The organism is Enterobacter sp. 50793107 (assembly GCF_001463365.1).
Taxonomy (GTDB): Bacteria; Pseudomonadota; Gammaproteobacteria; order Enterobacterales; family Enterobacteriaceae; genus Enterobacter; species Enterobacter cloacae.
Genome location: NZ_LNII01000062.1, coordinates 115,344 through 158,028 on the forward strand (window position 1 = coordinate 115,344; position 42,685 = coordinate 158,028).

Genomic DNA, 42,685 nt, shown 5'->3' on the forward strand with positions numbered 1-42,685 from the left:
AAAATCGCCGCCATTGAGGGGCACTGGGAAAACCCACCGGGGGAACCTACCCCGCTACTGCTGTTTGGCTGGCCGGATATGGAACTGGAGCGCACCCGTTTTGGCCTGGAGATCCCCGCTCTTGGCAGCCTTATCCTGACGCACAGTCTGGATAAACAGGTTCCGGCGCTCAAGGAGTTCCCGAAGGAAGATCGTCCAAATTCCACCATTGTCTTCTGGTCGTTCCGCATTATGGCGGGCTTAGGCATGCTAATGCTGCTGCTCGGCGTGGTGGCGATCTGGTTGCGCTATAAAAAGCGCGTTTACACCTCGCGCCCCTTCCTGTGGTTTGCCCTGCTGATGGGGCCTTCAGGGTTGATCGCCATACTGGCCGGATGGGTGACCACCGAAGTAGGACGCCAGCCATGGGTCGTCTATGGGCTTCAACGTACCCGGGATGCGGTGTCCGCCCATGGCGATCTGCATATGAGCGTCAGTTTGCTGGCTTTCTTCGTTGTTTACACCTCGGTCTTCGGCGTCGGTTACAGCTATATGGTGCGCCTGATTAAAAAAGGGCCTCAGCCTCACGAATCGTTCGCCACCGAGGCCGATGGACGTCCGGCACGCCCGCTTTCCGCAGTTACCACTGGCAATAAGGAGCAGCCATAATGGGTATCGATCTTTCCATTATCTGGTTTGTCATCATCGTCTTCGCGACGCTGATGTATATCGTGATGGACGGTTTTGATCTGGGGATCGGCATTCTGTTCCCGATGACGCAAAACCCGGACGATCGCGATGTGATGGTCAACAGCGTCGCCCCGGTCTGGGACGGGAATGAAACCTGGCTGGTGCTGGGTGGTGCTGCCCTCTTCGGTGCCTTTCCGCTGGCCTACGCGGTGATTATCGATGCCCTCACCATTCCGCTGACATTAATGCTGATCGGTCTTATTTTTCGTGGCGTGGCGTTTGAGTTTCGTTTTAAAGCAACGCCAGCGCATCGTCCGTTCTGGGATAAGGCCTTTATTGGCGGTTCACTTCTGGCGACGTTTACCCAGGGCATCACGGTGGGTGCCGTCATAAACGGGTTTGCCGTCACCGGGCGTGCCTATACCGGCGGTCCCTTTGACTGGTTTACCGCGTTTAACCTGTTCTGTGGCGCGGGTCTGGTGGTGGCCTATGCGCTGCTGGGCGCCACCTGGCTGGTGATGAAAAGTGAAAATGCCCTGCAACAGCGGATGCGCGAAGTTTCTAAAACGCTCTTAATTGTGCTGCTGGCCGTTATCGCGGCGATCAGTCTCTGGACCCCGCTGGCGCACCCGGCCATCGCCGCGCGCTGGTTTACGCTGCCGAACCTGTTTTATCTGTTGCCGGTTCCGGCTCTGGTCGTCCTGCTGAGTCTGTATCAGTGGCGCTGCCTGAATAATCTGCAAAGCCATAACCGGCCATTTATCCTGACGCTGGGGCTTATTTTTCTCGGCTTTAGCGGGCTTGGGATCAGCATCTGGCCGCATATTATTCCACCGTCGATCACCCTGTGGCAGGCGGCCGCGCCGACACAAAGTCAGGGCTTTATGCTGGTAGGTGCGTTGTTGATCATTCCCGTGATTCTGGTCTACACCTTCTGGAGTTATTACGTATTTCGCGGAAAAGTACAGCATGGGGAGGGTTATCACTGATGCAACAGCCTGTCTGGAAACGATTGCTGTGGCTGGCCATTATCTGGGGCGGCAGCGTACTGGCGCTGGCGGCTGTCAGTATGTTCTTCCGCATGCTGATGACGGCCGCCGGGTTTAAATCTCACTGATCTTGTCCCGGGCAACCGCTGCGTTGCCCGGTCTTCTTCCCGCACTTTCAGATAAACCCCATTAACGCACGCCAGCGTATCGTTACACTGGTAAATGATTCACAGTATTTATAGTTCGAGAAGAAAAATGAAAAAACTCATTGCGTTAAGTGTTATCAGTCTTGTCCTCTCCGGCTGCGTTAATCCGGGTAAAGCGTCTGTTCAGCCGGAGCAGCTTAAGAACCACCGCTTTGTGCTGGAAAATGTGGACGGGAAAGCCGTGAAGGCCACGACAACGCAACCTGAGATCAGTTTTAGCGCGTTGCCCGATATCAGCCTGGTTAATAACATCAGCATTTCCGGCGTGATGTGTAACCGCTTCAACGGACAGGGAAAATTGTCCGAAGGGGAACTTAAGGTTAAAGGGCTGGCCATGACGCGCAAACTCTGTACCGAACCACAATTGAACGAGCTGGATCAGGCCATCGGCGACATGTTGCGCAAAGGGGCGCAGGTCGACCTGACTGAAGACCAGTTAACGCTGGCGACAGCCGACAAAACGCTGATGTTTAAACGCGCTGAATAATCAGTAGCTACCGCAGGATCCAACGGCAAGCGACTGTTCACTGCAGCGTTTGCCGTTTGGCAAGGCGCACATCCCGATCGCAGAGCCATCGAGCTGGCGGGCAACCGACAGTGAGCCACCAATCATCGCGCAGTTGGCTTGTCCTGAACTGGACATCGCGGCTTTCATTCCCGGCGTCACGTGTGCCGCCGTGGCCTGCTGAACAGGTTCGTTACTACAGGCCGACAGCAATAACGCGGCACACCCTACCCAAAACGCTGAACGCATGCTCTCTCTCCCATGAATAATGCGAAACCTATGCATAATAGGCATCACATCCCGTGCCGTCGAGAGCGGAAGTGCGTATTTATGCGCTGCTGAAACAATTTCTCGCAATTTTTTTGGATATTGTTGAACCTGAAGCTGTTGGCAGTATATTACTGCTTTGCTCTTTGGGATTGCGTTAACAGGCTGGTTCATAAGGATAATAATCAATGCCGATTTACAATAAGTCGTTTTGCGTAGCCGTGCTCGCGCTGTGTTCTTTTCATGCCCGGGCTGAGCAGTGCTCACCCGAAAGCGTAAACAAAAATAAAACCAATAATTTCATTCTACTGCAACAGCAAATTAATGGAGCAATACCTAAAACGATTGAGACCAGGATTGAGAGTCTGGACGGTTACATCCGTACAACAATAAATGCGAGTTACAACCGCTGTGGCGAACTTCTTGGCGGCAGTATGCTGGAGGTAAAAACAGCAACCTATCCTCAATCTGTTCTTGTGATTACCAGTGCGATAAAACTCAGTAAAGCGGATTACGGCTGGCGCATCCTTGTCGATGGCAAAGGCATCGGAACGTACAAGCGCAACCAAAAATCGACACTGTTATTCCGTCATAATGTTGAAGGTATGTATTTGCTAAACAAAAAAGGGATTATCAGTAAAGCAGTTAACCGCGGCACCATTACTGCCACAACGCCGGGGGAGAAAGATCGAACCAGCATGGGCACCATTCTGTATACCCTCAATACAACAGGGGCTCTTACCCGTTCAGAAAACAAAAGTAACCTGGCGATTGAGAATTACCGCACGGAGTACGAGTACGACACGCATCATCGCCTGACAAAAAGGTATACACCTAACGTCGTGGATGAGTATGTTTACGATGATGCAGGTCGCCAGCTGACCTGGACGAACACCGAGACCTGTTACACTATCGAAAAAACGGTGAATACCTGTAAGGAATGGGACACTAACGGGGAATGTATCCAGGCGGATATCGACATCACTATCTCCTCACCAGATAACGACAAAGGCAAGGCTTTTGAGTACAAACATAAAGCAGCCATGACAGCGACTTATCAATACTGGAACTGAATTATTTAAGATTTAGAAGGGTTTTTCGCCAAAAGTTTGATCTACTCATTGATGGTGAGAATACCGAGGACACAAATGCGAAAATCGCAAAATCCGGCCTTTGCTAAAATAAGGGAATAATATTCAGGGTCTGACCAGGTTTACGGACCCCTCTTTTTTTGCGCAATGTAAGGGTGTCGTCCTATGCAAACTATTGACGGTAATGGTGCAGTCGCGTCAGTCGCGTTTCGCACCAGCGAAGTTATCGCCATCTACCCGATTACGCCAAGTTCTACAATGGCCGAACAGGCAGATGCCTGGGCAGGAAACGGGTTAAAAAATGTCTGGGGCGATGTCCCGAGAGTCGTCGAAATGCAGTCCGAAGCGGGTGCGATTGCCGCGGTGCATGGTGCGCTGCAGACGGGAGCGCTCTCCACGTCGTTTACCTCCTCACAGGGATTGCTGCTGATGATCCCGACGCTGTACAAACTGGCCGGTCAACTTACCCCGTTTGTCCTGCACGTCGCGGCACGAACCGTTGCTACCCACGCGCTCTCCATTTTTGGCGATCACTCCGATGTGATGGCCGTGCGTCAGACCGGCTGCGCCATGCTGTGCGCCAGCAGCGTTCAGGAGGCCCAGGATTTCGCGTTAATTTCCCATATCGCGACGCTGAAAAGCCGCGTGCCGTTTATTCACTTCTTTGATGGTTTCCGCACCTCCCACGAAATCAACAAAATCGTGCCGCTGGCAGACGACACCCTTCTCTCGCTTCTGCCGCAGGTGGACATTGATGCCCATCGCGCCCGCGCACTCAACCCGGAACATCCGGTGATCCGCGGGACATCGGCCAACCCGGATACTTACTTCCAGTCCCGCGAGGCGACGAACCCGTGGTACAACGCGGTATATGACCATGTGGAACAGGCGATGAACGATTTCGCTGCCGCCACCGGACGGGAATATAAACCGTTTGAATATTATGGCCATCCACAGGCGGAACGCGTGATTGTGCTGATGGGTTCAGCCATTGGCACCTGTGAAGAAGTCGTGGATGAACTGCTGACGCGCGGCGAGAAAGTTGGGGTGCTGAAAGTTCGCCTTTTCCGCCCGTTCTCAGCGAAACATCTGCTCTCTGCGCTGCCGGAGAGCGCACGAAGCGTGGCCGTGCTCGATCGTACCAAAGAGCCTGGCGCACACGCAGAACCGCTGTATCTGGACGTCATGACCGCACTGGCGGAAGCCTTCAGTAACGGCGAGCGCGAAACGCTGCCGCGTGTCATTGGCGGACGTTATGGTTTGTCGTCCAAAGAGTTCGGTCCGGATTGCGTGCTGGCGGTGTTTAATGAGCTAAGTGAAACGAAGCCGAAACCTCGCTTTACGGTCGGTATTTATGACGATGTCACTAATCTCTCACTGCCCTTGCCGGAAAACACCCTGCCCTCCGGCGCGAAACTTGAGGCGCTGTTCTACGGTCTGGGCAGCGACGGCAGCGTTTCGGCAACCAAGAACAACATCAAGATCATCGGTAATTCCACACCGTGGTATGCACAGGGTTACTTCGTCTATGACTCCAAGAAAGCCGGCGGGCTGACCGTATCCCATCTGCGCGTCAGCGAACACCCTATCCGCTCGGCGTATCTCATTTCGCAGGCTGATTTTGTCGGCTGTCACCAGCTGCAGTTTATCGATAAATACCAGATGGCCGAACGTCTCAAACCTGGCGGTATTTTCCTGCTCAACACGCCGTACAGTGCGGATGAGGTCTGGGCGCGCCTGCCGCAGGAAGTGCAGGCGGTGCTTAATCAGAAAAAAGCGCGGCTTTTTGTCATTAACGCGGCGAAGATTGCCCGCGAATGTGGTCTTGCCGCGCGCATCAACACCGTCATGCAGATGGCGTTCTTCCACCTGACAAACATTCTGCCGGGCGACAGCGCCTTAATGGAACTGCAGGGCGCGATCGCCAAAAGTTACAGCAGTAAAGGCCAGGAATTGGTTGAACGCAACTGGCAGGCACTGGCGCTGGCGCGCGAGTCGCTGTCTGAAGTACCGCTCCAGCCGGTGAATGCCAGCAGCCCGAACCGTCCTCCGGTGGTTTCTGATGCGGCTCCAGATTTTGTTAAAACCGTAACGGCGGCCATGCTGGCGGGGCTGGGCGATGCCCTTCCCGTCTCCGCCCTGCCGCCGGATGGCACCTGGCCGATGGGCACCACCCGCTGGGAAAAACGCAACATCGCCGAAGAGATCCCAATCTGGAAGGAAGAGCTGTGTACCCAGTGCAATCACTGTGTGGCAGCGTGCCCGCACTCTGCCATCCGGGCCAAAGTCGTTTCTCCGGACGCGATGGAATCGGCCCCATCCAGCCTGCATTCGCTGGATGTGAAATCCCGCGATATGCGCGGACAGAAATACGTTCTGCAGGTTGCACCCGAAGATTGCACCGGCTGTAACCTCTGCGTCGAGGTCTGCCCGGCCAAAGACCGACAGAACCCGGATATCAAAGCCATCAATATGATGTCGCGGCTGGAACACGTGGAAGAAGAGAAAGTAAATTATGACTTCTTCCTGAACCTGCCGGAAATCGATCGGAGCAAGCTGGAACGTATTGATATCCGTACCTCACAGCTGATCACGCCGCTGTTCGAATACTCTGGTGCCTGCTCCGGCTGCGGGGAAACACCGTACATCAAACTGCTGACGCAACTGTACGGTGACCGGATGCTGATCGCCAACGCGACCGGCTGTTCGTCTATCTATGGCGGTAACCTGCCGTCCACCCCATACACCACCGACGCCAACGGCCGCGGCCCGGCATGGGCGAATTCGCTGTTTGAGGATAACGCCGAATTTGGTCTTGGCTTCCGCTTAACGGTGGATCAGCACCGCGCACGCGTGATGCGCCTGCTGGATCAGTTTGCCGATAACATCCCTGCCGACCTGCACGCTGCGCTGCACGCTGAAGCCACCCCTGAGGTTCGTCGCGAACAGGTTACGGCGCTTCGTAATGCCCTTCAGGGCGTTGACGGCGCAGAACAACTGGTGACCGACGCTGACGCCCTGGTTGAAAAATCGATCTGGCTGATTGGCGGCGATGGCTGGGCGTATGACATTGGCTTTGGCGGGCTGGATCATGTGTTGAGCCTGACCGAGAACGTGAACATCCTGGTGCTGGATACCCAGTGTTATTCCAATACCGGCGGACAGGCGTCAAAAGCCACGCCGTTAGGAGCGGTAACAAAATTTGGCGAACACGGGAAACGCAAGGCGCGTAAAGATCTCGGCGTCAGCATGATGATGTATGGCCACGTGTACGTTGCGCAAATCTCGCTCGGCGCGCAGCTTAACCAGACGGTGAAAGCGATTCAGGAGGCGGAAGCGTATCCGGGCCCATCGCTTATCATCGCCTACAGCCCTTGCGAAGAGCATGGTTACGATCTGGCGCTCAGCCACGATCAGATGCGTCAGCTGACCGCCACGGGCTTCTGGCCGCTGTATCGCTTTGATCCTCGCCGGGCAGAGGAAGGCAAGCTGCCGCTGGCGCTCGATTCACGCCCTCCGTCAGATGCCCTGGCTGAGACACTGCTGCAGGAGCAACGCTTCCGTCGCCTCAATGCGCAACAGCCAGAGGTGGCTGAGCAGTTGTGGAAAGATGCCGCCGCCGATCTGCAAAAACGGTACGACTTCCTGGCGCAAATGGCCGGGAAAGCGGAAAAATCCACCAGCGAATAATCCCCATGCCCGGCTTGTCCGGGCATTTTTATGCCATAAAAAAAGCCCGGTGTATTCACACCGGGCCAGACCAAATAATCCCTGAGCATCACGTTAAATGAATAAATGATATTCATGGGAATTATGGATAATAATCTTAAAGGCATATAACGGGGCAGACATTACCTGATTTACCGCATGATTAATAATTTTAATTTATTATGTTTTTCACTAAAACATTCATCAAACAAATTAACATTTCCGCAGAACAATTCCCTTTAGATTTTACTCACTTCGTAACAATTATAATTTATTACTCTTTCAGCGGAGTGATTTAGCATGTGACAACTCTCCGCAAAGGAAAGTTCAACAGGTAATTAAATAAAAACAACCGCAAAGGAATACCATAATGCAAAGAAAAGTACTGGCCCTGATGATTCCGGCTCTGTTAATGGCTGGCGCTGCGCATGCAGCAGAGATTTATAATAAGGATGGCAATAAATTAGATCTGTACGGAAAAGTAGATGGTTTGCACTACTTCTCTGATGACACGTCTAAAGACGGCGATCAGACCTATATGCGTTTGGGTTTCAAGGGCGAAACCCAGATCAACGACATGATGACCGGCTACGCACAGTGGGAATACAACATTCAGGCAAATAACACCGAAGGGTCTGACAACCAGTCCTGGACACGTCTGGCCTTCGCCGGTGTGAAAGTGGGTGACTACGGTTCCTTTGACTACGGCCGTAACTATGGCGTTCTGTACGACGTGGAAGGCTGGACCGATATGCTGCCAGAGTTCGGCGGCGACTCTTACACCTATGCCGATAACTTTATGACCGGTCGTGCCAATGGCGTAGCAACCTACCGCAACACCGATTTCTATGGCCTGGTGCCGGGTCTGAACTTTGCTCTGCAGTATCAGGGTAATAACGAAGATGCCAGCAATAACCAGGAAGGGACCAATAATGGTCGCGACACGCGTCATGAGAACGGTGACGGCTTCGGTATTTCTACCACCTATGATTTCGGTATGGGAATTTCAGCGGGGGCGGCCTATACCTCTTCTGACCGTACCAACGATCAGGTGAGAAATACAACCGCGGGCGGGGATAAAGCGGATGCCTGGACCGCGGGTCTGAAATATGATGCCAACAATATCTATCTGGCGGCCATGTATTCTGAAACCCGCAATATGACCCCTTACGGCGACAACGAAAGCGCCGTGGCGAATAAAACCCAGAACTTCGAAGTAACCGCACAATACCAGTTCGATTTTGGTCTGCGTCCGGCAATTTCCTACCTACAGTCGAAAGGTAAAGACCTGGGCAACGGTCAGAGCGATCAAGACCTGGTTAAATATGCAGACGTAGGCGCAACCTATTACTTCAACAAAAACATGTCCACCTATGTGGATTATAAAATCAACCTGCTGGATGAAGATGACAGCTTCTACAAAAACAACGGTATCGGTACCGATGATGTCGTTGCATTAGGCCTGGTTTACCAGTTCTGATGATCAGAGCCCGCAGCATCATGCGGGCTCACCTTTTTTGAGGTTAGTCGCACAACAGCACGCTATCGCGAGATTGTTGAGGATAAGTTGAAAGACTGCGGGTTAGACTGCGCAGATATCCCCCTCATCATTAAGGATAACTGTGTTGTTTGGTCGTGTTTCCCTTGCCCTACTGGCTCTTTTAGCGTGTTTGTGGATGGCGTTAATTTTCGATTTCCGCGATATTGTTGGGCACCTCGGCACGCTCTTAAATCATCTCGACAGGCATTAACAGTGAGCCTTTGAAAACAAAAAGCCACCAGCAGTGCCGGTGGCCGTGATACCCTTCGTGAATGCTATTTTTTCACGGGCTGAGGCTTTTTATCCCCTGATTCAGGCGCCTCACGTGGGTCGTCTTTTTCAACACTAAGCATAATGTCTCCTCTTTAAGATACCCACTTCCCACTATAGTCAGCGTTAGCACAATGTGGCCAGGCGGCTAGGACGCTTGTGTTGGCGCGCGTTTGCGAAAAGAGAGATAGCCAAAGACCCCACTTTCGCCATCCGCAGGATGGTTAACCCCATCCATCACCGTCACTTCCGGGAAATCGAACGGAGAGACATTTTCAAAACAGGCGACATTTACACCGTATTCATTGGGATCAGAACGCCGCTGATGGAAGGTATAAATCCCGCAGACCGAGCAGAAGAAATGACGAGCTGTACCGGTATTAAAGCGGTACTCCGTAAGTTTATCCTCGCCTTTGGTGACGGTTATACCGGTTAACGGTGCAGAGACCACAACCGCCCCTCTCATCCGACAAAAAGAACAGCTACAGCGACGGGCGGTATTTAACCCATCGGTTAACGCAACGGTGAATGCCACTGCACCACAGTGGCATCGGGCATGACGGATTTCTGCCATCGTTTACACCCCTTTTCTTACCAGTTCAGCGGCCTTGACGAACACCTCATCCTCTACGCCGTCACCCTTTTGCCTGCCGAGTCTTAGCAGTTCATCAACAATGCTGTTACGATCGATCGGTTTCTGTGCCGAAACAAGCCCGATAACGGCAGCACCAATCGCCAGCCCAACTAACCCGGTTTGTTCATCTTTGTTCTTCATGTTCATGCTCCTGATACCACAAACAAGCGTAGCAGGATTTTAAAAACGCGGTGTCAGACCGTATTTCGGCGATTTGATATTTGCGGCCCAAATCTTGATATCGTTTTGCAGGAGAAGGGTGAAATCTGAATTCAGATGCGCCACCAGGGCATTGACGCTGTTTGCATCGACCACTGAAAAATGTTCAATTCTGTTCGACCCAACCTGAACACAGTAATAGCTGGCGGGCAGCACTTTACCATTCACATTAAGCGGCAGCGTATTTTTTCCGCATTGCCCTTCGGTGATGTATGAAACCACCAGATTAGCGGATTTTTTCCCGGGCTGAGATACGCTCACCATTACCGGAAAACCTTCCGACGTCTGCGTCATGTCATAAAGAACGGCATTTTTTATATACCAGGTATTATATTCCCGCTCCTGAAACGTCGACCAGCCAGGCGCTGAATAAAACATCAGCGCTGCCAGCGTAATACATTTTATTTTCATGAGATGCTGTCATCCGTGTTGTTGCACGTATTATTCAGAACGGACAAAAAACAGCAACCCACCAGGATTTGGCCTACTACTATTGGCAGTAATGATGCTCATTAGCGAACAACAAAACCAAAATGATACAGCGCCACCGTGGCCAAGATGCTCACGACCACAGACATCAAAAACCAGGTTTTGAACGGCTGCTTTTGCGTTTTATGGTGAAAGATCTGTTGACCCATAATGGCGCCGGGCCACCCGCCCACAACGCCGAAGACCAGTAAGGTTACTTCAGGTATCCTGCGCATTCCTTTCCGTGCTGCCATTTTATCGGCGCCGTAAATAACCATAGTCAGGACGTTAATGAGCAGGAACCATATGGCGACGGGCCAGGCGGAAAAGAGACTGCCGATAGCAATACAGAGTAGCAGGAAAAAACAAAATTTATTCAATGTGTTAGGTCCATTCACAGGATATGTAAGCGTATTCAGAGAAGGCATTATACGGTATCTTGCGCATGAATCAGGTTTGGGTGACATTACGGGATACCCCGCTTTTGCAAGCGGGGTAAAAAGCGTGAATGTGACTTAACTGTTTGACGCACCGAATTGCATTTTGTGAAGCTGTGCGTACACCCCATTGTGCGTCAGCAATTCCGCATGGCTTCCGCGTTCAACGATAACGCCATCTTCAACAACAATGATTTCGTCAGCTTTTTCGATAGTCGACAGACGATGCGCAATCACCAGTGATGTACGGTTCTTTTGCAGTTCCTCGAGCGCAGACTGTATAGCGCGTTCCGATTCCGTATCCAGGGCTGACGTTGCTTCATCAAGGATGAGTATTGGACTGTCCCGCAACAGTGCGCGTGCAATAGCGATACGTTGCCGTTGCCCACCAGAAAGCAGTACCCCGTTTTCACCGATGATGGTATCAAGACCGTTATCCATCTTGTTGATAAAGTCCATCGCATTTGCCATACGCGCGGCATTCTCGATCTGGTCACGGGTGTACTGCTCCGTACGACCGTAGGCGATGTTGTTGGCAACCGTGTCGTTGAACAGGTGGACATTTTGCGACACGAGCGCCACCTGGTTACGAAGCGACTGAAGGGTATATTCTCGCAGGTCGTGGCCGTCCAGCAGAATTTCACCTTCATCAATATCATAAAATCGCGTCATCAGGCTGGCGATGGTTGATTTACCCGAGCCGGAACGTCCGACAAGGGCAACGGTCTTACCGGCAGGTATGTTCAGGGTGATATTGCGTAGCGCTGGGGCCTCACGTCCCGGATAGGTAAACGTCACATTGCGAAATGCAACCTCCGCTTTTGCGCGTTCAAGTACGCGCTGACCTTCATCTTTTTCCTGTTCGGAATCAAGAATAGTGAACAGCGTCTGGCAAGCGGCCATCCCGCGCTGGAACTGTGCGTTCACATTGGTCAGGGATTTAAGAGGCCGCATCAATGCAATCATCGATGTGAAAACGACGCTAATCGTTCCCGCCGTCAGGGTCGCCATAACACTCGGGAAGCTGGCAGCATAAAGAACAAACGCGAGTGCCAGGGAGGCAATAAGCTGAATAACAGGATCGTAGATTGACGATGCGGACATCATTTTCATTCCCTGCAAACGCATCTTATTGCTGACCTTATCAAAGCGTTTTGTTTCAACGTCCTGACCGCCGAAAATTAATACTTCTTTATGGCCTTTAAGCATCTGCTCAGCACTCGCCGTGACCTGCCCCATCGTATTCTGCATGCTTTTACTGATAGTGCGAAAGCGTTTGGACACCATACGAATAGTCACGGATATAACAGGTGCCAGTACAATCAGGATGATTGAGAGCTGCCAGCTATAGTAGAACATCATTGCGAACAAGCCGATGATTGACGCGCCCTCACGGATGACCGTTATCAGCGTACCTGATGACGAAGATGCGACTTGTTCGGAATCATAGGTAATCCGCGACAGCAACGTCCCGGTTGACTGTTTGTCAAAAAACGACACAGGCATGCCCATCAAATGGCGGAACAATTTCCGGCGCACATCCATCACCACTTTGCCCGAGACCCAGGAGACACAATAACTGGAAATGAAGCTGGTAATACCGCGTAGCGTCATCAATCCGATAACCACAACCGGCATCCATAACATGACAGAGCGGTCCATTTTGCCCACGCCATCATCCATTAACGGCTTTAGCAAAGACAGCATAAAAGGATCGCAGGCGGCATTTATCATTAATGCTAATGCCGCAACCAATAGCCCTTTCTTAAAAGGCGATATTATAGGCCAAAGACGGCGAAACGTAAGCCAGGTGGAAAGGTCTTTGTCAGTTTGCATACGGGAGCCTTAATAATGAGAGCCGTTGAGCATAACGTACAGTTTTAAAGGAGCCACTGCACAACGGTATTAAGCGTATGTTGTGTTACTTCAACGAATATCTAACCACTCGCGAAAAATAATTTCTTGCCCTGTTCTGTTCATTATGTTTATTTTATTTTTAACTTTATTCCACCCTGTTATCCAACCATCCGTTAACATATCCCACCCCAGAAAGAAATGAATAAAACAGAAGCAGATAAATCTTAATGTTTACTGATTGCAGTTTCTTTCACCGCATATAAGTTTTCGCTTTGTGCATGTTGATCATTTGTTATATTTACGACTAAAAATAGCCACACTGTATATACATGCTCCAGTTAAAAGACTGACAATCAGTAGCATTTTCAACCTGACGCACGTGAAACACTTCTCCTGCCGTATCTTTTATGCATGCTTCCTTCATTGACGTAAAAAGATGAAGATACAAGACACAACCCGCCAGGAAGCACCCAACTAAAAGACATACTTTTAAAACAGCCATCACCATTTCCCTCCTGCTTTGTACGGGGAAAACAGCTTAATAGCCTGAAGATGAATAGAATCTCAACACAGTGCAGTTTAAGTGGCTATTCGTGCAGGTCACGTTAAAGCTACGTATCAGCATGCAGGACCCCATCGTGAGGTCCCGGGTTGTTCTCTACTACTTATGAAATCGCTGCGCTATGCAGCCTGAAGATGATAAGCAGAAATCAATAACGCCTGGTCGTGGTGACCGGTGCTCTGTCTGTCCAGTCGGGACGTTCACCAGCCATGATCGCCCGTTGCTGAGACGGTGTTACAGATTGCGTTATATCAGGCATTGGCTTATAAACCGGTTTTTCCGCAGGAGTGATAACCACATCAGAACTACACCCTGAGCACAATAAAATCATAAAACCAAAAGTACTTAACTTAAACACTTTCAACCCTTCCAGTGGGATATCATCTTAAGGGAATCGTTCGCCAGTGATTGTCTAATCCGGGCCGCCAGCACATCAGTAAAGTCGCATGCGAGCTTCACATTCCCATACGCTGAAACGCAAGATAATAAGCAGCGATACAAGTTAAATCAATACTGATGCGAATGAAGAGCAACGTGAAATAGTCATAAAGGATTACATCTATAAAAAACGGATTTCAAATAGAAGCACAAGATTAAACGCCACATATACGGGTACGCTGTGGCCGTTTATTGCTCTTTTTTGCTTAAAATGGAAATTCCCTTTCGTTGACGAAGCGTTGCAATTCACTGTTGTTAAATAATGCTGTATTAAAACGATTGTAACTATAAAGTTAATTAGAGGTTAATATGAAGGGTGGTATTTTTGCATTTTTGGCATTAGGTGTCGCGTTAGCAATAACAGGGTGCTCAAGTGATTATGTTATATCGACCAAAGATGGACATATGATGACCACACATGGAAAACCAGAGCGAGATAAAGACACCGGTTTAATTTCATACAAAGATGCAGATGGCAGCATTCATCAGATCCATCAATCGGATGTGAAAGAGATTGTAGAAAAGTAACCACCTGATCTGTCCTTCCGTTTTACTGGCTCCGCCATTTTATTGAGCGGAGCTTGCCTGCCCTTACCCGCCGTATGTTATCTGTTTTAACGACCACGTCTCGCTGATGGCGAACAGAAAGCCGATTACGCTTTACCGCAAGTCGGCACAAGATCCTTCATCGCTGTAAAACGTGCTGGTATTCGCCGCCGGAATCCGTACCATACGCGACATACTTTTGCCCGCTGGCATTGACTGCCGGCGTTAACCCATCTTTCATAGCCAGACAGTTGCGGCATAGAATGCGTGGAAAATGAATGGCGAACAGGCGCTGATGCTTAACGATTAGCCGGCACGCTGAAAACTTTTGCCCCTGCTGGCTCCGAAGGTAGCAATAAATGCAAGACAATCAATCAAATACAAAGAAAGAACAGTACAACCTGAATAAGCTGCAGAAGCGGCTGCGCCGTAATGTGGGCGAAGCCATTGCAGACTTCAATATGATTGAAGAAGGCGACCGCATCATGGTTTGCCTGTCAGGGGGTAAAGACAGCTACACCATGCTTGAGATCCTGCGTAATCTTCAGCAGAGCGCGCCGGTGAAATTCTCCCTGGTGGCCGTAAACCTTGACCAGAAACAGCCGGGTTTCCCTGAGCATATCCTGCCGGAATATCTCGATAAGCTGGGCGTTGAGTACAAAATTGTCGAAGAAAATACCTACGGTATCGTAAAAGAGAAGATCCCGGAGGGCAAAACCACCTGCTCTCTCTGCTCTCGTCTGCGTCGTGGCATTCTGTACCGGACCGCGACGGAGCTGGGCGCAACCAAAATTGCTCTGGGTCATCACCGCGACGATATCCTGCAAACGCTGTTCCTGAACATGTTCTACGGCGGAAAGATGAAAGGCATGCCGCCTAAGCTGATGAGCGATGACGGCAAACACATTGTCATCCGCCCTCTCGCCTATTGCCGCGAGAAGGACATTGAACGCTTCTCCCAGGCGAAAGCTTTCCCGATTATCCCATGCAACCTGTGTGGCTCTCAGCCGAACCTGCAGCGCCAGGTCATTGGTGACATGCTGCGTGACTGGGATAAACGTTATCCAGGGCGCATCGAAACCATGTTCAGCGCAATGCAGAACGTGGTGCCTTCTCACCTTGCGGATGTTGAGCTGTTTGACTTCAAAGGCATCAACCATGATTCAGAAGTGGTGAATGGCGGCGATCTGGCGTTTGACCGGGAAGAGATCCCCATGCAGCCTGCAGGCTGGCAGCCGGAAGAGGATGATAATCAGTTTGACGAGCTGCGCCTGAACGTACTTGAAGTGAAATAATCCTGTCGCGTCTCAGAGTCCGTCTGAGACGCGTTTTTTCTGCCGCTTATTTCAGCAATCTGACCCGGCAGGTTTTGCCTTTAATTTTCCCGTTTTGCAGCTGCTTCCATGCTTTATGCGCAACCGCCTGGCGGATTGCCACATATACGTGTGCCGGATGAACGGTAATCTTGCCGATATCGGCGCCATCCAGTCCCATGTCCCCTGTCAGTGCGCCTAATACGTCGCCTGGACGCATCTTGGCTTTTTTGCCGCCATCAATGCACAGCGTCGCCATTTCGGCTTCGAGTGGCACAACGCGACCGTTCCCCGGGGTGTTCACCCAGTTAAGCTTTATCTGCAGCATTTCAGACAAGATATTGGCGCGCTGCGCCTCTTCCGGCGCGCAGAAGCTAATGGCCAGCCCGCTGTTTCCGGCACGTGCGGTACGCCCAATGCGGTGAATGTGTACTTCTGGATCCCAGGCCAGCTCGTAGTTAACAACCAGCTCCAGCGATTTAATGTCCAGCCCGCGTGCGGCGACATCGGTTGCAACCAGCACACGGGCGCTGCCGTTCGCGAAGCGAACCAGCGTCTGGTCACGATCGCGCTGTTCCAGATCGCCATGCAATGACAGCGCGCTTTGCCCGGCGGCATTCAGGGCATCACACACCGCCTGGCAATCTTTTTTGGTATTACAAAACACCACGCAGGAGGCGGGCTGGTGCTGGCTCAGCAATTTCTGCAGAAGCGGGATTTTGCCCTGCTGCGAGGTTTCAAAGAACTGCTGCTCGATGGCAGGCAGCGCATCCACGCTGTCGATTTCAATCGTCAGCGGATTTTTTTGTACACGACCGCTGATTGCAGCGATGGCGTCAGGCCAGGTCGCAGAGAATAACAATGTCTGACGATCTTCCGGCGCGAAGCGGATCACTTCGTCGATCGCGTCGCTGAAGCCCATGTCCAGCATACGGTCCGCTTCATCCATCACCAGCGTTTGCAGGGCATCCAGTGAAACGGTGCCTTTTTGCAGATGATCCAGCAGACGGCCAGGTGTCGCGACAATAATATGAGGCGCATGCTGGAGCGAATCACGCTGCGCCCCGAACGGCTGTCCGCCGCAGAGGGTTAAGATCTTGGTGTTGGGCAGGAAGCGCGCCAGACGACGCAACTCACCCGCGACCTGGTCAGCCAGTTCGCGGGTCGGGCACAGAACCAGAGACTGGGACTGGAACAGAGTGGCATCAATATGCTGTAACAGTCCAAGACCGAACGCTGCCGTTTTCCCACTGCCGGTTTTTGCCTGTACGCGAACATCGCGCCCCTCAAGAATGGCGGGTAATGCGGCCGCCTGAACAGGCGTCATCGTGAGGTATCCCAACTCGTTGAGGTTATCGAGTTGGGCGGCAGGCAGAACATTCAGGGTAGAAAAAGCGGTCACAATAGTCTCTCGTGGTCATCTTTGCGGTCAGATGGCGCGTATCCTCGCAGATCTCGGGGTTCGATGCGACAATTTAATCGGTTCTTCATCGGGCGGCGGGTCGGGCATAGGCTGCGGACGCGGAATGGGATCGGGCATGGGCGTTGGGTCGGTCGGGACCGGATCGGACTGCCGTGAATGCAGTCGTTGCAGCGCGAGTAGATGGTTCATCTTTCCCTCCAGTTTTTTTGGATTGACCCTTTTAGGGTAGACCCTGAGAAACGGGAGGCAAAAAAAAGCCGACTATTAAAGTCGGCGTCGTACGAATCAATTGTGCTATGCAGTAATTCAAAAAAGGAAGTAAGACAATATGGAGCGCAACGCCCATCGCTTGACGTTGCATTCACCTGCGGGAGTAATAATGCACCTTACACGGTTTCTGTTTATTGACTTTGCTCAATTAAAAGAGCGTTTTGATCCGCGCAAAAGGTGGAAAAAGCGTAAATTTACAACCATTTACTACGATGCAACCACCATGCAACACCGCCAATCAAAGCAGCTAACATGACGCAAAACGCGGTAAAGCCGTAGCGATAAGCACCGCCGGGAATGCCGCCCAGGTTTACGCCAAACAGACCGGTCAGAAAGGTACTGGGTAAAAAGACCATTGCCATCAGCGACATCGTGTAGGTTCTTCTGGCCAGCGACTCCTGCATCACCTGTGCTATCTCATCGGCCATTACTGCGGTTCTGGCAATACAGGAATCAATTTCATCCAGCCCGCGCCCCAGCCTGTCAGCAATGTCCTGCATTCTACGGCGCTGGTCATCATTCATCCAGCTGAGACGCTCGCTGGCCAGACGGGCATATACATCACGTTGTGGCGTCATGTAGCGACGCATCACAATCAGTTGCTTGCGCAGTAACGCCAGGAAACCGCGTGGCGGTATCTGCTGATCGAGCAGGTTATCTTCCAGATCGATAATTTTATCGTGCAACTCTTCGATAAACTCGCTCGCGTGATCGGTAAGCGCATCGCAGACATCCACCAGCCAGCTGCCGCAGTCAGTCGGCCCGGTGCCCTCTTTCAGATCGTTTACCACGTCATCCAGCGCCAGCACTTTACGCTGCCGAGTGGAAACAATAAGCCCATCATCCATATAGACGCGCATCGCCACCAGCTGATCCGGACGTTCATCCGTGCTGCCGTTAATACAGCGAAGCGTGATCAACGTACCGTCACCCATCCGGCTCACGCGTGGCCGCAGGCTTTCCCCTGCCAGGGCATCACGCACGTTGTTTGGCAGTAAAGGGGTGGATGCCAGCCATTCAGCGCTATCCGGATGGGTATAGTTCAGGTGTAACCAGCAGGGATGCGCGTGATCGATCACGTCGTTGTCTTCCAGCGGCCGGGCACCGCCTTTACCGTCAAACACCCACGCAAACACTGCGTCAGGAACGTTCAGTTCAGACCCTTTTATGCTCTCCACAACGCCTCCGCTTTTAGCTTTTCGTTGTCAGTCTAGCTTTCGGCAGAGGTTACGCAACCACTATGTTCCGCATGGCGCTGAAATCGCTCGGGAATTGTACGGATAACGGCGGTGTCCCTTCAGGCGGAATGTCCTTGTCGCTGCGGGAACGCCAGCGGAACAACCGGTGTAGATAACGAACTATCAGCCGCGTATCCCCCGTCGAGCCGGAAATTGCGTGTCCGTGACTGCAGTTCGATAACCTGATTGCGCAGCACGTCAGAGGATCCGTTAAGTTCCTCCGCCATCGCCACATTGCTTTGCGTAACCCTTTCCAGCTCTGATAATGCCAGCGTGATCTGTGAAATTCCCTTCTCCTGCTCGGATGTGGAACTGGAAATTTCATCCATCAGACGGCTGACATTGCCGGATCCGGCCACAATCTCACGCATGTTTTTTTCCGCTTCTGACACTACCGTCACGCCCTGTGTAACGTTATTGCTGGTGACTTCAATCAGCGTTTTGATGTTCTTCGCCGCTTCCGCGCTGCGGTGTGCCAGATTTCGCACCTCCTCAGCGACCACAGAGAAGCCTTTTCCGTGGTCTCCCGCCCTTGCCGCCTCAACGGCCGCGTTAAGCGCAAGGATATTGGTCTGGAAGGCAATGCCGTCGATCATCGAGATGATTTCCGTCATTTGCTGTGCGCATTCGGTGATCGATTGCATATTGTGAGCAACCTGCCCCATCAGCTCGCCCCCCTTACGTGCCTGAAGCGTTGCCTGATTGGCCTGTTCACTGGCGAGTCGGGTGTTATCAGCATTGTTTTTGGTGCTCGCAGCCATCTGCTCCATGCTGGCTGCGGTTTGCACCAGCGAAGCCGATTGCTGCTCCGTTTTCACTGATAGCTGCGCGCTGCGTGCGGAGAGTTGATCCGATAAGGTCATGGCGGTTTGTGACGACGCCCTGATTTCCCGGACCAGCGTTGCAATATTGCCCGAAAGGCTGTTAATCCCGGGAATTAAACGCCCTGCGCAGTTGTTGCCAAACTCGGGGATTGTCACGCCAAGATTCCCTGCCGTGACATCTTCAATACTTTTTTTCACAGTATTGATCGGTGTCACAAGATATTGGGTCATGTAAATCCAGAGTAAAAAAAGAGCAATCACATTTATTACATTGAGCGTTATTAAGAGCGACGATGCGCCGGTAAATAGAAAGACGACAGCTGCGTTTAGCAAAAAAAGAGACAAAAGGAAATAGACAATGAAGGTTCTGACACTAATATTTTTTAGCATGATTATTCCCACAACTTAATATTTTGGTCGGCATTAAGGTTTATAGCATCCGTACTGGCGTTTGTCCTCACGAATAGCGGTGCTTTGTCGTTTCGCAGTTAGCAACCTGCAATTTAACTTAAGTGAGATAAAAAAAGCGTATTGTGGGAAATATTGTGCCATGGATACTGTGATACTGGTCTGACACGAACTTAAGCGATACCATCACCTGCGGCTAAATGGGTTAATCACCACCCTATTTTAGAGACTTTGTTGCAATTAACTGTCCTTGTTTAGCTGTGCTTAACAAGTTAGAACTGAGAATATATTTTATATTGCTTACAGTTTTGCGTTTTAATAGTGCGGGCCGTTTTACGTACCCTATAACTAATATTGTTTGAACTCGCCTGCACGCAGCCAGATAAAGATCTGTCCCGGTTGGCGAAATCAGTAACCCCTTTGGCGTGGGATTGCATAATGCTCATTGTATCGTGGGACCCAGTGTTAATAGCCATCTCTTATCTTGTGGCCTTTATCGCCTCGTTTGTGTCCCTGGAGAATGCCGGGAAAATCCCGCTTTCCAGCGGAAAGGCCGCTCTGTTCTGGCGTTTTGCCGGAGGGCTTACGCTGGGCGTCGGGATCTGGTCGATGCATTTCATTGGTATGTTAGCGATGAAAATGCCCATGATCATGAGCTACAACCTCTGGTTAACCCTCGCCTCAATGGGCGTCGCGGTGGTGGCGTCTATGCTGGCAATGAATATTGCCGTGACGGGCGCTCGCCTTTCGCCCTTCAGACTGCTTCTCTCTACCTTAATTCTGAGCGCAGGCGTGGTGTCAATGCACTATATCGGTATGGCCGCACTGATGCTGGACAGCCCCATCATCTGGGATCACCCCATCATCGGTTTATCCATATTAATTGCCGTAATGGCCTCCGGTGCCGCGCTCTGGTTGGCCTTTCACCTGCGGCATCAGCGAAAAGGGATCTTTATCAATCGCATTCTCGCCGCTTTAGTTCTGGGCGCTGCCATCTGTGCCATGCACTACACTGGCATGCGGGCCGCTCAGTTCAGTGATATGGCTCATACCCTACCCGGCGGTATCAGCGAACTGGGATTATCGATAGGGGTGTCGGTCACCACGCTGTGCCTGCTCGGCATGATGTTGATTATCTCACTCATTGATTCCCACTGGCGTACCAACCGGCTCACGGACAACCTTCAGGCGCTCAATCGACAGCTTGAACTACAGGCACGGTTTGACGCCCTTACCGGCCTTGCTAATCGCCACCAGATGGATCTGCGCATGCAGGATTGCCTGCGCAGCGCGTTGCTTAGCAATAAACAGTTTGCCGTGATCTTCCTCGACGTTGATCACTTTAAACAGGTTAATGACACCTGGGGACATAACGTCGGGGATGAGTTGTTAATCACCATTGCGCAGCGCATCACGGCGAGGCTTACCCGTGAGATGACCCTGGCAAGATTGGGGGGCGATGCTTTTATTCTGCTGGTTCCAGAATGTGATGACGACAAACTCCAGTCCCTCCTCTCAACGCTGCTCGACGATGTGCGCCGCCCGCTTTACGTATGCGGGCATACGCTGAGTACAACGCTCAGCGCAGGCGTCAGTCGTTATCCGCAGGATGGCGAAACGCTGCATGAGTTAAAGCTAAAAGCAGATGCGGCAATGCAGTACGTTAAAAAGCAAGGCCAAAACGACTGGGTGGTCTACCGGACAGAGATGTCGACGGCGATCCCGGCTAACCCCGGTTTTTTGCAGGAACTCACGCAGGCGCTTGAGCGCGATCAGTTTGAGCTGTGGTATCAACCCACCTGGCACGCTGAAGAGAGAACTATCCACGGCTTTGAGGCGCTTCTTCGCTGGCGACATCCCGAACAAGGCGTGCTGCTGCCGAATCTGTTTTTACCTTCGCTTGAACAGACGGGATTAATTATTCCCGTGGGTAACTGGGCGATTGAGGCCGCATGCCGTCAGCTGCATTTCTGGACTGAACAAGGTTTTGCCCACTGGACGTTGTCTTTTAACTTATCCCCTGTTCAGTTTGAACAGCCGGATATCTTTCAGACCATATCGTCTCTGTTGCAGAAATATAATCTTTCTCCTTCCCGGCTCATCCTTGAGGTCACGGAGAGCACTGCCCTTAAAAATCTCGACCGCAGTATCGAATTACTGAGTGCATTCAACCAGGCCGGGATCACCGTCTCTATTGATGATTTTGGCACCGGTTATTCTAATCTGCTTATGCTCAGCGTGCTTCCGGCAAAAGAGCTCAAAATCGACAAAAGCTTTGTGACGTCAATGCTGGAAAATGAGAAAAGCCGCAAGCTGGTGGAGACCATTATTAATATTGCCCGGACCATGGAGATGTATGTTGTTGCCGAAGGGATCGAAACAGAAGAGCAACGAGCGGTGTTAACAGAGCTCGGGTGTGATTATTTGCAGGGTTTTCTGTTCTCCAGACCTTTGCCTGCCGAACAGATCCCGTGGCTACTGCTGCAGATTAATTCACAGAAACAGATTATACCAATTGGTAAAATTCATTCGGAATCCGCTTTTGTTTCACAAAAAAATCATGCTACACAGGGTTAACTGGAGTATGGTTCAGAGGAGTCCACGCGAGTCGATTCCGTCGTGATCGTCAAGCATATTGTGCCGATGTACAGGAATTCCTTATGTCGCAAAATTATTTTGATGCGCTGAATGTCATTAAAACCCCCGTGTGGCTGATCTCCCCCGTTTCTGGCCATATTATTTTTGCGAATACGGCCGCGGTTCAGGTGATGGGGGATAAAACGGTGGATGATCTGCGAAAAGGCGCTTTCTCAGCCAATGCGCAAGACGTGCTGTCGATGTATATCCCTGAGCTGAAAACGGACCAGGAGATTATCGAGATCTGGACAGTCTGGCGCGACGGGCATGAAACCGCGTTGAGCTGTCGTCTTTCGCTGACCCACCATGCGCCGTACGGCGACATTATCGTTTTTGAAGGGATTTCACATCCGGCACCGACCGGGCTTAAAGCGAGCCGCTCCGCTACTTACCAGCGAAAAAAGCAAGGATTCTATGCTCGCTTTTTTCTGACAAACAGCGCCCCGATGTTGCTGATCGACCCTGCTCGCGACGGCCAAATTGTTGATGCCAATCTCGCCGCGCTTAATTTTTATGGCTACTCGCACGAGGAGATGTGCAGCAAGCATACCTGGGAGATCAACACTCTGGGGCGCGATGTGATTCCAGTGATGAGCGAAATCGCCGCTCTGCCGGGTGGGCATAAGCCACTCAACTTTGTGCACCGCCTTGCCGATGGATCAACCCGCCATGTTCAGACCTATGCCGGACCAATTGAGATCTACGGGGATAAACTGATGTTGTGCATTATCCATGACATCACCGAGCAAAAAAGGCTGGAGCTTGAGCTGGAACATGCCGCGTTACAGGATGCCATGACGGGCCTGCTCAACCGGCGACAGTTCTATATTATCGCTGAGCAAATGAATCTCACGCACCTTCCTTTACAGCAGCAATTCAGTTTACTACTGGTGGATACCGATCACTTTAAGAATATCAATGACGTTTTTGGTCATCTGAAGGGGGATGAAGTGCTTATCGCACTTTCACGTACCCTGGAGGCCTGTAGCCGGAAAGAGGATTTCGTGTTCCGCTGGGGAGGCGAGGAGTTTGTCATTCTGCTGCCACGCACCTCTCTCGATACTGCAATGCAAATCGCCGAAACGATCCGGGCAGCGGTTGCCCGCATCTCGATCCCCGGTCTGCCGCGATTTACGGTCAGCATTGGCGTGGCGCGGCACAACCAGGATGAGAGTATCGACGATCTCTTTAAACGGGTAGATGACGCGCTTTATCGCGCCAAGAATGATGGCCGTAATAAAGTCCTGGCGGCATGAAACTGGTGTATCGGATAAAGCCCCGCTACAATGCCCATCTTGATGAAAAAGACTATGGGTGGGTATCGTCTGCAATGGGAAGAACAGAAATAATCCTCACCATAATTATTTTAATGCTTATTATTTTCGGATTCTGGTTTATCTTCAGCGGCGAGATCTGGTTAGTGGCGGAATATATTGAAAACAGCATTTACCCCACTTTCGACGCGCTGTAACGCACGTTTAATCCGTTGTTTCACCTACCGAAATTATCAGGTATCGGCCAACTCAACAGGCGCGTAAGATATGCGCCGTTATCCTCCATTATGTTGGTAACGAATTGCTAAATCACTTGCTTATTTTGCCCGTGCTCTGACGGGCTTTTTTATTTCCGACATTTGCGCTACACCAGGCTATATCTAAAACGTCGTTATCCATAAAAGTGAGAAAATGATGAGCAAGAAGATCCTGATGCTGGTGGGCGATTACGCCGAAGATTACGAAACCATGGTCCCTTTTCAGGCCTTACAGATGATTGGTCATCAGGTTGACGCCGTCTGCCCGGATAAAGCGAAGGGTGACTATGTCATGACCGCTATCCATGATTTCGACGGTGCTCAGACCTATAGCGAAAAACCGGGTCACCGTTTTATCCTCAATGCCGATTTTTCCGCCGTTAACGAGCAGGACTATGACGCCCTGCTGATCCCTGGCGGCAGAGCGCCTGAATACCTGCGGTTAAATGATGACGTACTGAAGCTGGTGCAGGCATTTGATGCCGCGCACAAACCGATTGCGGCCGTGTGCCATGGCCCACAGCTGCTGGCCGCCGCCGGGATCTTAAAAGGACGAACCTGTAGCGCCTACCCGGCCTGTGCGCCTGAAGTGCGACTCAGCGGCGGCGAGTACGCCGATATCGGTATCGATCAGGCTCACGTTGATGGTAACCTGGTCACCGCGCCGGCCTGGCCTGCGCATCCGCAGTGGCTGGCGAAATTTGCGAAGTTGTTGGAATAGGCCAGCAAGGCAACCTGCTCTTTACATACGCTCTTCAAGCCAGACGATCGACCGCAACAAAAAAGCGTTCTTCCGTCAAAAGAGCGCGTTCTTTAATGCTCTGAAACTCGCGCCGGATAAACCAGCCCGCTTCCGGCGCCATGCTCAGATAAAACACCTCACGAAATCCCGGAGCTTCAACACGCATTCTTACACAACCCGTTTCTCCTGCACGAAAGAGCTGCTCTGGCACGATACTGACACTACGCTCGCCATTCTGCAGAAGGATAGTCGCTATCTCATAGCGGCAAATTCCGCTGCTCAGGCTATAACCTAATGTGCTCAGATCGTGAAGATACTGACGTGATAACGTGACTTCAATGCTGGTGCCCGCAAACCACTCAATGATTTGCTGCGCCAGCCCCTCTAACCGCTCGCAGAATTCAACGATTTCAGCCTCAACTGAGGTGTTACCTGACGTTATGTTCTTGCTACTCTGTTGCACTTTTTTAAAGAAACGTTCTCTGGCTGACACGTTGTTGCCTCTGTTCATTTTCACACGGTTAAACCAGGATCAGCCCCCTGCGCTGACCGGCCATTTTTATCTTCCCGGATACTTCCTCGCCTTCTTAAACGAGGGAACCCTTTGTAGCTATTCCGCCGTTTTTTGTTTCATCAGGGCATAACGGGCAATCAATTGCTGCAGATGCTGTTCTGTTTGGCTCTGCTGCGCAGCAGGCCACGGCTGGTTTTGAGGCAGATCTGCCAGCTGTCGCAGTTGTTCCTCTGCAGGCACGGCACTGTTAAATGCTTGCATCATGGTAAATACCGCTGATTTCAGCTCGCTGACCGTCATGTACTTACCCCGCTGTTCATCAAGTGCGTTAAGCCGGTTCGCCAGTTGTTGCAATTGGGTCATTCCCTGATGCCAGCCAGTCAGATATGGCTGCGGAAGTGCAGCAACGTTAACCTGCTGCTGCCACTGTTGCGCCAGCGGTTTCGCCTCTTGCGGCCAAAGGATCAGCGCCTGCTGCACCAGGCTATCGCCGTAGCGCCATGCCCAGTCAGGTTTCAGTTCCCTAAGCTGTGCGAGCCGGTTTTGCGTCTTGCTAAGCCCTGCCAGTGGTGATGGTGACGCTTGTCGCAGCGCCTGCAACTGCGCTTTAGATAATTCGTCAGGTAAAGGCGCCAGAGTGGCATCGAGCTGCGTTTGAGCCGGGTCTGGTGTATGCATCGTCTGCCATCCCCATGCCACCGAGCTGGCAATCACCAGCATGGTGGCCATTCCGGCGACAAATGGCTTCCAGGGCTTCACCGGAGGCGGCGCGGTCATCACCTGCCTGTCCGGCAGCGGCTCCGGCTGCGCAACATAGCCCCTCCTGACGTGTTCTGTCTGGGCCGTAAAGCTGGCCGGGAGAACAGCACCGCCCGCTTCCTGCCCGCCGTCGCTGTTTTCCAGCCGTACCGCCGCGTTATGGACCAGGGTACGCAGGGCATCGAGCTGGCTGGCATGCCTCAGTTCAAGACGCTGCAATATGTCGCCCAGTGCGTTCAGGTGCTCTTCTGTCTGGTACAACTGGCTGAGGTCGGTACAGGTCAGCGTGAGGGTGCGCATCATCTGTTGTAACCGTCTGCTGAGCGCGCTGAGAATTTCCATACGCGCATGCACAGGCTGCGGCCAGATATTGCCCCACTGGCGGGAGAAGAGTGCGTCCAGTATTGCCAGTCCTTCGTTCATGCCGTACAGACCGGCAAGATGCGTTCGGACGAGCGTATACCAGGCCGCGGTCTGCAGTTCCACCCCGTTGTGCTCAAACAGCGACAGACAGAGCTTTTCCGCCTGCGGCCAGTTGATGTCCGGTCGCGCCGGGTGGGTCAGTTTGTTCATTTCGTCACGCAGGGCGGCGTAATCCGCAAGCGTACGCGGGTCGCCGCCGGTTTTGAGGTGGCGTTCGGATTGTGTCGTCATGATGGTTTAAGCCTGAATAAAAATCAGAGTGCGGCACGGGTATCAAGATACTGCTGCTGTTTCAGGTGGCGGATTAACACCCTGCCCTCCGGCATAAATTCCGTACCGTAACGGACCAGACCGATGCCCTTCAGCTCCGCGTCGATGGCGTAGCGCAGTTCGCCGGGAATAGCCTGCTCAAGCAACACCACATCGATTCTCTTAAGCCGGGGCTCGTACTTAAGCAATACAGACGATAAGATCCCCATCAGTTCATGGGTCGTACCCGGCATCCCCTGCAGAATTTTGGTCATATCCGGCAGACCATAGTCCGGCAGGTGCGCCAGCGTACCGGCGCGGCAGTTGAGCACGCGCTGCATGTTATCAAGTACGGATAAAATCACCTGGTTCTGCTCACTGACCTGGTGCAGGCTCAGACCACCGGAAAAATTACCAGTCAGCATTTCATACAGCGATGGCGTGTTATGTCCCTGTGGCATCAGTCATCCTTTCGCGGTTGTAATGTCAGATGGTTATTCCCGGCTTCAAGAATGCGCGGTTTATCCGGATCGAGATCTTCACGTCTGAGCACCTGTTTCCAGGTGTTGTTAACCATATCCGGATGGCGGAACAGCCCGACCACCGCGACAAACTTCGCGCCTTCTTCCATCGGCATATCAAGGCTCACATCCCCGCCCGGCTTCACCACCACGTCACGGCTGGCCAGAAGGTCCGCTTTAAGAATGGTCTCCCCGTCCTTCAGCAGCTGCTGATAGACCGTTTTGTCGAAGATCTTGCGGTCTTTCAGTTGATACACGCGGACTACCACCGGCTCAGACAGCGAGTTACTTTCGCGGGAATCGGTGTTCAACGCTTCACGGGCGGTGAAATCCAGATGCAGTACCTTAATTTTTTTATAAAACACAGCGTTAAATGCCGATTTAGTGCCATCAGTGATACCCTGCGTAATCCCACAGCCCGTGAGGCTGAACGCCAGCAGTGCAGGCAGCCAGCACGCGGGTTTAATCAAACTTGTACGTAACACGTCGGTTTCCTTGTTGTGGTGTTGCAGGTTGCAGGCCGGTGTAATAGCCCAGTTCCGTCGTAAAGGTTTGCGGGATATCATCTGCAAACGCTCCCTCCTCCGCCCCCAGTACGCCATTCATGCCGAGCCAGAAAGATCCTTCACCGAGCGGTGGCACGGCCAGTAGGCGGGTCAGGGTTGTCAGGGTGATTTTTGCCTTAAAACGCCAGCCAAGGTAGACACGCAGCATCACCAGGAAGTCCTGATACAGCAGACCGTCCGGTTTCCATCCCTGTGATTCCTGTTCGTTATCGGTGGACAGCGCGATCAGCAGCTGGCTGCTGGCATCCATCGCTTCATCTCCAAGTGGCGTGTTGCCATCCAGTAGAAAATCGTCATCACCGTAAAAACCCAGTGGCTGACTGACCTCCACCGGACGCAGGCAGTACGGGCTGACCGTCACGGTGGTATCCGGTGCCAGCAGGCTCACCAGGGCCTGAATCCCCTCCTGGGTTTTCCCCGGTTGCTGAAGTACACCCAGCAGAGCCAGAAAACGGGATACCGGTGTGGCAATGTGGTTCGCGGTGCCGGGAATACCCAGCCCCACCAGGCCCAGCAGCGACTGCGAAATGCTGTCGGTCCCGCCGGGCTCAAAGGTGGCCGGGTAAGAGTACTTACGCCAGATGCGGTAAAACTGCGTCAGGATGCGGTGGCTGAAGATATCCAGAAACCCCTGCAGCGCATCATGTCCTTCACGGCGCTGAGTGATGTCATCAAGATACGCCGTCGGCAAGGGGGAATCGACACCGTACATTCCCATGAAGGTCGCTCGAATAACCGGAGGCGTGTTGTCATCGTCTTCGTCATATTCGACACACTTCAGTTCACCGGCCGGGAACCCCATCCCCGGATGCGGTGCAAAGCGTACCGGGTCATCTGCGGGATGACTGGTTGAACCCATCAGTGGCCTGCCCGGATGACGTTTCTCCAGCAACTGACAGAAACGATAAAAATTCATGCGGTGCAGATCGGCTTCCAGCCGCAGGGTCAGCCGGGAATGCGGCGATTGTGCTTCTCTTCCCATTCCAGGCGCTCTCCTGTCGGTTGCAGAATGATAATCAGGCGGTTAAACAGATAAATGTCGGTATACAGCGCGAAGAAACGGCTCAGCATCTCGCCAAACAGGCAGATGTCGCCGCGCCCGGCAAAGCCGTGGCTGTCCAGCGTCACCTCAATCTGCACGCCACGAACCAGATAGCCCTGCTCAAAGCGCGCGGTTTCACTGTGTTTCACGTCGAGGATGGCTTCCAGGCGGCGGCGGTTCATCTCGCTGTCGGTCCATTCATACAGCGCCAGGGTCCCGCGCAGCACATCGGCGTTATCCATCATCGACAGAAACCCGCTGCCAAGGTGACTTAGCACGCGCCAGTGAAAACGGTCCTGCGCCGGTGGATAACAAGGCAGCGTTGGCGCACACAGGTTGCGCACGGCAATATTAGCCGAAGTCGTTTTCATCACCGTATCAAGTACAGTGCTCTGCAGCGCACGCCGTGGCAGCTGGCCGTTGGTACCGGTGAGCGTCAGCGACAGGCTCTCATCTTCCGGCACCGTATGGTTATCAAACGCTTCACCGCCGAGGATGAGCCAGGTGTTATGCAACCCGGATGGCCCCCGGCGCACGCGGGTGTGGTAATAATATTCCGGTGCTTCATGACGCATCATTCCGCCTTTGTGACGGAAGCTCGAAAACGGCACGTAGGTATGCTGGCTCGATGACATCACCGAATCCACGGTGTATATCTCGGTATGGCCATCCTGCACACGCATCGGGCGCAGCATGTATTCGGTTTGTAAGGAATTGAGCGTCAGTGGGTCAGATTCCAGCGGAAACAGGTTTATCACCGGCACGCAGTTCAGGCGCAGATGCTTTTCGGTAAAGCTGAAATCGTGCTCCCAGCGTTCTGCCAGCACCACATCGATTTCAAACCAGGGGAGTTCAGCCGGAAAGGCCACGCTCTCCAGTCCGCGCAGCCCCGTGAACATGAATTTCTCGCGAAAGGTGAAATACTCCAGCAGCAACTGGTAACCGCTGAAACTGCTGTCCCCTTTCGGCCACAGTCTGTCATCTTCACCAAACCCCAGTGCGGTGAAATACCCGTCCAGCGGTCTTCTGTTCGTGTCACCCGGCATCCGCAGCCAGAGGCGCGCAGTGTTCATGGTAAAGGCTTCATGCATGGCGCAGGCCAGTGGTGCGTCAGCATTGAAATAGAACGGGATCTGGCTGAGATCGACACAACTCCAGTCAGCCAGATGGCTGCAGCTGAAGCGCAGGCTGATGACCGAACGCCCGTCCGGATCAGTCGACAGGCGAGCATGCTCCAGTGCCAGTGGCTGTAGGGTTATCTCTTGAGTTGTGGTGTAGCGACAACGTGTGCCTTTTTCACCGATCGGTCGCGAGTTTACTTCGAAGCCTTTGTCAATATGCATCGGTTCTTTCATCTCACGCCAGTCGGGGGTGAACTCCACCACCGACATCGAGGGAATGGTGCGCAGGTAATGCGGCCACAGCAGGCTGACCAGCCCTTCGGTCAGTTCAGGCAGATCGTCATCAAGCTTCTCGCGAAGACGCCCCATGAGGAAGGCAAAGCCTTCAAAGAGACGTTCCACGTACGGGTCGCGCGCGCCCGCTTTATCAAGATTGAGCATTGCTGCCTGTTCAGGGTGAGCACGGGCAAATTCTTCGCCCGCTTCCAGCAGGTAGCGCATTTCAGCGTCGTAATAACGCAGGGTTAAGTCGTCCATAAAAACCTGAATATGTGTGTTTTAAAGGTATGCAGGTGTTGTTACCCACAAAGCACCGCACTTCCTGCCGGGTCAAGTGCAATCAGACCGGCCAGAAGCTGGTCCATCTCCGGCTGAAGCCGTGACTTATCGGCTTCAGTGCGTGTGGCTTTTATGCGCAGCAGTCGGAAGCGGCGCGATTTCACTTCAAACAACAGCGCCGGCGTCCACTGTGCGAGGGTGATGGACTGTGCGGCATTGTCGAGTTCACTCAGCAGATGCAGGGCCAGTTCATTCTTACCTTTCTGCTCGGCCACACGGGCCATCAGCAGTCGCAGTAACCATTTGTCTTTTGTGGAGTCGGTGCCCGGGCGTGTCTGAAGCCAGTGGAGTGTGGCATCCAGTCCTTCGCTGTCTGCTTTCTCCAGTGCTTCAGGTTCAAGCGCCAGAATATCGTTATCACCCGTACTGATAGCGCTGACAGGTTCATCCCGCCAGCCGGATATATCGTCCAGCACGCTCTGGTTTATCCAGTTCAGCGTGACCTCATCGGCAAACGGTGTCCCGTCGTTAAAGGCCAGGGTTTCAAGCCCGGTAAGACGGCGCAGCAGCCCTTTCAGGTCGGCTGTGATGATGTCGGCCAGCACATCCTGCCCCGACTTCATCAGGGCCTGATGGGTATACCACTGCAAATCCAGCCAGAGGTGATTGGCACCGCGCGAGAAGGTATTGTCCGCCTGCTCCAGTATTTCCAGCCAGCTCTGTTGCAGATAGAGTCGCTTGAGCATCGCCCGCTGGTCAGCTCGCGGCGGCTCGATGCGCGTTTTCCCGTCAGCATCCGGTGCCGGAATAGCACTCAGCGTGTCATGACGCAGGCTTTTCATCAGCCGGTGCGCCGCAAGCCAGCCACCGGGTTGCTCACGCAGGTACCCCGTCAGGGTGCGAGCCTGAGCCAGTAAGTCCTGACCCGAGGTGATGCGGCTCAGCACTGGAGCGTCCTGTTCTGTTGTGTGAGATGGCTGCTGACTACGTGTCTGATTGCTTGCGTTCTGCGGTACAACGGCATCCACGCCCCCGCCTTTCATCAGACGGGACTCAAGAGCGCTGTACAGGGCATTCAGCTCCGCCCGTGATGCTTCAGGCTCTGTCTCCAGGCTGTCAGCAATGAGCAGTAGCGCCCCGGCGGTACGCTGTGCATCCTCGCGTACGACCTCCGGGTACAGTGACAAACTGTCCAGTACACGGGTACCGCCGAGCCATTCCAGCGCGGCCTTGCGGCTGCGGTCCCGCCGGGGGTGAAGCTGGATGCCGTAGCGCTGCAATAATCCCGCCACCAGTTCAAGCCCTTCGGCGAAGCCAGCTTCGCCATCCTGGTGCAGGCGCGCCCAGCAGTAATAAGTCGCAACCCGGATATCTTTTGCCGTGGTGGTCATCAGTTTTTCGGCAAGCGTGCAAATCAGCCCGGTATCGATGCCGGAAAGCTTATTGACCTCCTCGCGAATGCGCTGGAAATCATCGTCATATCCCGGGTCTTCTCCCGTCGGACAGGTCACGCTGACCGGAGCAAGCCAGCGCAGCCAGCGTTCCGTACGAGTCTGCGCCTGCTGTCGCAACAGGGTTTCATCCGCCTGACAGGCGGCAACCAGATTCTGCAAAATATCCATTATTCCGTTCCGTCCATATCACTGCTTTCCGTACTGTCCATCAGCGCCTGCGCCGTGGCCACGCTGTCGACGCTGAATATCTGATCGGGCAGCGTAAAGCCGCGCAGTGCCAGTAACGCCAGCGGCCCGCTGCCCAGCTGTGAACGCAGCACCCACTGCAGGGTACGGCCATCCGGCGCGGTGAAACTCATCATCCACTGACTGCGATCAAGCTGCGCACACTTGCTCTGGTCCAGCCAGCGAATAAAGCCCCAGGTCCCGCTGTAATCCCCGAACAGACGCGCACCGGCGTTGACCGTGGTCCAGGTCAGCATGGTTCCCGGCTTGTACGTGTCTCCCGGCCAGCGGAAGGACTGCCAGTCAGCCATCTGGTTGAAGTAGTGCAGCTTTTGTCCATCAACAGTCAGTTGCGTCTCCACCACCTGCGGTACCGGACGCGCCTGCAGTTCGAAGCTGATACCCTGGCTGCCGTCGGTAAACAAAATGTCCGACAGCTGACTCAACTGATTAATCGCCCGCAGGAAGGCCGGGTTAAAACTCAGCCCCTGGCTGTTGACTTTATCCGGCACCCACTGGCTACCCTCCTTGTGAAGAACACCACCGAGCTCTGTCGTCAGGAAGCGTTCAATACGTCCGCTGTCCTTACGCACAAATTCAGCCAGCATCGGCAGGGAGGCATCACTTTTACTCGCGGCAAACGGGAAACGCCCGTCAAATGCGGTGTGCCAGTTCGCCACCACAGAGCGGCTCCACTTGTCATTGAGGCTCGCCGCCGATGGCTGAAGTACGGTTTCCCATGCCTGGGTCAGCGGCTGCACAAACATCGTGCTGCCAAAACCACTCCACTCTTCGCCAAGACTTGCCGAAATCAGACTGCCGTATTGCTGGGTGTCGGTCAGGTCCACGCTTTTGCCCTGAAATACGGTCTGCGCCAGGGTCTGCATCATCGCCTGCGGGTCAGAGGCACTGGCCACCTGTTGCAGTCGTAGACGCACGCGGGTGATACGGGTCAGGTACGTCTGCAGGCTCAGGGAGTTATCAGCCGACATGACGTTGCTGCCCTTGTTTTTACCCAGAAGCTGAAGCAACGGTCCAAAGGTGTCATCCAGCGGCCCCTGCGGTCCTGACGCAGACTGGTCAATCACCGGTTTGTCCTGCCCGCCCACCAGGTCTTTGGCCGATTTGATGATGGAGTCCGAAAGAGCTTCGCGCTGCTGTCCGGTCTGTCCCTGCCAGGCGAGGGTATTCATCAAGGCGATCAGCGGTGACTGGCGGACATCACTCATCAGCGTCAGCTGGTCTGTGACATCCGCTATGTTGTTCGCCGGATTAAGTTGCAGGCTGTTGAGGAAGCTCAGCCAGCTGCCAGCAAAGTCAGTGAAGTAGCGTTGTGTCAGACGCGCTTTCAGTGCTTCCGGCGACAGGTCTGAGGAGACGGCTTTCCGGCTGTCGCTCAGTACCCAGTCTATTTCATCGCGGCGGGAATTTGCGGCCTTTTCGATAGCCTGCTGAATCCCCCCCTCCCAGGCCTGACGGGTGAACATTCCCGGTACCACCTCATCGGTGGTAAACAGGCGACGGGCATCGGTACCGCCGGTCATGTCCTCCAGAGACACATCGGCAAAGTTACGGCGCACGGATTTGAGCATGTTCTCGTACAGCGTGCTTTCCGCGTTGCGCCGTCCTATCTGCTGCAGCAGCACCTGGCGGCCCTGGCTGACCAGCTGCGCATCTGGCGTAATTTTCCACTGTGGCTGCGCTGGCAGTTCGGATATATAGAAAGCCCACAAATCCGGTGACAGGCTTTGCCACAGGCCTGTCGAGATACCCATTCGCGTCGGCTGCACGGTTTTCATAGTCTGCGCGTAGAATGCGCCGTCGGCTTTATCCGGACGAGCCATCATCAGCCAGGCTTTCAGCTGGTCATAGCCCGGTTTCGCCAGTCGTGGCCGCTGGTCACTGTTGGGGGCAGAATTTGCCAGCGCGCTGAGCTTCTGCTTAAGCGCCTCATTTGCCGGGTCGCGTATCAGGCGATTGTTTGCCACGCCGTACCAGGGCAGCATCGCATCAAGCAGCTGCTGATTATGGTCGAGGCCGAAGCGCTGATACCAGGGCGCTCCGTCCTGGATACTGTGCTGCAGGCGGCCGGCATCATTGCGCAGAGTATGCAGGGCCGTCAGCTGGTAATCCGATACGGAAGGATGCTCCACCAGGGCATGCGCCTGCTGCGCAACAGAGACTATCTGCATGCGGTTGACCGCGAACGACAGAAGTGTTCCCGCCCCCCAGACGCCAATCATCGCCATCAGCGTCCAGGCAAGCGTCTGCTCCCACGCCATACCGACACGGCGGCCACGCACGCGGGGGCAGTCGTCAACGATACCCTGCCAGGTTGCCGGCAGGGTCAGTGCATGACGCTGTGACCCCGGAATATACTGCTCAGCGTCGGCTGTGCTCGCTGACGTACCGGCAGTTTTCTTCTCCGGCAGGCTGAACATCAGCCCCCGCAGGGGAACGCGCTGCTGGGAGGCAGCCAACCATGGCACCAGTTGCTCAGTCCAGCGGACGATACCGCCGTCTTTGAGATGCTGACCCAGGCGCAACAGGAAGTCGTGGCTGTTGTTCTCAGTGACCTGACTCACACCCTGCGTTCGCAATGCAGGCAGCATCCGCTCAAGCTGACGTGTAATATCGTCAGCTTTGGCACGCAGCGGGAAGCTTGCGCCTACCGCCTGCTCAGGACGCGTATCCTGCGACCAGTTGCTGTCACACAACTGCCACAGCCAGACCGGGGCGGAATAGCGCAGCAGTTCGCTGATTTTTTCCAGCCCGCGTAAATCGTTGTCGCTGATTAGCGGGGTCAGCTTAAGCGACTGCGGTAGTACACGGATAATCCCGTCCAGCGGGCGTCCGCGTCGCAGCTTGCGCAGCGCGATGTATTTTTCGCGGTCGGGCTCCGATGCCAGGCTGCCGCCGTAAATCAGCACGGTGCGGTTACCTTCAAGCCACTGCTGCTGTTGCATGCCGGGTACCAATTGTTCGATTGCCGCTTCATCGCCAGTGATTAACAACAGCCGGACTTTGCTACGCCAGAACGACGAGTACCGTCTTCTGAGATGCCTGCTCAGTGCTGAAAAATTATATTGATCCGACGATCTTTCTTCATTGTGATTGTTTTCACCATCAGGCGTGACGGGAGAGGGATTTTGTTGCCTGGACAACGTAAAAAATACCAGGGTGCATAATGTTGTGGTCAGGATGATGAAACCTGCCAGCACATACCAGAAATTATCGTCACCACTACCGGACGGTAACTGCGCTGTCTGTGCAAAAATAAAGAGTATCATCAGCAGAACTGCCACGATAAGTAGCCCTGCTCCCAGTGGCTTTGAAACCTTTTTCATGCCGGTTATTCCTTTCCGGAGTGTCGTGCTACCCTGATAAATTCCGGGCGCTGAAGGCGGGCTGTAATTCGTCTCAGCAAAATGGCCAGCCCAGGCAATGTCACTATCAATGACAGCAGAAGAAGAGAGATCCCTGCCCAGGAGAATGCAGTTGAAGGGAAATAGCGGATCATCAGACTGTACAGCCCAGCATTGAGCAGTAATGCCATAAGAACAGATCCCCCGGGAAAGGGTGGTTGAATAGCGAAATGATCATGCCCGATTGCGGGGGCGGCGTTTCCGAGCGTCACTACCCAGGCATCATCTTCACCTTCGAGAAGAAGCCACTGGCTGGCGGGGCCATAAGCAGCCATCTCAGCCGCAGCGCCAGTCATTGCCCAGCCAGCAAGACCGCCATACCGGACACTGGCGGTATCATAGTCAATGACACCGCCAGTGCCAATGCTATCGTACAAAGGAACCGACAGATCATTCAGCACCCTGCTCACTGACTGCCGTGGCGCATCTGAGAGTCCACTGTGCCAGACAAGGTGTTTCTTGCTGGCAGGCGTGAGAGCCATATCCCGTAATTCAGTGAGTTCCGTTGCAAGCATACGGGTGTTGAGCGGCATCGCCCGGAAAACCCGTAACGCATTTTTTTGCTCACCCGGATTCAGCATCGATGGCGGCATCAAAAATAACGCGCTGGCAAATTCCGGCAGAACATCATTGGGCAAACGATAGTGCATGGCTAGTACCAATACCGGCAGCGTTGTTAATCCCATAAACTGATTCCAGTCATCAAAGGATGAGTCTGCGTCCTGAAAATGAATCTCAGCTTTCCAGGGAGGGGAACCTGCTGACCAGATACGATGGAATGATTGAGATTCACGGTCTTTGTCGCTACCGTTGGTCTGAACAATAATCTGGAGTGGGCCGGAAGGATATCGCCGCCGAATCGAGGGCATTATCTGAGCAATGAGATGACGAAGCAGTTGCTCAAAACGTGAAATACCGGGTGTAAGCGGTTCGTCTGGCAACATCGTGAGAGGCGATGTGTCTGTACTTTCCTCTTCCTGCGTATGTGCAAGACGAGCTAACAGTCCCTTATCGGCAGTGATGAAAACATGGCTGAGAATGACAAGATGCTGTTGTGCACGTAAGCGCCACTTCAGACGCATGTTCCGGCACCACTCATTCCAGTTCCAGACACAAATTGCCAGCATTTCCTGACTGAAAGTATAGACCGCGATGGCTGCCGAAATGCCCGCAAATGTCCAGGTCGTCAGTGGTAACCAGGCCCCATTGCTCAATGAAAGTAACCCTGTCACCGGTGATTTTAGTACCACAACAAGCAGTCCAGTGCAAAGTCCGAGAATAATAATCAACAGACAGATCCACGGTGACCAGGCCGGTGCCTGCTCTTTTTCAGGCACTTCCGGCAGAGACCATCCCATCAGCCAACCTCCATATCCGGCATACTTGCAATGACACTCGCACCACACTGCGTCTTGCAGCCGTGCAATACAATTCCACGCCCGTTTTCTTCATACGCAGAAACATCGCATTCAATAATTTTATTAATGCCGTGTTTCGGGCAACTGACGGTATCATTCAAAAGTGCGGCATTTTTACCGGATATATCGAAACTGGATGAGGCTGATGTGACTTTGCCACCATGCGTAGTGGCATCCCCTAAAACAACGATGTATCTACTCATTTAATAACCATACTCCTTTGCCTTTTCTCGAATCATTTCCTCGATACCCGTTTCCCGACTTATCATTGAAGGTTCATTAATACTTTCAACAATCCCGGTGTTCATATAAGGATCAGCGCCAGTGGTCCAATCAGCAAGGTATCGGAGCTTTGAAAGGAATTCTTTATCCCATGTAGCATCGCAGTAACCTATCGGTAAATCATAAGCAACTACTCTGGACATAAATTTCTTGCTTCCCGGCAGTGTGCTGTGATCTGTTGGTTGAGAAACATAAGTTCGTAATCTTTTATCTTTTTCTTCGAAAGTTTCCTTCCTAGTTATCTCTTGCACATAACCACTTGGAAGCTCCTTATAGCCGATTACAACATCTTGATTTGGATATAAATTGACATAGTTATCATATGTATTGTCATATTTCTCTCCAGTTTTAGGGACTACTTCCCCCCACCCATCCTGTTGTTTTGAGTCATGCTCTTTACCAACTCTGGTTACATCAAATTCGGCCAACTCACTGGGATTAATTGGCTCAGGGACTTTTTCTGCATTTACAAACACTGTTTGCCATTCTGGAGGGTCTGGATAGGTGATGCTGCTGCTTTGATATTGGTCGCCTTTATCATCCCAGAAGGGTTTTCCATCAGGTAAAGTACCAAATGGTGTCTGCTTATCAGGATAAGAGCCGCATGGCGTATTCCTAGCCAACATCCTCTGGTACAAATTATTTTTAAATCTCACAATTAATGGATGTGGATTCCCATTTTTATCATTAGGTAAGCCCTGCCACCCTATCGAGCGAAGCGGTAATGACCCCATAACTCGGTCATGAGGGCAAAAATAAATATACGTTCTGCCATGATTATCACGTTCTTGTATTTTTCCAGCCCGTATTACATTCTCACCTTCAGGCTTCCAACTCGAGTTATCAGTAAACTTGCCTACACATAACCCTTTATAACCCACGGAGGACAGATGTGAGGATTGCTTTGCAATTTTTTCAATTATTGATGACAAAGTATTTTCGCGTCCACTTGGAGAAATTCTCTCTTGTTGAGGAATTGAAAATTCATTAAGCTGGCTATTATGCATTGCATAAGGGGAGTTTAATATAAAAAGAGCATCTGGTCCTTTTTTTGCTAATGTGACTGCGGCTAGCGAAACCATTGTTCCTTGGCTATGAGAGATAATACTAACTGTATCGTTAGGATATTTATCCCGGATAAGGTCTAAAAGATCTGCTAATCGCTTAGCTGCATGTGAATAATATTTTCTTGGCGGAGCGTTTGTTAAAAGTCTATCTTTATCTTCATTGAAATACTGAAGTTTCGCTCCAGGAATTCCCGCCAGATTCTCATCGAATCCATAGTTACTCCAAAGCGAGTGTAAGTTATTCGTGCCATTTTGGAATGGGCCACCTCCCCATATATATGGCCCTTTTTTCCGAATATCATCTGGTTTTATACCTGTCCTTTTCATTTGATGATAATCTTCACCATCCACATTAGCTAACGGAATAACATATTTATCCTCTTCCCCCCTCACAGAAGAATATCCCCAATAGAATCGAATGATTGGAGAACGCTCAGAATTTTCAATAAGTTCTCTGCGAGCTAAAGGTGAAGGTGACGAGTTACTTTTCCCTCCCTCTTCCTCACAATCTGTACTATATTTGTTCGGCTTCAATTCAAATTGAGTACCATTGAGCCCCAACCTATCATTTAATCCGTCGCAGAGAGACACTTCCGCATTTTGATACCATTCACCTGTTGAGTTAACACCATGGACGAGTATTATCAAACCAGGAAGATGAGGAGGTAAATCGCATCCTCCACGGACCTTTATATTTTTATGAGATGGGCTTGAACGCCATGAGGGTTTCCCATTGTCGTCATACTTCAACTCTAAAGCCCTAGTTGTTTCTGTTTTTTCACTCATTAGAAGCATCCTTTTATTATCTGTTAGACAAGCCGTTGCTTATCTTATTATTGGGACACCATGTAACTGAAGGATATATATAATAACATATGACAAAGCCACACACATACACCACTTACCTGCTTTTTTCCACCCACCATTAATAGGTTTATGAAAAAACCCAACAAAAATATATAAGAGACTGCCAATCACAAGAGAATATAAACACATTATAAAGAGTATTAATCCTAACATAGGTATTCCATCAATATTATTTAACGACCTGTAAGTGTTATGACCATATCATCTATCATATCCGAAGAATTAAGTGTCGTTGCCCCCTGCGAGTCTGTTATACCAGTGACAACTGATCCGTTTGGCATAGTTATTTTATAGGCTTTTCCTGGGAGCGGTTCTTGGGTTAATGCATTTCTGATAATAAATTTTTCGTCAAAACATTCTGGTTCGAATGACTTCATAACTCCTTGCATACTACCGGAACCAGCTTTTTTTATTCCTGAGTTCTTTATAAACAATTTGCCAGGACCACCAATCTCAACATTCCCGCCGCTGATTTTGATATAGCCGCCTCCGCATATCAGCGTCAGCTCGTCCTGTGCCGTAACAATCAGTTTCCTGCCACTCGAAATATGCGTGTCCTGTGTCGACCAGGTGGTGATATTCCCACCCTGAGCCTGAATATCAATGTCGTTTTGCGAGCTGAAAAGTTTTGCCCCTTCACGACTGTACAGGCTGAGTTGTTTACCGGCCGCCAGCGTAAAGTCCTTCTGCACACCGACATCCAGCTGTTTACCCGCTGTCAGCGTCATATTATCACTGGCTGATAGCTGCATATCTTCGCCGCTCACCAGTGCCATGCCTTTTGGCGCACTGCCCAGAATCACTTCCTCATGCAGTTGCCCGATTTTTTGTTTCAGGAGTTTTTGCTGGCGACTGACATCAGCAACCAGTGCCTGAGCCTGCCGTGCGCTGGCAGCAAGAGACTCCATTTCCACTAATGCTGCTGAAAGCCTTGCAAGCGCTGGCTCCATATCGAGGACCTGGCCCTGCGCCCTAGCCTGACCGTCAGCACTGATAAAAATCCCTTTCTGCGCCCGGATGGCACCCCAGCTGTCGGTTCTGAGCTCAAACCCCTCGCCGCGCTGCTGTTTCTCGCTGTCCACCAAGTGGCCGAGATTCAGCTGGCTCTTGCCGCCGTACTCCGTACTGACCTTGATATGCTCTTTTCCGCGCTCGTCGTCGAGGCGGATTTTGTTGTTCGCCGGGGTGCGCAGCACGTTACGTTTATAGTTGCGGATGGTGACGTGGTCACCGTGCGCCGAGTCGTGCAGCACACCGGCAATGTACGGCCGGTCCGGGTTGCCGTCTTCAAAACCAATCGCCACCTCGGTACCCGCCAGCAGCGGCAGGTGCAGGCCGTACGTGTCGCCGGCATACGGGCGGGACTGGCGGACCCGCAGGCTCTCGAATCCGGTCTCCCAGTTGTCCCGGTCAAACAGCATGTTGACGCGGTAGCGGCCGTCTTTATCGATATGCCCGTAGGTGTCATTTTCGGTGGTACTGGTGACGCGGGCCGGTAAGGTGCCGGCCATCACCGGGCGGCTGCCTGGCGCCGCGCGGAAACAAAAATCGGTGCTGTCCGGGATACCGTCAAACCTGACGCCAAAATCTTCATCACGCCGGGCATGGCTGTGCATCGCCGTGACAACCACACCCTGCGCAAACACGTCTGCCACTTCGTACCCACCGGTGACTTTCACTACCTGCCCCGGAGAGAGCACCGGACAGCTGGTGAAAGCCCTGGTCTTCGTCTGGCCATTCAGGTAACGTTCGTGACGAATGCGGGCGTAAAACGCCCCGGACTCCGGCGCCGGGTTACGGTCATACGCGCTGCCCTGCGTCAGATAATTATCGCCGTAATGATAGGCCTCACCACAGGTGGTGGTATCCCCGCCGGTCGCGTCAACCCGGGCGTTCATGTCCTCCGTGGCCTGACGGTAGTTGTAATCGCGGGTGCTGACCGCCTTCTGGACCACGTTATGGTGGCTCTCCATTTCCCACACCGAGTCCACACCCTGCGAATGCTGCCCTGACGGCGGCACCGACGGCAGCGTCAGGCCTTTCTCATACCCCTGCTGGCTGTCGTAAAACTCCACCACGTCGATGTTCAGCCGCGTGTCGGTGGTGAAGCGGAACCAGATACCGACTTCATCCAGCAGGCGGGTGATAAAGTGCAGGTCGTTCTCACCGTACTGCATCACCTGCTCACGCCGTGGATACTCTCTGGTGAGCGAAAACAGGAAATCCTGGCCGCGCATGCCGTGGCGCTCGCGCAGGATTTTCTCCACAATCTGCGGGACGGACATGTCCTGGTAAATGGCGTTCTGGTGCGAGCGGTCAAGCAGTGCCAGACGCGGCTCAAGCGTCACCGCGTAGCGGGTTTCATCTTTTGAGGTGCCAAGACGCTCAAGCCCGCTCACCATCCCCTGTATCACCCGCACCAGCTGCTGCACCTTAATGCCATAACCCTGGTCAACCGGAGCCTGCAGCGTCAGGGAAGCCGCTTTCATCAGCATCATCTCTTTGCTGATGGCATGGTCCGCGCTGGTGAATTCAATACGGTAGCGGAAGGGTTTGCTCAGGGCTTCATCGCCCTCAAACGCCAGCACATCAAGCCCTGCGTCACAGCCCTTCACCGAAAGCAGGTGATGGCTGTGGCTGAATCTCAACGGGGGATTACTGCTCATGCGTGCACTCCTTCTGTGAGGTCAAACGCCAGTACAATCCCCTCTTCATCACTCCAGCCAAGCGTCAGGGCATGTGGTTTCTTTTTCGCCGCCATGTGGGTCAGCAGCTGCTGGCTCAGCACCGGTAAAATCTGCTGGTTCAGCAGGCTGTCGATGTTACGCGCACCGGTGTCCGGCAGCAGGCAGGCGGCGGTCAGGGCGTCATACAGGCTCTCGTCAATCTGCGTGGTCAGGCCGTAGTGTCGGTTCAGGCGCTTACTGACCTGTGCGAGCTTCATCTCCACGATGGTACGCATGGCTTCCTGCGTGAGCGGACGGTAAATCACCGTCTGGAAACGGGCGAGTAAGGCTGGCTGGAAGTGGTCACGCAGCAGCGGACGCAGCAGTTCGTGCAGGTCGGCTTCTGTCGCCTCCGGCTGTTCATCCAGCAGTTGCATGATGTGGTCGCTGCCGAGGTTCGAGGTCATCAGAATTACCGTGTTACGGAAGTCGATTTCACGCCCCTCGCCGTCGCGCATAAAGCCCCGGTCAAAGACCTGATAGAACAGGTTCATCACGTCCCGGTGGGCCTTTTCCACTTCGTCCAGCAGCACCACGCTGTACGGGCGCTTGCGCACGGCTTCGGTGAGAATACCGCCCTGGCCGTAGCCGACGTAGCCCGGCGGGGAACCCTTGAGCTGGGAGACGGTGTGCGGCTCCTGGTATTCGGAGAGGTTGATGGTTATCAGGGATTTCT

37 protein-coding genes and 1 pseudogene (1 of these 38 running past the window's edge) are annotated in these 42,685 nt (G+C 52.7%); 14 read left to right on the forward strand and 24 right to left on the reverse strand.

The window, feature by feature from the left end:
* The 4 genes from APU11_RS08450 to hslJ all read left to right on the forward strand — a co-directional run.
* A protein-coding gene (locus APU11_RS08450) for a cytochrome ubiquinol oxidase subunit I (protein ID WP_058651293.1) crosses the window boundary here: on the forward strand, positions 1-648 show its end. It extends 753 nt beyond the left edge of the window; only the last 648 of its 1,401 coding nucleotides appear in the window; the start codon falls outside the window, past its left edge; the stop codon is at positions 646-648.
* Positions 648-1,658 (forward strand): cytochrome d ubiquinol oxidase subunit II, encoded by a 1,011-nt coding sequence (cydB, locus tag APU11_RS08455; RefSeq protein WP_058651292.1) that lies wholly within the window; start codon positions 648-650, stop codon positions 1,656-1,658. Before APU11_RS08450 ends, cydB begins: the two co-directional genes overlap by 1 nt.
* Complete coding sequence (locus APU11_RS08460) at positions 1,658-1,786, forward strand: DUF2474 domain-containing protein (protein ID WP_013096467.1); 129 nt, start codon at positions 1,658-1,660, stop codon at positions 1,784-1,786. Before cydB ends, APU11_RS08460 begins: the two co-directional genes overlap by 1 nt.
* 127 nt (positions 1,787-1,913) lie before the next feature.
* Entirely contained in the window at positions 1,914-2,351 is a 438-nt protein-coding gene (gene hslJ / locus APU11_RS08465) for a heat shock protein HslJ (protein WP_013096466.1), read from the forward strand.
* Here hslJ and APU11_RS08470 read toward each other — a convergent pair whose 3' ends face one another.
* On the reverse strand, positions 2,352-2,618 hold the full coding sequence (locus tag APU11_RS08470; protein WP_013096465.1) for a DUF333 domain-containing protein: 267 nt from the start codon (positions 2,616-2,618) through the stop codon (positions 2,352-2,354).
* Between the two features lie 206 nt (positions 2,619-2,824).
* Between APU11_RS08470 and APU11_RS08475 the strand changes: the two genes are divergently transcribed.
* From APU11_RS08475 to ompC, 3 genes are all read left to right on the forward strand, one after another.
* Positions 2,825-3,709, forward strand: coding sequence for a hypothetical protein (locus APU11_RS08475; protein WP_058651291.1), 885 nt, complete (start codon positions 2,825-2,827; stop codon positions 3,707-3,709).
* Between the two features lie 183 nt (positions 3,710-3,892).
* A complete protein-coding gene (gene nifJ, locus APU11_RS08480) occupies positions 3,893-7,417 on the forward strand; it encodes a pyruvate:ferredoxin (flavodoxin) oxidoreductase (RefSeq protein WP_060578395.1) in 3,525 nt (1,174 codons plus the stop codon).
* A 388-nt stretch (positions 7,418-7,805) separates the two neighbouring features.
* The gene (gene ompC, locus APU11_RS08485) at positions 7,806-8,915 is read left to right on the forward strand and encodes a porin OmpC (RefSeq protein WP_058651289.1); all 1,110 of its coding nucleotides are present in this window, start codon (positions 7,806-7,808) and stop codon (positions 8,913-8,915) included.
* A gap of 335 nt (positions 8,916-9,250) precedes the next feature.
* On the opposite strand, the gene APU11_RS28800 is transcribed toward ompC, so the two are convergent.
* The 6 genes from APU11_RS28800 to msbA all read right to left on the reverse strand — a co-directional run bounded on the left by APU11_RS28800 (position 9,251) and on the right by msbA (position 12,839).
* The gene (locus APU11_RS28800) at positions 9,251-9,328 is read right to left on the reverse strand and encodes a hypothetical protein (RefSeq protein ID WP_223232805.1); all 78 of its coding nucleotides are present in this window, start codon (positions 9,326-9,328) and stop codon (positions 9,251-9,253) included.
* A 65-nt stretch (positions 9,329-9,393) separates the two neighbouring features.
* Positions 9,394-9,819 carry a GFA family protein gene (locus APU11_RS08490; RefSeq protein ID WP_058651288.1) on the reverse strand — a complete coding sequence of 142 codons (426 nt, stop codon included), beginning with the start codon at positions 9,817-9,819 and terminating at the stop codon, positions 9,394-9,396.
* A gap of 3 nt (positions 9,820-9,822) precedes the next feature.
* Positions 9,823-10,020, reverse strand: a complete 198-nt coding sequence (locus APU11_RS08495; RefSeq protein ID WP_013096459.1) for a hypothetical protein — start codon at positions 10,018-10,020, stop codon at positions 9,823-9,825.
* Between the two features lie 39 nt (positions 10,021-10,059).
* Positions 10,060-10,509, reverse strand: coding sequence for a hypothetical protein (locus APU11_RS08500; RefSeq protein ID WP_023621170.1), 450 nt, complete (start codon positions 10,507-10,509; stop codon positions 10,060-10,062).
* 101 nt (positions 10,510-10,610) lie between these two features.
* Complete coding sequence (locus APU11_RS08505) at positions 10,611-10,994, reverse strand: DUF1294 domain-containing protein (RefSeq protein WP_058651287.1); 384 nt, start codon at positions 10,992-10,994, stop codon at positions 10,611-10,613.
* A gap of 87 nt (positions 10,995-11,081) precedes the next feature.
* A complete protein-coding gene (msbA, locus tag APU11_RS08510; RefSeq protein WP_060578397.1) occupies positions 11,082-12,839 on the reverse strand; it encodes a lipid A ABC transporter ATP-binding protein/permease MsbA in 1,758 nt (585 codons plus the stop codon).
* 1,330 nt (positions 12,840-14,169) lie between these two features.
* Here msbA and APU11_RS08520 point away from each other — a divergent pair.
* From APU11_RS08520 to ttcA, 3 genes and pseudogenes are all read left to right on the forward strand, one after another.
* Positions 14,170-14,388 (forward strand): YgdI/YgdR family lipoprotein, encoded by a 219-nt coding sequence (locus APU11_RS08520; protein ID WP_032618552.1) that lies wholly within the window; start codon positions 14,170-14,172, stop codon positions 14,386-14,388.
* Between the two features lie 72 nt (positions 14,389-14,460).
* Positions 14,461-14,716, forward strand: a pseudogene (locus APU11_RS28805) (site-specific integrase); the annotation flags it as partial.
* 49 nt (positions 14,717-14,765) lie between these two features.
* Positions 14,766-15,701, forward strand: a complete 936-nt coding sequence (ttcA, locus tag APU11_RS08525; protein ID WP_013096454.1) for a tRNA 2-thiocytidine(32) synthetase TtcA — start codon at positions 14,766-14,768, stop codon at positions 15,699-15,701.
* A 46-nt stretch (positions 15,702-15,747) separates the two neighbouring features.
* Here ttcA and dbpA read toward each other — a convergent pair whose 3' ends face one another.
* The 4 genes from dbpA to APU11_RS08540 all read right to left on the reverse strand — a co-directional run bounded on the left by dbpA (position 15,748) and on the right by APU11_RS08540 (position 19,864).
* Positions 15,748-17,121 (reverse strand): ATP-dependent RNA helicase DbpA, encoded by a 1,374-nt coding sequence (gene dbpA, locus APU11_RS08530; RefSeq protein ID WP_058651285.1) that lies wholly within the window; start codon positions 17,119-17,121, stop codon positions 15,748-15,750.
* Positions 17,122-17,148: 27 nt separating this feature from the next.
* Positions 17,149-17,313: a hypothetical protein gene (locus APU11_RS29130; RefSeq protein ID WP_283841960.1), complete on the reverse strand. Its 165-nt coding sequence runs from the start codon at positions 17,311-17,313 to the stop codon at positions 17,149-17,151.
* Positions 17,314-17,606: 293 nt separating this feature from the next.
* Positions 17,607-18,590 carry a zinc transporter ZntB gene (zntB, locus tag APU11_RS08535; RefSeq protein WP_029882921.1) on the reverse strand — a complete coding sequence of 328 codons (984 nt, stop codon included), beginning with the start codon at positions 18,588-18,590 and terminating at the stop codon, positions 17,607-17,609.
* A gap of 119 nt (positions 18,591-18,709) precedes the next feature.
* The gene (locus APU11_RS08540) at positions 18,710-19,864 is read right to left on the reverse strand and encodes a methyl-accepting chemotaxis protein (RefSeq protein WP_060578399.1); all 1,155 of its coding nucleotides are present in this window, start codon (positions 19,862-19,864) and stop codon (positions 18,710-18,712) included.
* 456 nt (positions 19,865-20,320) lie between these two features.
* Here APU11_RS08540 and APU11_RS08545 point away from each other — a divergent pair, with 456 nt between their 5' ends.
* From APU11_RS08545 to APU11_RS08560, 4 genes are all read left to right on the forward strand, one after another.
* Positions 20,321-22,459 (forward strand): EAL domain-containing protein, encoded by a 2,139-nt coding sequence (locus APU11_RS08545; protein WP_038985125.1) that lies wholly within the window; start codon positions 20,321-20,323, stop codon positions 22,457-22,459.
* An 83-nt stretch (positions 22,460-22,542) separates the two neighbouring features.
* Positions 22,543-23,775, forward strand: a complete 1,233-nt coding sequence (locus APU11_RS08550) for a sensor domain-containing diguanylate cyclase (protein WP_058651283.1) — start codon at positions 22,543-22,545, stop codon at positions 23,773-23,775.
* 74 nt (positions 23,776-23,849) lie between these two features.
* Positions 23,850-23,990, forward strand: a complete 141-nt coding sequence (locus tag APU11_RS28475; RefSeq protein WP_013096448.1) for an Ecr family regulatory small membrane protein — start codon at positions 23,850-23,852, stop codon at positions 23,988-23,990.
* Positions 23,991-24,207: 217 nt separating this feature from the next.
* On the forward strand, positions 24,208-24,771 hold the full coding sequence (locus tag APU11_RS08560) for a DJ-1/PfpI family protein (RefSeq protein WP_023621314.1): 564 nt from the start codon (positions 24,208-24,210) through the stop codon (positions 24,769-24,771).
* A gap of 34 nt (positions 24,772-24,805) precedes the next feature.
* Here APU11_RS08560 and APU11_RS08565 read toward each other — a convergent pair whose 3' ends face one another.
* The 13 genes from APU11_RS08565 to APU11_RS08625 all read right to left on the reverse strand — a co-directional run.
* Complete coding sequence (locus tag APU11_RS08565; RefSeq protein ID WP_155686908.1) at positions 24,806-25,303, reverse strand: hypothetical protein; 498 nt, start codon at positions 25,301-25,303, stop codon at positions 24,806-24,808.
* Positions 25,304-25,402: 99 nt separating this feature from the next.
* Positions 25,403-26,719 (reverse strand): VasL domain-containing protein, encoded by a 1,317-nt coding sequence (locus APU11_RS08570; RefSeq protein WP_058651282.1) that lies wholly within the window; start codon positions 26,717-26,719, stop codon positions 25,403-25,405.
* 23 nt (positions 26,720-26,742) lie between these two features.
* Entirely contained in the window at positions 26,743-27,198 is a 456-nt protein-coding gene (gene tssE, locus APU11_RS08575) for a type VI secretion system baseplate subunit TssE (protein WP_038419559.1), read from the reverse strand.
* Entirely contained in the window at positions 27,198-27,743 is a 546-nt protein-coding gene (tssJ, locus tag APU11_RS08580; protein ID WP_047023101.1) for a type VI secretion system lipoprotein TssJ, read from the reverse strand. The genes tssE and tssJ overlap by 1 nt, the downstream gene beginning before the upstream one ends.
* Positions 27,721-28,806, reverse strand: coding sequence for a type VI secretion system baseplate subunit TssG (gene tssG, locus APU11_RS08585; RefSeq protein ID WP_047351690.1), 1,086 nt, complete (start codon positions 28,804-28,806; stop codon positions 27,721-27,723). The genes tssJ and tssG overlap by 23 nt, the downstream gene beginning before the upstream one ends.
* Positions 28,770-30,524 (reverse strand): type VI secretion system baseplate subunit TssF, encoded by a 1,755-nt coding sequence (gene tssF, locus APU11_RS08590; protein WP_058651281.1) that lies wholly within the window; start codon positions 30,522-30,524, stop codon positions 28,770-28,772. Before tssF ends, tssG begins: the two co-directional genes overlap by 37 nt.
* Positions 30,525-30,565: 41 nt before the next feature.
* Positions 30,566-32,167 carry a type VI secretion system protein TssA gene (gene tssA / locus APU11_RS08595; RefSeq protein WP_038985113.1) on the reverse strand — a complete coding sequence of 534 codons (1,602 nt, stop codon included), beginning with the start codon at positions 32,165-32,167 and terminating at the stop codon, positions 30,566-30,568.
* Complete coding sequence (locus APU11_RS08600; RefSeq protein ID WP_058651280.1) at positions 32,167-35,571, reverse strand: ImcF-related family protein; 3,405 nt, start codon at positions 35,569-35,571, stop codon at positions 32,167-32,169. Before APU11_RS08600 ends, tssA begins: the two co-directional genes overlap by 1 nt.
* Positions 35,572-35,576: 5 nt before the next feature.
* A complete protein-coding gene (locus APU11_RS08605; protein WP_038985109.1) occupies positions 35,577-37,007 on the reverse strand; it encodes a hypothetical protein in 1,431 nt (476 codons plus the stop codon).
* Entirely contained in the window at positions 37,007-37,270 is a 264-nt protein-coding gene (locus tag APU11_RS08610; protein ID WP_038985107.1) for a PAAR domain-containing protein, read from the reverse strand. The genes APU11_RS08605 and APU11_RS08610 overlap by 1 nt, the downstream gene beginning before the upstream one ends.
* Entirely contained in the window at positions 37,271-39,202 is a 1,932-nt protein-coding gene (locus APU11_RS08615; protein ID WP_038985106.1) for a DUF3274 domain-containing protein, read from the reverse strand.
* Positions 39,203-39,456: 254 nt separating this feature from the next.
* Positions 39,457-41,949: a type VI secretion system tip protein VgrG gene (gene vgrG, locus APU11_RS08620; RefSeq protein WP_060578403.1), complete on the reverse strand. Its 2,493-nt coding sequence runs from the start codon at positions 41,947-41,949 to the stop codon at positions 39,457-39,459.
* Positions 41,946-42,685, reverse strand: a 740-nt coding sequence (locus APU11_RS08625) for an AAA family ATPase (protein WP_157849608.1), incomplete at its 5' end; no start/stop codon positions are given. The genes vgrG and APU11_RS08625, both read right to left, overlap by 4 nt.

What these genes read in the sequence shown, in the direction of transcription:
- cydB (WP_058651292.1), top strand. Translation starts at nt 648, where the DNA reads ATGGGTATCGATCTTTCCATTATCTGGTTTGTCATCATCGTCTTCGCG.
- APU11_RS08460 (WP_013096467.1), top strand. Translation starts at nt 1,658, where the DNA reads ATGCAACAGCCTGTCTGGAAACGATTGCTGTGGCTGGCCATTATCTGG.
- hslJ (WP_013096466.1), top strand. Translation starts at nt 1,914, where the DNA reads ATGAAAAAACTCATTGCGTTAAGTGTTATCAGTCTTGTCCTCTCCGGC.
- APU11_RS08470 (WP_013096465.1), bottom strand. Translation starts at nt 2,618, where the DNA reads ATGCGTTCAGCGTTTTGGGTAGGGTGTGCCGCGTTATTGCTGTCGGCC.
- APU11_RS08475 (WP_058651291.1), top strand. Translation starts at nt 2,825, where the DNA reads ATGCCGATTTACAATAAGTCGTTTTGCGTAGCCGTGCTCGCGCTGTGT.
- nifJ (WP_060578395.1), top strand. Translation starts at nt 3,893, where the DNA reads ATGCAAACTATTGACGGTAATGGTGCAGTCGCGTCAGTCGCGTTTCGC.
- ompC (WP_058651289.1), top strand. Translation starts at nt 7,806, where the DNA reads ATGCAAAGAAAAGTACTGGCCCTGATGATTCCGGCTCTGTTAATGGCT.
- APU11_RS28800 (WP_223232805.1), bottom strand. Translation starts at nt 9,328, where the DNA reads ATGCTTAGTGTTGAAAAAGACGACCCACGTGAGGCGCCTGAATCAGGG.
- APU11_RS08490 (WP_058651288.1), bottom strand. Translation starts at nt 9,819, where the DNA reads ATGGCAGAAATCCGTCATGCCCGATGCCACTGTGGTGCAGTGGCATTC.
- APU11_RS08495 (WP_013096459.1), bottom strand. Translation starts at nt 10,020, where the DNA reads ATGAAGAACAAAGATGAACAAACCGGGTTAGTTGGGCTGGCGATTGGT.
- APU11_RS08500 (WP_023621170.1), bottom strand. Translation starts at nt 10,509, where the DNA reads ATGAAAATAAAATGTATTACGCTGGCAGCGCTGATGTTTTATTCAGCG.
- APU11_RS08505 (WP_058651287.1), bottom strand. Translation starts at nt 10,994, where the DNA reads ATGCCTTCTCTGAATACGCTTACATATCCTGTGAATGGACCTAACACA.
- msbA (WP_060578397.1), bottom strand. Translation starts at nt 12,839, where the DNA reads ATGCAAACTGACAAAGACCTTTCCACCTGGCTTACGTTTCGCCGTCTT.
- APU11_RS08520 (WP_032618552.1), top strand. Translation starts at nt 14,170, where the DNA reads ATGAAGGGTGGTATTTTTGCATTTTTGGCATTAGGTGTCGCGTTAGCA.
- ttcA (WP_013096454.1), top strand. Translation starts at nt 14,766, where the DNA reads ATGCAAGACAATCAATCAAATACAAAGAAAGAACAGTACAACCTGAAT.
- APU11_RS08540 (WP_060578399.1), bottom strand. Translation starts at nt 19,864, where the DNA reads ATGCTAAAAAATATTAGTGTCAGAACCTTCATTGTCTATTTCCTTTTG.
- APU11_RS08545 (WP_038985125.1), top strand. Translation starts at nt 20,321, where the DNA reads ATGCTCATTGTATCGTGGGACCCAGTGTTAATAGCCATCTCTTATCTT.
- APU11_RS08550 (WP_058651283.1), top strand. Translation starts at nt 22,543, where the DNA reads ATGTCGCAAAATTATTTTGATGCGCTGAATGTCATTAAAACCCCCGTG.
- APU11_RS28475 (WP_013096448.1), top strand. Translation starts at nt 23,850, where the DNA reads ATGGGAAGAACAGAAATAATCCTCACCATAATTATTTTAATGCTTATT.
- APU11_RS08560 (WP_023621314.1), top strand. Translation starts at nt 24,208, where the DNA reads ATGAGCAAGAAGATCCTGATGCTGGTGGGCGATTACGCCGAAGATTAC.
- APU11_RS08565 (WP_155686908.1), bottom strand. Translation starts at nt 25,303, where the DNA reads ATGAACAGAGGCAACAACGTGTCAGCCAGAGAACGTTTCTTTAAAAAA.
- APU11_RS08570 (WP_058651282.1), bottom strand. Translation starts at nt 26,719, where the DNA reads ATGACGACACAATCCGAACGCCACCTCAAAACCGGCGGCGACCCGCGT.
- tssE (WP_038419559.1), bottom strand. Translation starts at nt 27,198, where the DNA reads ATGCCACAGGGACATAACACGCCATCGCTGTATGAAATGCTGACTGGT.
- tssG (WP_047351690.1), bottom strand. Translation starts at nt 28,806, where the DNA reads ATGGGAAGAGAAGCACAATCGCCGCATTCCCGGCTGACCCTGCGGCTG.
- tssF (WP_058651281.1), bottom strand. Translation starts at nt 30,524, where the DNA reads ATGGACGACTTAACCCTGCGTTATTACGACGCTGAAATGCGCTACCTG.
- tssA (WP_038985113.1), bottom strand. Translation starts at nt 32,167, where the DNA reads ATGGATATTTTGCAGAATCTGGTTGCCGCCTGTCAGGCGGATGAAACC.
- APU11_RS08600 (WP_058651280.1), bottom strand. Translation starts at nt 35,571, where the DNA reads ATGAAAAAGGTTTCAAAGCCACTGGGAGCAGGGCTACTTATCGTGGCA.
- APU11_RS08605 (WP_038985109.1), bottom strand. Translation starts at nt 37,007, where the DNA reads ATGGGATGGTCTCTGCCGGAAGTGCCTGAAAAAGAGCAGGCACCGGCC.
- APU11_RS08610 (WP_038985107.1), bottom strand. Translation starts at nt 37,270, where the DNA reads ATGAGTAGATACATCGTTGTTTTAGGGGATGCCACTACGCATGGTGGC.
- APU11_RS08615 (WP_038985106.1), bottom strand. Translation starts at nt 39,202, where the DNA reads ATGAGTGAAAAAACAGAAACAACTAGGGCTTTAGAGTTGAAGTATGAC.
- vgrG (WP_060578403.1), bottom strand. Translation starts at nt 41,949, where the DNA reads ATGAGCAGTAATCCCCCGTTGAGATTCAGCCACAGCCATCACCTGCTT.